The 52,269-nt window shown below is 55.2% G+C and carries 43 protein-coding genes and 1 pseudogene (1 of these 44 cut by a window edge); 30 read left to right on the top strand and 14 right to left on the bottom strand.

Annotated elements, in window-relative coordinates; genetic code table 11:
- On the bottom strand, positions 1–79 hold a 79-nt coding region (locus tag MOY_RS17710; RefSeq protein WP_035539617.1), incomplete at its 3' end, for a transposase.
- A 78-nt stretch (positions 80–157) separates the two neighbouring features.
- Between MOY_RS17710 and ftrA the strand changes: the two genes are divergently transcribed.
- The 5 genes from ftrA to MOY_RS04090 all read left to right on the top strand — a co-directional run bounded on the left by ftrA (position 158) and on the right by MOY_RS04090 (position 4,863).
- The gene (ftrA, locus tag MOY_RS04110; protein ID WP_009096804.1) at positions 158–1,180 is read left to right on the top strand and encodes a transcriptional regulator FtrA; all 1,023 of its coding nucleotides are present in this window, start codon (positions 158–160) and stop codon (positions 1,178–1,180) included.
- A gap of 80 nt (positions 1,181–1,260) precedes the next feature.
- Entirely contained in the window at positions 1,261–2,223 is a 963-nt protein-coding gene (locus MOY_RS04105) for a ribonuclease Z (RefSeq protein ID WP_035539981.1), read from the top strand.
- A gap of 269 nt (positions 2,224–2,492) precedes the next feature.
- Positions 2,493–3,146, top strand: coding sequence for a DsbA family oxidoreductase (locus MOY_RS04100; RefSeq protein ID WP_009096801.1), 654 nt, complete (start codon positions 2,493–2,495; stop codon positions 3,144–3,146).
- Positions 3,147–3,388: 242 nt separating this feature from the next.
- Positions 3,389–4,339 (top strand): cation diffusion facilitator family transporter, encoded by a 951-nt coding sequence (locus MOY_RS04095; RefSeq protein WP_009096798.1) that lies wholly within the window; start codon positions 3,389–3,391, stop codon positions 4,337–4,339.
- 38 nt (positions 4,340–4,377) lie between these two features.
- Positions 4,378–4,863, top strand: a complete 486-nt coding sequence (locus MOY_RS04090) for a hypothetical protein (RefSeq protein ID WP_105208807.1) — start codon at positions 4,378–4,380, stop codon at positions 4,861–4,863.
- A 143-nt stretch (positions 4,864–5,006) separates the two neighbouring features.
- Here the strand turns inward: MOY_RS04090 and MOY_RS04085 are convergent.
- The 3 genes and pseudogenes from MOY_RS04085 to MOY_RS04080 form a co-directional block, all read right to left on the bottom strand.
- Positions 5,007–5,912, bottom strand: a pseudogene (locus tag MOY_RS04085) (E22 family MetX-like putative esterase); the annotation flags it as partial.
- Complete coding sequence (locus tag MOY_RS17500) at positions 5,837–6,202, bottom strand: hypothetical protein (protein WP_235803669.1); 366 nt, start codon at positions 6,200–6,202, stop codon at positions 5,837–5,839. The gene MOY_RS17500 and the pseudogene MOY_RS04085, both read right to left, overlap by 76 nt.
- 78 nt (positions 6,203–6,280) lie before the next feature.
- Positions 6,281–7,453 (bottom strand): UbiH/UbiF/VisC/COQ6 family ubiquinone biosynthesis hydroxylase, encoded by a 1,173-nt coding sequence (locus tag MOY_RS04080; protein ID WP_009096795.1) that lies wholly within the window; start codon positions 7,451–7,453, stop codon positions 6,281–6,283.
- A gap of 114 nt (positions 7,454–7,567) precedes the next feature.
- Here MOY_RS04080 and MOY_RS04075 point away from each other — a divergent pair, with 114 nt between their 5' ends.
- On the top strand, positions 7,568–8,407 hold the full coding sequence (locus tag MOY_RS04075; protein ID WP_009096792.1) for an NAD-dependent protein deacetylase: 840 nt from the start codon (positions 7,568–7,570) through the stop codon (positions 8,405–8,407).
- Here the strand turns inward: MOY_RS04075 and MOY_RS04070 are convergent.
- The gene (locus MOY_RS04070; RefSeq protein ID WP_009096790.1) at positions 8,404–9,045 is read right to left on the bottom strand and encodes a DNA-3-methyladenine glycosylase; all 642 of its coding nucleotides are present in this window, start codon (positions 9,043–9,045) and stop codon (positions 8,404–8,406) included. The genes MOY_RS04075 and MOY_RS04070 overlap by 4 nt on opposite strands.
- A 70-nt stretch (positions 9,046–9,115) precedes the next feature.
- Here MOY_RS04070 and MOY_RS04065 point away from each other — a divergent pair, with 70 nt between their 5' ends.
- The 4 genes from MOY_RS04065 (at position 9,116) to MOY_RS04050 (ending at position 12,941) form a co-directional block, all read left to right on the top strand.
- Positions 9,116–10,579, top strand: a complete 1,464-nt coding sequence (locus tag MOY_RS04065; RefSeq protein ID WP_009096788.1) for a protein adenylyltransferase SelO — start codon at positions 9,116–9,118, stop codon at positions 10,577–10,579.
- A gap of 89 nt (positions 10,580–10,668) precedes the next feature.
- Positions 10,669–11,715: a DNA polymerase IV gene (dinB, locus tag MOY_RS04060; RefSeq protein WP_009096786.1), complete on the top strand. Its 1,047-nt coding sequence runs from the start codon at positions 10,669–10,671 to the stop codon at positions 11,713–11,715.
- 145 nt (positions 11,716–11,860) lie between these two features.
- Complete coding sequence (locus MOY_RS04055; protein ID WP_035539994.1) at positions 11,861–12,673, top strand: alpha/beta fold hydrolase; 813 nt, start codon at positions 11,861–11,863, stop codon at positions 12,671–12,673.
- A 19-nt stretch (positions 12,674–12,692) separates the two neighbouring features.
- Entirely contained in the window at positions 12,693–12,941 is a 249-nt protein-coding gene (locus tag MOY_RS04050; protein WP_009096781.1) for a YkoF family thiamine/hydroxymethylpyrimidine-binding protein, read from the top strand.
- Positions 12,942–13,019: 78 nt separating this feature from the next.
- Here MOY_RS04050 and gabT read toward each other — a convergent pair whose 3' ends face one another.
- The 6 genes from gabT to csiR all read right to left on the bottom strand — a co-directional run bounded on the left by gabT (position 13,020) and on the right by csiR (position 19,578).
- Positions 13,020–14,294 carry a 4-aminobutyrate--2-oxoglutarate transaminase gene (gabT, locus tag MOY_RS04045; RefSeq protein WP_009096779.1) on the bottom strand — a complete coding sequence of 425 codons (1,275 nt, stop codon included), beginning with the start codon at positions 14,292–14,294 and terminating at the stop codon, positions 13,020–13,022.
- 68 nt (positions 14,295–14,362) lie between these two features.
- Entirely contained in the window at positions 14,363–15,301 is a 939-nt protein-coding gene (locus tag MOY_RS04040) for a sensor domain-containing diguanylate cyclase (RefSeq protein WP_009096777.1), read from the bottom strand.
- A 12-nt stretch (positions 15,302–15,313) separates the two neighbouring features.
- Positions 15,314–16,096 (bottom strand): EAL domain-containing protein, encoded by a 783-nt coding sequence (locus MOY_RS04035; protein ID WP_009096774.1) that lies wholly within the window; start codon positions 16,094–16,096, stop codon positions 15,314–15,316.
- Between the two features lie 218 nt (positions 16,097–16,314).
- Positions 16,315–17,529, bottom strand: coding sequence for a CaiB/BaiF CoA transferase family protein (locus MOY_RS04030; RefSeq protein WP_009096772.1), 1,215 nt, complete (start codon positions 17,527–17,529; stop codon positions 16,315–16,317).
- A gap of 52 nt (positions 17,530–17,581) precedes the next feature.
- Positions 17,582–18,760, bottom strand: a complete 1,179-nt coding sequence (locus tag MOY_RS04025; RefSeq protein WP_009096769.1) for an acyl-CoA dehydrogenase — start codon at positions 18,758–18,760, stop codon at positions 17,582–17,584.
- 128 nt (positions 18,761–18,888) lie between these two features.
- A complete protein-coding gene (gene csiR, locus MOY_RS04020) occupies positions 18,889–19,578 on the bottom strand; it encodes a DNA-binding transcriptional regulator CsiR (RefSeq protein WP_009096767.1) in 690 nt (229 codons plus the stop codon).
- A gap of 96 nt (positions 19,579–19,674) precedes the next feature.
- Between csiR and lhgO the strand changes: the two genes are divergently transcribed.
- From lhgO to MOY_RS04000, 4 genes are all read left to right on the top strand, one after another.
- Complete coding sequence (gene lhgO / locus MOY_RS04015) at positions 19,675–20,871, top strand: L-2-hydroxyglutarate oxidase (protein WP_009096764.1); 1,197 nt, start codon at positions 19,675–19,677, stop codon at positions 20,869–20,871.
- Positions 20,872–21,019: 148 nt separating this feature from the next.
- Entirely contained in the window at positions 21,020–21,979 is a 960-nt protein-coding gene (locus MOY_RS04010) for a TAXI family TRAP transporter solute-binding subunit (protein WP_009096762.1), read from the top strand.
- A gap of 34 nt (positions 21,980–22,013) precedes the next feature.
- Positions 22,014–22,529 carry a DUF1850 domain-containing protein gene (locus MOY_RS04005; protein WP_009096760.1) on the top strand — a complete coding sequence of 172 codons (516 nt, stop codon included), beginning with the start codon at positions 22,014–22,016 and terminating at the stop codon, positions 22,527–22,529.
- Between the two features lie 32 nt (positions 22,530–22,561).
- On the top strand, positions 22,562–24,580 hold the full coding sequence (locus tag MOY_RS04000; protein WP_009096758.1) for a TRAP transporter permease: 2,019 nt from the start codon (positions 22,562–22,564) through the stop codon (positions 24,578–24,580).
- Positions 24,581–24,709: 129 nt separating this feature from the next.
- Here MOY_RS04000 and MOY_RS03995 read toward each other — a convergent pair whose 3' ends face one another.
- Positions 24,710–27,238, bottom strand: a complete 2,529-nt coding sequence (locus MOY_RS03995; RefSeq protein WP_009096756.1) for a penicillin-binding protein 1A — start codon at positions 27,236–27,238, stop codon at positions 24,710–24,712.
- Between the two features lie 194 nt (positions 27,239–27,432).
- Here MOY_RS03995 and pilM point away from each other — a divergent pair, with 194 nt between their 5' ends.
- From pilM to eno, 12 genes are all read left to right on the top strand, one after another.
- Positions 27,433–28,494 carry a type IV pilus assembly protein PilM gene (gene pilM, locus MOY_RS03990; protein WP_009096754.1) on the top strand — a complete coding sequence of 354 codons (1,062 nt, stop codon included), beginning with the start codon at positions 27,433–27,435 and terminating at the stop codon, positions 28,492–28,494.
- Positions 28,491–29,057 carry a PilN domain-containing protein gene (locus MOY_RS03985; RefSeq protein ID WP_009096752.1) on the top strand — a complete coding sequence of 189 codons (567 nt, stop codon included), beginning with the start codon at positions 28,491–28,493 and terminating at the stop codon, positions 29,055–29,057. Before pilM ends, MOY_RS03985 begins: the two co-directional genes overlap by 4 nt.
- Positions 29,054–29,698 carry a type 4a pilus biogenesis protein PilO gene (locus tag MOY_RS03980; protein WP_009096750.1) on the top strand — a complete coding sequence of 215 codons (645 nt, stop codon included), beginning with the start codon at positions 29,054–29,056 and terminating at the stop codon, positions 29,696–29,698. The genes MOY_RS03985 and MOY_RS03980 overlap by 4 nt, the downstream gene beginning before the upstream one ends.
- A complete protein-coding gene (locus tag MOY_RS03975; protein WP_009096748.1) occupies positions 29,695–30,219 on the top strand; it encodes a pilus assembly protein PilP in 525 nt (174 codons plus the stop codon). Before MOY_RS03980 ends, MOY_RS03975 begins: the two co-directional genes overlap by 4 nt.
- 29 nt (positions 30,220–30,248) lie before the next feature.
- Positions 30,249–32,270, top strand: a complete 2,022-nt coding sequence (pilQ, locus tag MOY_RS03970; RefSeq protein WP_009096746.1) for a type IV pilus secretin family protein — start codon at positions 30,249–30,251, stop codon at positions 32,268–32,270.
- The gene (gene aroK, locus MOY_RS03965; protein WP_009096744.1) at positions 32,270–32,848 is read left to right on the top strand and encodes a shikimate kinase AroK; all 579 of its coding nucleotides are present in this window, start codon (positions 32,270–32,272) and stop codon (positions 32,846–32,848) included. Before pilQ ends, aroK begins: the two co-directional genes overlap by 1 nt.
- Positions 32,845–33,951 (top strand): 3-dehydroquinate synthase, encoded by a 1,107-nt coding sequence (aroB, locus tag MOY_RS03960; protein ID WP_009096742.1) that lies wholly within the window; start codon positions 32,845–32,847, stop codon positions 33,949–33,951. Before aroK ends, aroB begins: the two co-directional genes overlap by 4 nt.
- Before the next feature lie 496 nt (positions 33,952–34,447).
- A complete protein-coding gene (gltB, locus tag MOY_RS03955) occupies positions 34,448–38,890 on the top strand; it encodes a glutamate synthase large subunit (RefSeq protein WP_009096740.1) in 4,443 nt (1,480 codons plus the stop codon).
- Positions 38,891–38,923: 33 nt separating this feature from the next.
- A complete protein-coding gene (locus MOY_RS03950) occupies positions 38,924–40,342 on the top strand; it encodes an FAD-dependent oxidoreductase (protein ID WP_009096738.1) in 1,419 nt (472 codons plus the stop codon).
- A 138-nt stretch (positions 40,343–40,480) separates the two neighbouring features.
- Positions 40,481–42,136 carry a CTP synthase gene (locus tag MOY_RS03945; protein WP_009096736.1) on the top strand — a complete coding sequence of 552 codons (1,656 nt, stop codon included), beginning with the start codon at positions 40,481–40,483 and terminating at the stop codon, positions 42,134–42,136.
- Positions 42,137–42,146: 10 nt separating this feature from the next.
- Positions 42,147–43,010, top strand: coding sequence for a 3-deoxy-8-phosphooctulonate synthase (gene kdsA, locus MOY_RS03940; RefSeq protein WP_009096735.1), 864 nt, complete (start codon positions 42,147–42,149; stop codon positions 43,008–43,010).
- A 70-nt stretch (positions 43,011–43,080) separates the two neighbouring features.
- Entirely contained in the window at positions 43,081–44,370 is a 1,290-nt protein-coding gene (eno, locus tag MOY_RS03935; RefSeq protein WP_009096732.1) for a phosphopyruvate hydratase, read from the top strand.
- A gap of 486 nt (positions 44,371–44,856) precedes the next feature.
- Here the strand turns inward: eno and fdxA are convergent, their stop codons facing one another.
- A complete protein-coding gene (fdxA, locus tag MOY_RS03930) occupies positions 44,857–45,180 on the bottom strand; it encodes a ferredoxin FdxA (protein WP_009096730.1) in 324 nt (107 codons plus the stop codon).
- 156 nt (positions 45,181–45,336) lie between these two features.
- Positions 45,337–47,916: a DNA mismatch repair protein MutS gene (mutS, locus tag MOY_RS03925; RefSeq protein ID WP_009096728.1), complete on the bottom strand. Its 2,580-nt coding sequence runs from the start codon at positions 47,914–47,916 to the stop codon at positions 45,337–45,339.
- 214 nt (positions 47,917–48,130) lie between these two features.
- Between mutS and MOY_RS03920 the strand changes: the two genes are divergently transcribed.
- From MOY_RS03920 to alaS, 4 genes are all read left to right on the top strand, one after another.
- On the top strand, positions 48,131–48,664 hold the full coding sequence (locus MOY_RS03920) for a CinA family protein (protein WP_009096726.1): 534 nt from the start codon (positions 48,131–48,133) through the stop codon (positions 48,662–48,664).
- Positions 48,665–48,753: 89 nt separating this feature from the next.
- Complete coding sequence (gene recA, locus MOY_RS03915) at positions 48,754–49,818, top strand: recombinase RecA (protein ID WP_009096724.1); 1,065 nt, start codon at positions 48,754–48,756, stop codon at positions 49,816–49,818.
- Positions 49,819–49,859: 41 nt separating this feature from the next.
- The gene (locus MOY_RS03910) at positions 49,860–50,339 is read left to right on the top strand and encodes a regulatory protein RecX (protein WP_009096722.1); all 480 of its coding nucleotides are present in this window, start codon (positions 49,860–49,862) and stop codon (positions 50,337–50,339) included.
- A 139-nt stretch (positions 50,340–50,478) separates the two neighbouring features.
- Positions 50,479–52,269, top strand: partial view of an alanine--tRNA ligase gene (gene alaS / locus MOY_RS03905; RefSeq protein ID WP_009096720.1) — the 5' portion only. It continues 819 nt past the right edge of the window; only the first 1,791 of its 2,610 coding nucleotides appear in the window; the start codon lies at positions 50,479–50,481; its stop codon lies beyond the right edge, outside the window.

Here is a 52,269-nt window from a genome sequence, read left to right as displayed (position 1 = left end):
CGGCCACGCGATGGCCGCGCTCTACCACCTGCTTGACGGCTTCGATTTTGAATTCTTCAGTGTAGCGGGGATAGCTCATGGTTCCTCCTAGATACCTTTAGTATAAGGCCTGGAGGTGTCTACGAAACCTGGGGCGATTCAGTTTTGAGCCTGGTAGATGGCAGTTTTGCCATGTATGCTCAAAATCATGCCAAAATCAGATCATGCACGAAAGCTTGCCAACCCTCTTGTCGTCGCCATCGCCTACGACGGTCTATGTACGTTTGAGCTTGGTGTGGCAGTAGAAGTATTCGGCTTGCCACGGCCTGAGATGGGGGAAAACTGGTACCAATTTAAAATAGCTGGTATTGACCCAGGCGAGATGCGAGCAATAGGTGGAATGCGTGTTGTCGTCGATGCTGGAATAGAAATCATCGATCAGGCTGGCACTATTATTATACCCGGCTGGCGTGGTGCTACGGAGCCTGTTCCAGCGACTCTAATCAAGACGATATGCAAGGCACATGCTAATGGTGCTCGTGTGCTATCGATATGCTCGGGAGTCTTTGTCCTGGCCGAAGCGGGATTGCTCAAAGGTCGGCGAGGCACGACGCACTGGCGCTACACAGATACTTTAAGTCAGCGTTACCCTGAGATTGCGGTCGAGCCTGATGTTCTTTATATCGATGAAGGCGATGTAATGACGTCGGCTGGTAGTGCCGCTGGTATTGATCTCTGCCTACATTTAGTGCGTCGTGATCATGGTATGCAGGCAGCCAATATGGTCGCTAGGCGTTTGGTCGTCCCTCCGCACAGAGATGGCGGACAGGCTCAGTTCATTGAGCGCGCAGTACCTTCTTTATATGAAAGTTCTCGGATTGGGCCACTCCTTGACCATATACGAGAGGAGATTGATGGCAATTACACTGTAGCAAGTATGGCTAGCATTGTCGGAATGAGTTCTCGAACCTTTCTACGGCGCTTCGAGGCTGCGACAGGCACGACTCCAGCGAAATGGCTTCTTATAGAGCGCCTGGAAAAGGCTCGATGTTTTCTTGAAAGTTCCACGATGACTATCGAGCAGATAGCCACAGCTTCTGGGTTTGGGTCGACTGCGAATTTGCGGCATCACTTTCGTCAGCAACTATTAACGACCCCGACAGCCTATAGAGAAATGTTTCAGAGGGCGTTAGATCAGTGATTTCAAAGCTAAGGTGGCCTTTAAATTTAGCTGACTGGCAATTTGCCGCCTTGGTCTTAAAGTGAGAGCAAGTAAAAGATATGAATCTACTCTTCCTAGGCACCTCCGCCGGTGTCCCGACTAAAACAAGAAGCGTCTCCGGCGTCGCTCTGCGAGAGAGCAAGGGGAAGGGCTGGTACCTGATCGATTGTGGTGAGGGCACCCAGCATCAGGTTTTGCATACGAAGCTGTCTTTCCATTCCTTGAAAGCCATCTTGATTACTCACGTACACGGCGACCACTGCTATGGGCTGCCGGGCATTCTGGCCAGTGCGACCATGGGTGGGCGCACAGCACCGCTGACTATTGTGGCCCCGGCGGGTATCCAAACTTGGCTGGAAGCGACATGTGCGGTCACCCAGCTCAGCTTGCCCTTTGCTCTGGAATTTATCTGCTCCGATGAACTGCCCTGCGTTGAGTTTGAGAGCATGGCGGTAACGACGTTTGTGCTTTCCCACCGCGTGCCGTGCTATGCCTATGCGTTCACCGAGCGCAATGTGGATGCTGCCCTGGACGTAGATAAATTAGATCAGCAAGGGATTCCCAGAGGGCCTTTGTGGGGGCAGTTGAAGCAAGGAATGGATGTAGCGTTTGAAGGCAAGCAACTGCGCAGCCAGGATTATTTGCTGTTCAAACACGCCCCTAGAAAAGTGGTGATTGCCGGAGACAACGACCAGCCCGAGCTGTTGGCGCAAGCGTGTGCTGGAGCGCAGGTGTTGGTTCACGAGGCCACCTACACCGAAGAAATGGCCCAGAAGGCCGGTGAGGTAGGGCATAGCTACGGCAAGCAGGTGGCGGCATTTGCCGAGCGGGTCACGCTGCCCAACTTGGTGCTCACCCACTTTAGCCCCCGTTATCCGCTTATCTCTCATGCCTCTCCCTCCATTGAGGATATCCGTAAAGAGGCGCACAGCGCTTATTCAGGCACGCTCTACATGGCGCAGGATTTTGGCGAATACAGCTTGGATAAGGCGGGCCGCTTTTCTGAACTCGTGGGCGAGTAGCGTTCTCGCATATGTCCTATCTATCGACGTAGCACTGCTGCTCGAAAGCAGTGACTTCAGTATCAAAACGCCTCGCGTTCACTCATAAAGTCTGGAGTAGCACTTTGGCCATCAAACCAGCGGTCCCACGCTTCACTTTGTTGGCTTTTAAACACCGCGGCTTTTCCATGGTGGCCTCCTTAATCAGCACTGCCGTTACTCACTATATCCACGTACCATGTTTTCTTTCGTCTGATTGAATGTTGGGATATGCCGTAGGGGTTAACAAAATGCAAAAGGTAAGAATCGACCTAGTATCCGATGTGGCCTGCCCGTGGTGCGCCATTGGCTACCGGCGCTTGGAGCAAGCGTTAGAGACACTGGGTGGCGAGATCGATATTGAGCTGGTCTGGCAGCCTTTTGAGCTGAATCGCGATATGCCGCCTGAGGGCGAGCCGATTTTGGAGCACTTGTGCCGCAAGTACGGCAAAGACGCGGCCAACATGGAGCAGTCCCAACGCGAGATTATGGCCGCTGCCGAAGAGCTTGGGCTGAATTTCCGTGGTGCCCTGGAGCGCCGGGCGAACAATACCTTCGCCGCCCACCGCGTGCTGGCATGGGCCGGAACGCAACACCAAGAGACGGCGCTTCAGCTGGCCCTATTTGAGGCCTACTTCGGTGAAGCGAAAAACCCCGCCGACCCAGCGGTGCTGCGCGAAAAGGCTATTGAGGTTGGGCTAGACGGCGACACCGCCGAAGCCATTGCCCGCTCTGATCAGTACACGGATGAAGTGCGTGAAGCCGAGCAGCGTTTTATGGACGCGGGAGTAAATGCCGTGCCCGCATTTATTCTCGATGGCCGCTACCTAATCTCCGGAGCCCAGCCCGCCGACGTGCTGGTGGATGCGCTGCGCCAAGTGGCCGAAGAAAACGCCAGCCGCTAACGCCCTGTAGGCTTCGATCTAAAAGGGGGGCTAGTGGCTCATCCTCCAGCAATGGGTGCAAAATCTCCGTTTATCTGCAGCCACAGATGAGGGCGGGCACTCGACTATCAGTTATTCTTATTTCATAAAATAACCGCAATGCTTAAACACTCTAACGCAAGAACTCCTGCAATGTAGTGCTAGCCTGGTCGTTTAGGTTATGGGGTGGAGTCAAAGAACCAAGCAAAGGAATGAAAATAGTTATGGGCAGTAAACGTCTCTTTGATTTAAGCGACGAGAGTGGCGTTCTTAGAACCTCTATCGCGGTGACACTGGTGATTGCTGGCCTGGGAATTGGCTTTGGCCTGATATCGGGGTCGTTTTCGATTATGTTCGATGGCATCTATGCGATGGTGGATGCCAGCATGAGCCTGCTTTCGTTACTGGTAGTGAACCTTATTACCTCCTTCGCAGCCTCGAAAGGGCTTTCCCGCAAGCTTAGAGAGCGATTTTCAGTGGGCTTTTGGCATCTTGAGCCCATGGTGTTGGGGGTGAACGGTACGCTGCTGATTGGCGTTGCGATTTATGCATTGTTTAACGCTATCAGCAGCTTGCTGGAGGGCGGGCGCGAGCTTGAGTTTGGGTGGGCGATTGTCTACGCAGTGATTACGCTCATTGCATGTGTAGTGATCGCCACCGTTGAAGCCCGAGCCAACCGCCGGATAGGCTCAGATTTTGTGCGCCTTGATGTAAGAGGGTGGGTGATGTCCGCGGGCATTACTGCTGCGCTGCTGGTGGCGTTCTCCCTTGGCTATATCGTGCAGGGAACCCCATGGGAGTGGATATCACCCTATATCGACCCGGCGGTGCTTGCGGTTGTGTGCCTCATTATTATTCCGCTACCTGTCTCAACTGTCAGGCGAGCCTTGGCAGATATCTTCCTTGTCACTCCGTCAGCACTTAAGCAGCATGTCGACCAAGTGGCGCAAGCATTTGTCCAAAAACATGGCTTCACTACCTATCGTGCTTACATTGCGCGTGTGGGCCGATCCAGGGAGATTGAACTTTATTTTATTGTTCCCAGCGATGCACCGGCGCGGACCATTGGCGAGTGGGATGCTCTGCGTAACGAAGTGAGCGACTTGGTGGGCGATGAAGGGCCGCACCGCTGGCTAACGGTCGTGTTTACCGGGGACCTGGAATGGGCCGATTGAGGTGTACGCCGTGTAACAGACATGACTAAGGAGCCCGTATGGCAAGGATGCAAGCAACCCCGCTGGTGACCAGTATCATTGCACTGCTGGGGCTATGGATGGTTTTACGGCATTTACCGGACTTTGCGGTATCGCTGACAATGGTGTTGTTTGGCCAGGAGGATATACCCGCTAGTGTGTTAACGGTTCATGCTGTGCACTTTTTCAGTAATACGCTGATAGGTCTCTGCCTTATTTTATTGCGCGAGAAGCTGGGCAGGAGGTTGGTACCGCAAACTGTAGGCGTGTTAGTGAGTACACCTGCATGGCTGGCAGTAGGTGCAGCACTAATGGGTATTTATTTTGTGGCGATGGGCGCGGTGTCTATTGGCGAGAGTTTTGCACAATCGCGACCAAGCGCTACTCCCTATTTACGATGGCGGGGTGGTGCCTCTGTCTTAATAGGCGTCCTTCTATTTGTTGGCTCGGCGGGAATTGGCCGACTGTGGGCGTTGTTGTTGGGCTTGCGACGTGCTGGATGGTGATTAGAGAAAGACTAGGCTATACCGAGATTGGTCTACTAAATCAGTCAGCGGTTGTCGGGGCGTGAGGTTGGTTTATAGAGCCTGAGCCTGGTTTACAGAGCCACGATGTAAGCGCTGGCCCCAAAGAGCCAGCGCTCACGCCTTTACCTCAAAAACTCTCGCAGTGTTTCGCTAGCCTGGTCGATGGATAGAACACCATCCAAGTGGCCTCTGTTGCCTTCCAGGGTTTCAAGCGCCACCTCGTTGCCGCCTGCCTCAATTAACTCTGCGGTATGGCGCACGCCTTCGGGGGCGAATACAAGGTCGTTTTCACTGTAGAGCATTAGCGTGGGGGCGTTGATGGCGGCAAGCCCTTCCTCTAACGAGTCACCGTAGCCCGCCACAAAGGTTTGGTTGGCGCGCACCAGATACAGCAGGTGATTGGCATCGGAAAGCTCTGCGCGGGCGGCAGCAACGTCATCCAGGGTTTTCTCAATCGCGTAGCGGGCGTTGATATCCTGGGCGGGGTCGCGCTCTTCGTCGGCCCAGTCGCGGTTGAAGGTTTCATTGGCCCACTGCCAGTGGTTGGCGTTGAGCGTGACGAGCTTAAGCGCTTCTTTCAGCCCATCGGTGGGTGGTTCACCGTCGTAGTAGTTACCCTCGTTCCAGTTGGCATCCAGTCGAATCGGCGCGGCCCAAGCGCTAAGCGTTGCCAGTAGCCATGGGTCGGCAACGCCGCCACCGATAACAGGTATTAGCCTATCGACCTTGTCAGGGTAAGCACTGGCCCACTCTATTGCTTGAAGAGCGCCCATGGAAGCGCCCATCACGGCATGCAGCGATTCAATGCCTTGGCTTTCTAAGAGCTCGCGCTGCACTTCTACAAAGTCGCGAATCGTCACCACGGGAAAGTCCATTCCCCAGGGCTCGTCGGTGTCTGGGTTAATTGAAGCGGGGCCTGTGGTGGTGACATTGGGGTCATTGGTATTCAGGTTTACCAGCGTATCCGAGGAGATAATGTAGTACTCATCGGTATCCAAAGGTTTGCCGGGGCCAATGATCGCATCCCAGTAGCCGGTCGGCTCGCCATCGGCGTCATAGCGGCCTGCAGCATGGCTGGTGCCGGAAAAAAGTGGGTAATCAGAATAGCGTTATCGCGCGCCTCATTAAGCTCGCCATAAGCTTCCCAGCCTATCGTCACGTTGGGGATTGTCTCGCCGCCTTGCGTGGTGAAGCTCTCCATCTCGAAGGTTTGCTTTTCGACGACGCCATCCCAAGCCCATAAGGACGTGGCTAGCAGCAGGCCAAGACCGGTTAACGAGGCAAATGTGACCAGTGCATAGGGTTGCTTGCGTTGCATGCGCTTTCCTTTTTTGAGGGGTTGTTGTGATTGTTTTGGGGCTACTGATGGCAGCCTCCCCCCTCAGCATAGTCAGCGTTAGATGTTTTTGAACGGATTTAGCCCATTGGCCTGCTGCATCATCATGCGTTTGGCGAGCGGTACGCGTTCGGCAAGGTGAAGGCTAAGGTCGCCCAGCTGGCGTAGTGGTCTGGAACCCGTAAATAAATGGTGGAAGCTGTCGGTGGCGGCGATCATCGCTTGGTTAGCCGCTCGGCGCTGACATTCAAAGCGGAGTAGGTTGAGGTAGTCGCCGGGGTCGCGGCCTTGCATGATAATTTCGGCCAGTGTGTCGGCGTCGTGCAGGCCAATATTTAACCCTTGGCCAGCCAGCGGGTGCACAACATGGGCCGCGTCGCCAATCAGTGCTAAGCGCTTGCCGATATAGCGCTTGGCGTGTTGGCGTTTAATCGGAAAGCTGGCATGTGCAACGATACGGGTGAGCTTACCGAGACGTTTGGGGAAGGTGGTTTCAATGGCGTGCTGAAGCGCCTCATCAGATAGCTGCTCGCGGGCTTTGGTGGCTTCATCGCTGTCGTACCAAACGAGCGATGCGCGCTGGCCGGGTAAGGGTAGCATCGCGATGGGGCCAGTGGGGGTGAACACCTGCCAGCTGATATCCTGCTGGGGCAGCTCAGTCTCAACGTTAATAATCATCGCCCGCTGATGGTAGTCGTAGCTACTGATGCTAATGCCCGAAAGCTCTCTAAGCGTTGAGCGGGCGCCATCTGCACCCACAATCAAGCGGGCGCTTAGGGTTTTACCGTTATCCAGCTCCAGCATGCGGCCAGTAGTGGCTGCCATGGTGCTTAGCGGTGCGCATTCGGTGTAACAGGTAACGCTGGGAAGGTTCGCCAGGCGTTGCCACAGCGCGTACTGCAGCGTGCGGTTTTCGATAAAGAGGCCGAAGTCGTCCATGCCGCTCTCTTCGGCGGAAAATAGCGAGTGGCCGGTGCCGTCCTGGTTGGACACATCAATATGGCGAAACGGGCAGCAGCGCTCCTCAGGAAGTTCGGTACCGCTCGCTTTCACAAACGCCAGTGAGCGGGCATTAAGCGAAGAGATACGCAGGTCATAGTCGCCACTGAGCGGAGCTGGGGCGCTGCCACGTTCTACTAAGCCAACCGACATACCCGCATGGCCAAGCCGAGCCGCCAAGGCGGCGCCCACCATACCGCCGCCAACAATAATAATCTCGTGATCCCACTGCATGAGACACTCCTTACGTTGAAAACGAGGGCACATTGCATGTGCTTTGATTGTCATACAGTATCGTTTACTTGTAGCAATATTGCCTAGGGTGATCCATTGACGCAGGCCGTGGAAATGACAACTAGCACCGCGAAAGCGGGGGAAGCGTTGGCGGATTTTATCAAACGCTATTCTAAATTGTGGGTGATTACCGGGGCAGGGGTAAGTACTGACAGCGGCATTCCTGATTATCGGGATGCTGATGGGCAGTGGAAGCGGCCGCCGCCGGTGCAGCACGGCGATTTTATGGCATCACTCGCCGTGCGCCAGCGCTACTGGGCGCGCGCGCTGGTGGGCTTTAAAGCCATGCGCGAAGCCCAAGTGAGCGGGGCGCATCGTGCGTTGGCAGCGCTTGAGGCGATGGGACATGTGGAGCTACTGGTAACGCAAAATGTGGATCGTCTACACCAGCGAGCGGGCTCTAAAAAGGTAATCGACCTGCACGGTAGGGCAGACGTAGTGGCGTGTATGGCGTGTGAGTATCAAATGATGCGCCACGCCATGCACAGTGAAATGGCTAGGATGAATCCCTATTTTGCGGCGCTGGACGCCCGCCATGCCCCCGATGGCGATGCGGACTTAGAGACTGATTTCTCTAGCTTTAAGGTACTTAACTGCCCGCGCTGCCAGGGGATATTAAAGCCCCAGGTGGTCTATTATGGCGATGTGGTGCCCCCTGCTCGGCGGCTAGCTGCTCAGGCGGGGCTTGAAAATGCGAACGCGGTGCTCGCAGTGGGTACCTCGTTGATGGTTTATTCCGGCTACCGTTTCTGCCGCGAAGCCCACGCCAGGGGCATGCCGGTGGCCTCGCTCTCATTGGGCGTCACCCGGGCGGATGCACTGTTAACCCATCAGTGGCGGGCGCCGTTAACGCCTGTTTTAGAACATGCGGTGGCCTGCCTGACGCGAGGTTAACGTGCTTTTGATACCCAAGGATTGTTGTCTATCCATAGCCGCCAAGGGGCATCGCGGTCGGCGGGCTGGGCATAGTCGATACCCACGCGGGGGCCAGAGGCAACGGCGTGGGGCGGCTCGCCTGCCGTTATCCATAGCGCGTTAGGTTGAGTCATATCATGGCCATACAGCGCTTTATCAATACGTAGCGCTCGGGAGAGCTTGCCGGGGCCATTGCTCAGGTTATGCCCCCGCACATCACGCAGCGCACGCATAGCGGCTTCACCGGTAACCGGCTCTACCGCGCGGATAAGCACTGCGCAGGGGTTGCCTTCTGGCTGGGTGACCACGTTCAGCAGCCAGTGCATGCCATACACCAGATATACATAGGCGTGCCCCGGTGGCCCGAACATGGCCTCGGTTCTTGGTGTTTTCCGCCGGTGTGCGTGGCAGGCGGAATCTTCAGACCCACGGTACGCTTCAGTTTCCACAATCTTCGCTACCATGAGTTCGCCTTCATATTGGCGTACTAAATGGCAGCCCAGTAAGTCGTGGGCAACCTTAAGCGTATCCCTGCAATAAAAATCCCGTATAAGCGGTGTTAAATCGTCGCCCTCAACCGGGGCCATACCATTGGTTAGTGATTTCGTCTGCGGCATGTTATCGCCAATTACTTGAGTAAGCTGCTAGGGTATTCTCTAGGCGACTATTTTAAAAGCGGAGGCCCCTGTGCTGCCATTTGAACACCAGTTTGCAACGCTTCCCGAGCCACTGTGGTCTGCTTGTCAGCCTATGCCAGTGAGCCACCCCACGTTGATTGCGTTTAATGAGCCCTTGGCGGAAACGCTAGGTATGAAGGACAAACCTGATGATGCCACCCTTACCCAATGGTTTAGCGGTAATCAGCTACCGCCAGGCGCTGAGCCTCGGGCGCTGGGCTACGCAGGACACCAGTTTGGCAACTTTGTACCGCAGTTGGGCGATGGCCGCGCCCTGCTGTTGGGGGAAGTGGTCGACCAGAAGGGGGGACGTCGTGATGTGCAGCTAAAAGGCAGCGGCCGCACGCCGTTTTCCCGTGGCGGTGATGGCCGTTCGCCGCTGGGCCCGGTGCTGCGGGAGTATCTCGTCAGTGAGTTTATGGCCGCGGTCGGTGTACCAACCACCCGCGCCTTGGCGGCAGTGGCGACCGGTGAGCGAGTGGTTCGCCAATTACCCGAACCCGGCGCAGTATTTACCCGTGTGGCCAGCAGTCATATTCGCGTAGGCACCTTCCAGTTTGCCGCCGTGCGACGGGACGAACAGGCACTTAAAGCGCTGGCAGATCACGTTATTGCGCGCCACTATCCCGAAGCAGCCAGTGCCGAAGACCCCTACCTCGCCCTATTAGAAGCGGTTGTCGCTCGGCAAGCCACACTGGTGGCACGATGGATGAGCTTTGGCTTTATTCATGGCGTGATGAACACCGACAACTGCAGCATTGCCGGGGAAACAATTGATTATGGCCCCTGCGCGTTTATGGAGCAGTTTGACCCGCAAAAGGTGTTTAGCTCGATTGATCAGGGGCGCCGTTATGCGTTTGACAACCAGCCCGCTATCGCCCAGTGGAATCTTGCCCGCTTTGCCGAAACCCTGCTGCCGCTGATGCGTGAAGAGGGCGATGCGGTGGTGGCGCAGGCCACCGATATTATACGTCGCTTTGAGCCGCTATTTGATGCCGAACAGCGCCGCCTGCATGCGGATAAGCTCGGCCTTACGGCGGACAGTGACCAAGCCGAGCCGCTAATGAAAGGGCTGGAAAGCCGCATGCATCAAGGGCGTATGGATATGACCGCCACGTTTGACGCACTTACGCATTACGCAGAAACCTCAAGTGAGCAGCACAAAGAGGCGCTGCTGGCGCTAACCACCCAGCCCAGTGAGCTAGCAGTATGGTTAGCTACCTGGCAAGCAGAGCAGGCGGCCAGCCAAAACAGCGAGCGCTTAGCCATTATGCGGGGCGCCAATCCGGTGATCATTCCCCGCAACCACTGTATCCAGGAAGTTATTGATGCGGCGTATGAGGGCGATTTTGCGCCGTTTCACACCCTACTGGCGGTGGTCACCCACCCTTATGATGAATCCGAAGACGCGCGCCGCTTAGCCGCGCCGGCAACAGAAAACGAGCAGGTACTGCGCACGTTCTGCGGCACGTGATTTAAATCAGCGGGGTTTGCCGCTCATCATCGCTATAGCATGCCTTGTGATAAACTGTGATTTTTTACAGGCGGAGGCAAGGCTAGCCTGTGCGCAAAATTATCCATTGCGACTGTGACTGCTTCTACGCAGCGGTAGAAATGCGCGATAACCCGGCGCTTAGCGATGTGCCTATTGCGATAGGCGGCAGCGTTGAGCAGCGCGGGGTGGTCGCCACCTGCAATTATCCTGCCCGTAAGTTTGGCATCCACTCCGCCATGCCCATGGCTCAGGCGCTTAAGCGCTGCCCGCATCTAACGGTCATTCGTGGCGATATGGCCAAATACAAAGCGGTGGCGCGCCAAGTATTTGCGATCTATCGCGATGTAACCGAACTGATTGAGCCGCTTTCACTAGATGAAGCCTTTTTAGACGTTTCCGACGTTACACTGCACCACGGCAGCGCCACGCTAATGGCCGAAGCGATTCGCCAGCGGGTGAGCCGCGACGTGGGTATTACCGTTTCAGCGGGTGTAGCGCCGAATAAGTTTCTGGCCAAGATCGCCAGCGACTGGCGCAAACCCGATGGCCTGTTTGTCATCACTCCAGACCAGATTGATAGCTTTGTGCAGCAGCTGCCGGTAAAAAAGATTCACGGGGTTGGGCCACGCACCGCTGAAAAACTGGCAGGGCTGGGTATTCATACCGGCGGAGATTTGCGTGCTCGCCCGCTGACCGAGCTGGTCGAACAGTTTGGCCGCTTCGGGCATCGGCTGTTCGAACTTAGCTATGGGCGCGACGAACGGCCAGTAAAAACCCACCGAGAACGCAAATCGATAAGCACCGAGCAAACCTACTCTAAAGACCTGCCGACCCTGGAAGCCTGCCGCCAAGCGCTTCCCGAGCTGCTTAGCGACTTAGAGCGTCGCTATGCCAGGCTAGAGCCCGCGCCCGCCGTGCGTGGGCTAATGGTAAAAGTGAAGTTTAACGACTTTACCCAAACCACCGTGGAGCACGCCGACCCAGCACCTAACCTGGAGCAATTTGAAACGCTGTTAAAGGTGGGGTGGTCGCGGGGTGAAAGGCCGGTTCGGCTATTGGGCGTGGGGTACCGCTTGGCAGAAGAAACCACCGTTCAGCAACTGTCGCTGTTTTAATTAGCGGGTTAATACGTATGTCGATTGACGCTCTTCTTGGTAAGCGTTAAAACAGACGTATGATAGTTTGTCTGAACAATAGATATCGTGAGCAGGCGTAATGCTCACTTACCGCTTCCCGGCCTTATTACCCTGCGAGCCCCCCATGTCTGCCCAACGCCCCCGTTTAGTGTTTGCCCATGCGAATGGCTTTCCTGGCTTAAGTTATCGCACGCTGCTAGAACCATTGGCAGAGTCGTTTGATCTCCATCCGCTGGATCGGCTGGGCCATCATCCTGATTACCCGGTGAACCATAACTGGAGCAATTTGGTTGATGAGCTGATCAGCTACCTGCCTAAAAGTGACGCGCCGTTGCTGGGCGTTGGCCACTCGTTAGGTGGCACATTGATGGCCATGGCGGCCGATAAACAGCCCGAGCGTTTTTGCGGGGTGATTATGCTCGACCCGCCCTTGATGCTGGGGCCGGATGCCTGGGCGATGAAGGCGGCAAAACGGTTTGGTTTTATTGATCGCATCACGCCTGCCGGTAAAACCCAGGGGCGGCGCAGCGTGTGGCCGAGCCGCGAAGCCATGGCGAACTCGCTGCGCCGCCGTGGGCTGTTTTGTCGCTTTACCCCAGAGGCGCTAAACGACTACATTGAGGCAGGCACGCGCCTGTTAGACGATGGCAGCGCTGAGTTAACCTTCGACCCGCGTGTTGAGGTGGAAATTTTCCGCCATTTGCCGGATCACCTCTCCGGGCTGCCGCGCCGAGTGGGTGTGCCTATTCAACTGGTGGCCGGGCAGGAGTCACATCTGCTGACACCTTCGCGGGTTAAACGGCTTAAGCGTCATGGGCTAGCCATTAGCGAAGTGCCTGGTACCCACATGTTCCCTATGGAACACCCAGATGAAACGCGGGCAGCCATTGTGGCGGCTTGGCAGCGGTTTGAGCATGGGGCCAGCAAGCGCGCATAAATAAATATAAGGAGGCAGGATGTATCTTTCTGTACAGCTAAGCTATTACCCGTTGACTGATGATTTTAAGCCGGTGGTTAAAGACGTGGTAAAGCGTTTGGAAGCAACCGGGCTTGAAGTGCACCCTAACCGGATGAGTACCCAGGTGTTTGGAGAGTTCGACGAGGTGATGGCAGCTTTAAGCGATGTGATGAAATGGTCGTTTGAGACTCACGGAAAAGCCGTCTTTACAGTTAATTTCCTCGAAGGCGACCGGCGGCCGCGGTAAGAGATTGCCCTGGTCTGCTGCTTAGTAACTAAAACGCCGCCTAACTTTGGGCGGCGTTTGCTTTGGTACTCCTAATGCTTAAATCAGCGATTCCAGGCAGGATTCGATAATATTGAGGCCCTCGTTCAGCACGTCATCTTCAATCGTGACCGGCATCAGGAAACGAATCGTGTTGCCGTACATGCCGCAGGAGAGCAGGATCAGACCCTCTTCACGGGCTTTCTTACACAGCGCAGCTGCCAGCTCAGCGTTGGGCGTACGGTCGGTTTTATTTGAGACCAGCTCAAATGCTGCCATGGCGCCCATGTTGCGCACGTGATCGATGCAGTCAAACTTGCTCTGCCACTGGTTGAAGCGTTTGGCTAGCTTGTCACCCAGGGCCTGACTTTTCTCAAGAATGTTCTCTTCTTCGAACACTTCCATCACGGCCAGGGCTGCGGCACAGGCGGTGGGGCTGCCGGTATAGGTGCCGCCCAGGGAGTTGGGGCCAGAGGCATCCATCACCTTGTCGGTACCCACAATCGCTGAGATGGGCATACCGTCTGCCATACTCTTCGCCATGGTCATCATGTCGGGCTCAACGCCGCTGTGCTCAATGGCGAACATTTTGCCGGTGCGGCCAAAGCCAGACTGCACTTCGTCGATGATCATCAGCATGCCGTGCTCATCGCAAATTTCGCGGATCTTCTTCAGGAAGCTGGTGGGGGCCGGGTAGAAACCGCCTTCACCCAGTACCGGCTCAAGGATGATTGCTGCGGTGTCTTTCGGGTTGGCGTCGGTTTTCAGCGTCATTTTCAGGCCGCGAATGGCTTCGTCTTCGCTAACGCCGTGGTAGGGCACCGGGTAAGGGGCGCGGAATACCGTGCCTGGCATCGGGCCGAAATCGCTTTGATACGGGGCCACTTTGCCGTTCATGGCCATGGTGTAAAAAGTACGGCCGTGGTAGCCGCCGTCAAAACAAATCACGTTAGAACGGCCTGTCGCAGCGCGGGCGATCTTCACTGCGTTTTCCAGCGCTTCTGCGCCTGAGTTAGCCAGCATCACTTTGGCATGACCACGCACCGGGACGATGTGGCTCAGCTTCTCAGCGACTTTTACGTAGCCTTCATAGGGCATCACTGTTTGGCAGGTGTGCATCAGCTTATCGAGCTGGGCTTTGACTGCTGCGACTACCTTAGGGTGTCGATGGCCAACGTTTAGTACACCGATACCGCCTGCGAAGTCGATGAAGCGGTTACCGTCGGCGTCCCAGATCTCAGCGTTTTCGGCGCGATCCGCAAAGGCGGTGGCGGGGCTTGCAGCGCCCGCTGCGACGTATTTCTGCTTTAGTTCGTTTAGCTCGGCATTGCTCATGGCTCGCTCCTATTGGTATAGGGAGTGTGGACAGGTTGTCGTTTTAGCATAGTGTGCAATAAGCGTTGTTACATGGCTGACGGTGCGATAACGACGCAGTTGCGCCCGTTTTGCTTCGCCTGGTACATCGCTTTGTCAGCACGATCAAGCATTCGAGTGCTGGAGGCTTCAACATAACATGCAATGCCCGCTGAGAGCGTGACCGATAGCCTATGTTCAGTACACGGTGATTCAGCGACACATTGGCGAATACGCTCCATTGCCGTATGTGCGGCTTGGGCATTGATTTCAGGCATGATAATTAGGAATTCTTCGCCCCCCAACCGCACTTGCACGTCAGTCGAGCGAAGCTCGCCATTCACTTTGGCGGTCACTTCTTGAAGTACGTTGTCACCGGTAGCGTGGCCGTAGGTATCGTTGACGGCTTTAAAATCATCTAGATCAAACATGGCAATGCTAAGCTCACCGCCGTAACGTTCGCAGCGCTCAAGCTCTTCATCTAGGCGTTTAAGCCCTTGCCGACGGTTAACAAGCCCAGTAAGTTCATCGTGACTGGCCATATATTCTAAGCGCTCATTGGCCTGTGTTAAACGCTCTTCGAGCCGTTTGCGCTGGGTAATATCAACAACAAAAGTGACTTTTCTTGGTTTGCCATCATCGCCAATAGTGCGGGCGGCCTCGGCAATAATGGTGCGTGTTTCGCCGTTTTTACAGCGTACTTCCCACTCCTGGCGAAGCTCATGGGTTTCATTGCCTTGAATAAATACATCGTGAAGTTCTGCCATCTGCTGGCGGTAGGCGGCGGGCACCACCAGCGTAAAGTGCTGACCAATAAGCTCCTCTTCACGATAGCCATAAAACTGGCAGTAGGCAGGATTGACCATTTCAAAATGCCCGTTTGGGTCGGTAATGCAAATACCCAGGGGAGCCGTTTTAATAACGTTTTCAGTATTTTGCTTAGAGCGATTAAAAAGCTCATAGAGGTGGTCAGCGCTAATGGCAGTCATCCATTGCTCCCTTCAGGCCTGTACTTCTGCTCTTAACGCCAGCAGTAGCGGGGTAAGGTGGTGTCCCAAGGAATTTATAGCCGGTTTGGCAAAAAAGAAGCCTTGCTGACGCGTAATTCCTGCTTTTGCTAACCATAGCGCCTCTGCGCGGGTTTCTACACCTTCTGCAATCAAGGTGGTATCTAGCTCTTTGGCGAGCAAAATAATCGCATTGAGCAGTGCTTGGCGCCGCGGGTCTTGATCGCAGTTCATCACTAACTCACGGTCGATTTTCAGTTTGTCGGGGGTGAGGTCGGTGAGAAGATCCAGGTTGGCATAGCCGTTGCCAAAGTCGTCTAGCGCGGTTTTAAACCCCATTGAGCGATACGCATCAATGATGTTGCGTAAGTGTTGGCGGTCGCGCACTTTCTCGGTTTCAGTAATTTCAAAAATGAGCCGATGTGTGGGCCAACCAACGCGCTCTGAAACTTCCAGCGTTGCCTGGATACAGGCTTCTGGCTCATAAACAGCATTAGGCAGAAAATTGATCGATAGATCCGTCTGCATATTTAACGCACTCGCCATTTCAATCGCTTTGACACGGCAGGCTTGATCAAAACGGTAGAGCATTTCGTCGGTTACTTGGGAGATAACGCTCCAGGCGGATTCTCCGTTGATACCGCGCACGAGGGCTTCGTAGGTGACTACTTTCGCAAGCGAGACGTCCACAATGGGCTGAAACGCCATAGTGAACTCAAAAGGCAGCTCGCCTTCGCAGCGCTTACACGTTCCGTTGACCCGTGCGCAGTTAGCCATGGTGTCTCCTTTTTGATGACGACTATTAATCTAGGGGTGCAGGCTCTTACTACTGACACTGGTCAATTAGCGTGAGTTTAGAAAATACCTTAATACCTTTATTTTAGCCGTTTGTTAACTTTTTGTACATTTGTTGTATAAATTTCGAATGAGTTGATATTGCAACCAAAAAAAGCGCCGAAAGGGCGCTTATAAAGGAGATTACCAGGACGGGGATGTTAAATAACACCTGCCGTTCGCAGTGCTTGGCGCTGCTCGACGGTAATGCCGATCTCTTCCAGCACGCGTTCCGTATGCTCGCCCAAGGAGGGCGGGGCAGTGGTAGCGCTCATCGACTGGCCGTTGATACGGATCGGGTTAGCCACCAGGTCTACCTGGCCCGCTTGGCTGTGCGGCAGGGTCTGTTTAAGGCCGCGTGCTTGCACATGGGGGTCATCAAATACCCGGTCAAGGGTGTTAATAGGGCCGCTGGGAACGCCGACGGCTTCAAACGCTGCCAGCCACTCATCGGTGCTGCGCTGGGCAAGCGCAGCTTCAAGCAGCGGTACGAGCTGTTCGCGATGAGCGACCCGCTCGCCGTTGCTCGCAAAGCGTTTGTCTTGAGCTAGCTCAGGCAGGGAAAGCACTTGGCAGAAGCGTTTGAACTGCTCATCGTTGCCGACCGCCACAATCATGTGGCCATCCGCCGTGGCAAACGCTTGGTAAGGCACAATATTAGGGTGCGAGTTGCCTAACCGTTGGGGCACCTGGCCTGAGGTGAGGTAGTTAAGCGCTTGGTTGGCCAGCACGCCCACTTGCACATCCATCAGGGCCATATCGATATGGCAACCAACGCCGGTATCACGACGCTGATAAAGCGCTGCCAGTACCGCATTGGCAGCATACAGCCCGGTGAAAATATCGGTGAAGGCGACGCCGCTTTTCACCGGGCCACCCCCCGGCTCCCCATCCGGCCTGCCTGTTAGACTCATAATCCCGCCCATGGCCTGAATCATAAAGTCGTAGCCCGCCCGATGGGCGTAGGGGCTTTCCTGGCCAAAACCGGTAATTGAGCAGTAGATCAGCTCTGGGTTAATCGCCTTGAGGCTGGTGTAATCCAGGCCATACTTTTTTAGCCCGCCCACTTTGAAGTTCTCAAGCAGTACGTCCGACTGGGCGGCAAGCTGCTTAATAAGCGCTTGGCCTTCGGGCTTAGCCATGTCTACCGTAACCGAGCGCTTGCCGCGATTAGCGCATAGGTAATAGGCGGACTCAGCGCTGCCAGAAAGCCACGGAGGCCCCCAGTGGCGGGTATCGTCGCCACTGACCGGGCGCTCAACTTTAATTACCTCGGCCCCCATGTCCGCGAGCATTTGCCCGCACCACGGGCCAGCCAGTACACGGGAAATATCGAGTACTTTAATGCCTGCCAGTGGTTTGGTTGCTGTGCTCATCAACGGCCTCGCTTGGTATGTTCATCGCATGGGCTGGGTGTCGGCTGGCCGTTTAAAAGAACGACTGGATGCCGGTTTGGGCGCGGCCAAGAATCAGCGCATGCACGTCGTGGGTGCCTTCGTAGGTATTTACCGACTCTAGGTTCACCATATGGCGAATCACACCGTACTCATCAGAAACGCCGTTGCCGCCGTGCATGTCCCGGGCAACGCGAGCGATATCCAGCGCTTTGCCACAGTTATTGCGTTTGATCAGCGAGATCATTTCCGGTGCCCAGTTGCCACTATCCATCAAACGACCCACTTGCAGGGCGGCTTGTAGGCCCAGAGTGATCTCGGTCTGCATATCGGCGAGCTTTTTCTGGATCAGCTGGTTAGCGGCCAAGGGGCGGCCAAACTGCTTGCGATCCAGAGTGTACTGGCGGGCGGCATGCCAGCAGAATTCGGCGGTGCCCATCACGCCCCAAGCGATGCCGTAGCGTGCTTTGTTCAAGCAGCCGAAGGGGCCTTTCAAACCGCTCACGTTGGGTAGCAGGTTCTCTTCGGGTACAAAAGCGTTATCCAGCACGATTTCACCGGTAATGGAGGCGCGTAGCGAAACTTTGCCCTCAATTTTCGGCGTGGTGAAGCCTTCGGTGCCGCGCTCAACAATAAAGCCTTTAATTTGGTTATCGTGGGCGGCCGACTTGGCCCATACCACGGCGATATCGGCAATGGGGCTGTTGGTGATCCACATTTTAGCGCCGGTTAAGCGGTAGCCGCCGTCGACTTTTTCAGCGCGGGTAATCATCGAGCCGGGGTCGGAGCCGTGATCAGGTTCGGTAAGGCCAAAGCAGCCAACCATTTCGCCACTGGCAAGCTTGGGCAGGTACTTATGCTTTTGCTCTTCAGAGCCGAAGGCTTCGATGGGGTACATCACCAGCGATGACTGCACGCTCATGGCCGAGCGGTAGCCGGAATCTACGCGCTCTACTTCACGGGCAATCAAACCGTAGGCCACGTGGTTAACACCCGCGCCGCCATACTCGGGGGAAACGGTGGCGCCAAGCAGGCCTAGCTCACCCATCTCACTCATGATCTCGCGATCAAAGCGCTCTTCACGAAAAGCCGTCAGCACTCGCGGCTGTAAGTTTTCCTGACAGTAGTCGTGGGCGGCATCGCGGATTTGGCGCTCTTCATCAGTAAGCTGATTTTCCAGTAGCAGCGGGTCGTCCCAGTTAAAGCGTGTCATGGCGTGCACTCCTTGATTCGCGTTTAAAGACGCCCACAGCGCCCATAGCGAAATTGAACAATAAAATGGCTTGGCTCCAAGGTATCGCCGTTTTGATAAAATATCTACATTTTTTTAAAACGCAGAATTTAGTTAATTCCTCGCGCGGTTAAAACCCGGGTAATAATCGGCACAGGCGTTATTAGATGATCGCGCATCATATTAGCCGCCTGATCGGTGTCTCTTGCCAAAATAACGTCCACCAGCGCGGCATGTTCTTGGCGTTTAATGTCTAGCGCTTGGGGAGACATGACTGTTTCTTGCAACCACAGATGGCGGTAGCGCTCAACCTGATCGAACAACGTATTGCGCGTTTGCAGTAAGTGCGGCGAATTGCAGCCGCTGGCAATGGCGGTATGAAACGCCTTATGACGCAGGTCCCAGCCATCCAGCAGTTCATCGGGGGAGCTAATGTCGGTCACTTTGGCAAGGCGATGAGCGGTGGCCAGTACGTTGGCTTCCCAATCGTCGTCGCCTCGCTCGATAGCCAGGCGTAGAATCAGCCCTTCCAGCTGGGCGCGGGCATCGTAAATATCGTTGAGCTCAGCCAGCGACATCGGCGCTACGCGGTAGCCGCGCTGGCTAATGGCGACCACTAGCCGGTCAGCGACTAACTGAGAAAGTGCTTCTCGCAGCGGGCCGGTACTAACGCCGTAGCGCTCCTTGAGGCGGCTCATTAATAACTTCTCTTCAGGCGCATAGCGGCCGCGAATAATGTCGTGCTTTAACTCGCGATAGGCGCTGATAGCGAGATTTTGGCGCGGCGCATCGTGCTCCATGGTGTCTCCTTAGACCAACGTCGGAACGTGGCGATCAACGTTAATTAACGGCTATTATCAATAAATTTTGAAAATTTGGCACAGGAAACGACATTTATGTGGGATTTCATCATTATCGGTGGCGGTATTTTGGGTATGTCCACCGCTATGCAGCTGAAACAGACTTACCCCGATAAACGCATGCTGGTGATTGAAAAAGAGACCGGCCCGGCTCAGCACCAAACCGGCCATAACAGTGGGGTTATTCATGCCGGGGTGTACTACACGCCGGGGAGCCTAAAAGCGAAGTTTTGCCTTGAAGGCAACCGCGCTACCCGCAAATTTTGCGATCAGCATGGCGTGAGCTACAACATCTGCGGCAAGCTGCTGGTGGCAACGAACGCCCTTGAAAAGCAGCGCATGGAGGCGCTTTGGGAACGAACGGCAGCCAATGGCTTGGAGCGAGAGTGGCTGGAGGCCGACGCGCTTAAAGAGCGCGAGCCAAATATTACTGGGGTGGCGGGTATTTTTGTGCCTTCCAGCGGCATCGTTAATTATGCTGAAGTGACCCGCGCGATGGCCGCTGAGTTTGAGCGTTTAGGCGGCGAGATCCGCTATGGTTGCTGTGTCACCGGGCTTGAAGAGCGCGCCGAAGAGGTAGTGGTAACGACCCATAATGAGTCTTTTGCCAGCCGCTACTTAGTGTCGTGCTCTGGCCTGATGGCGGATAGGGTGATCCGCATGCTGGGCCAAGACCCAGGCTTTACGATCTGCCCCTTTCGCGGTGAATACTATCTGTTGCCTGAGCGCCACAACCATATCGTCAACCATCTGATATACCCGATTCCCGATCCCGATATGCCTTTTTTGGGGGTGCATCTGACCCGGATGATTGATGGTACGGTGACCGTTGGACCCAACGCAGTGCTGGCGCTTAAGCGCGAAGGTTACCGCAAGCAGGATATGTCGCTGCGGGATATGGGGCAGATGTTTACCCATCCCGGTATTTTAAAAGTGCTCGGTAAGCATTTGAAGCCAGGCCTGTTGGAGATGAAAAACTCGCTCTACAAGCGCGGCTATTTGGAACTGGTGCGCAAGTATTGCCCTAGCTTAACGGCAGAAGATTTGACCCCGTACCCTGCGGGAGTGCGCGCCCAAGCGGTATCCAACGACGGCAAGTTGGTGGATGATTTTCTGTTTGTAAATACTAAGCGCACGGTGAATGTGGGCAACGCGCCTTCGCCTGCGGCGACCTCGGCACTGCCCATTGGTGCTCATATCGTGGAGCAAGTGAAGGCTCAGCTTGGCGAGTAATGTTGCCATTGGCATCAAACGCGCAAGCCGTGCTAACTTCTCCCCACCGCTTCTGCTTGCCGTTTACGGCAGCGAGAAGCTGGGGCTTCACACCTCCCTAATTTTTCTACCATACCTATAAGTCCAAGTAAGGACGGAGGAAACGCTCATGAAAACGCTAAAATACGCAGCGGCAGCATCCATGTTGGCCGTAGCACTGCCTGCCAGCGCGCAACAGCTTTCCATTGCCACCGGTGGCACCGGTGGCGTTTATTATCCGATCGGCGGTGGTTTTGCCGAGATGATCAACAATCATATTGAAGGTGCCCAGGCGACAGCAGAGGTCACCGGGGCCTCGGTTGAAAACATGGGGCTGATTATGCGCGGCGACGCGGATCTTGCCCTGGTGCTGGCGGATACCGCCTACCAAGCCTATACCGGCACCGGTGACTTTGAGAGCCGCCAGATTGAAAACACCCGTGCGCTGGCCTCCGTTTATCCCAATGCGGTGCAGTTAGTTACTCTAGCCGATTCGGACATCCATAGTATTGCTGACCTTGCCGGGAAGCGCGTTTCTGTAGGTGCGCCAGGCAGTGGCACCGAGCTAAATGCCCGTGCTGTGTTGGAAGCTAACGGCGTCAGCTACAGTGACTTTACCCCTCAGCGTCTTAACTTTAACGAAACCGCCGATGCCATCCGAGATGGTGATATTGACGCCGGTTTCTGGAGTGTTGGGCCGCCCACGAGCTCTATTCTCAACCTAGCCGCTACGCGAGATATTCGTTTAATTGGTTTATCGGATGAAGAAATTGCTAACGCCCAGGAAGCTGAAGCAGTATTCGCCCCATACGAGCTAGCCGCGGACATGTACGACGGTATGGACGAAGCAGTGCAAACCATCGGGATTCCCAACGTGCTGGTCGTTAATGCGGATATGGATGAAGAACTCGCCTACCAGCTAACCCAGCTGCTGTTTGAAAACACCGATGAGCTGATTGCCGTTCATCCGGCCGCTAACGACACCACCGTAGAGTTCACTATGAACTCTACGCCGGTGCCGCTGCACCCGGGCGCGATTCGTTACTTTGAAGAAGTGGGTGCCGACATTCCGGACCGCCTTCGTCAGTAATCGCTAGTAGACAGCGCGTGAAGGGCTTTTTGCTATGCACCGCCAGGCACTCCGGCTTGTAGCGCTCTTCTTAATATGTTTGCCGTTCGCCGAAGCGGGGGAATTCCCCGCTTCGGCGCCTGCGTCTGCGCGGTTAATGGTGATCTTGGAGCAAGGTGAAACGCTAGTAGCCTTCACTGCGCCCGTGGGTACGCGATGGTGTATCCAATGGAATCACTCAGTAGCCAAGTTTACGGTGCTGGACTGCTACCGCAACGTAGCAGGCGTGATGCAGTTAGAGCGTAGCCACCAACCTGACTTTGCCGCAGGCCTTGGGCATGTAGAAGGCCGGGGTGAGCAAGTCTCCGATGGTCACGGGGGATACTGGATCAATGCAATTCATGAGCCCGTACCCAACAATCGCTATGTATTAAGAGTCGGTTCGCCTGCGGTTAATCATCAAGTGGTGTGGCCGGATGGCGAGCATCCCGCAATCAGTTTAAGTGACAGCGCGGCAGGACAGCGCGTGACTATACTACTGGCAGAGCCTCACGCGATTCCGCGCGAATAAAAAATAAGCAATACAACGCTTCCGAGGACTTCATGAGCGAATCCACTCCACCGCCGGTTGTCATGCCTGGCGGTAATGCGATTCAACCCCGCATGGTGCTGTGGTGTATCACCATTGTGGCGGTGGGTCTTTCCCTGTTCCAACTTTACTCCGCTGGCATTCAGCCACTGGGGCTATTTTACCAGCGTAGCATCCACTTAGCGCTGATCATGCTGCTGGCGTTTCTTATGTTTCCCGCCTTCGGCCCCAAGCGCAAACGCGGCGTGCTTGGCTGGGGGATCGACTGCCTGTTTTTAGCAGGCGCGCTGCTTACCGGCGGCTATTTAGTACTTAATCTGGATGCTATCTTCAGTCGCGCAGGGTTTTGGAGCGAAACCGATATCCTAGTGGCCTGCATTGCCACCGTGACCGTGTTGGAAGCCAGCCGCCGCGCAGTGGGCTTTGGCATGACGCTGATTGGTCTGCTGGCCATTATTTATGCGTTTGCGGGGCCACGGGGCGAATTGCCTTGGCTCGGTGAGTGGATGCCCGGCATTCTCTCGCATCGTGGTTACTCCCTTGACCGCGTAGCGGGGCAGCTCTATCTCGGTCAGGAGGGTATCTTTGGCCTGCCCTTGGGGGTGGCGGCGACCTATATCTTTATCTTTGTACTGTTTGGCGCTTTTTTGGAAAGCACCGGTGCAGGTAAATTCTTTATTGATATGGCTTATGCCGCCACGGGTCGCCAGCGCGGCGGGCCTGCCAAAGCAGCGGTGCTTGCCTCGGCGGGGATGGGGTCTATTTCTGGCAGTGCCATAGCCAACGTAGTGACCACCGGCGCGTTTACTATTCCGCTAATGAAAAAGCTCGGTTATAAGCCGAAGCAGGCGGGTGGCATCGAAGCGGCCGCGTCTACCGGGGGGCAAATCATGCCACCTTTGATGGGCGCTGGGGCGTTTTTGATTGCCGAGTACACTAATACGCCTTACTTAGAGATCGTCAAAATCAGTATCCTGCCGGCGATTATGTACTTTGCGACGGTGTACCTTTTTGTTCATATCATCGCTTTAAAGCAGGGTATGCAAGGCTTGCCTAAAAGCGAGCTGCCGCAAATGCGCCAGGTAATGAAAGATGGCTGGCACTTTTTACTGCCACTCGCGGTGCTTGTTTGGCTGTTGGTCATGAACATGTCGCCGATGCGGGTGGGCTATTATGCGGTCGTGACGATGATCACCGTTGCCGTGCTGCGCTACGCCTTATGGTACTTCTTTGTGGCTCCTTCTCAAGGACAGCCAGTAACGCTTGCGCGCACTCAAGGGGTGCTATGGAAAGGTCTTGTTAAACTGGTACAGGGGTTAGAGCTGGGGGCGCGCAATGCGGTGGCGGTTTCTATGGCCTGTGCAGTGGCGGGTATTATCGTTGGGGTAGTTGGCCTTACGGGGTTGGGTCTTAAATTCTCCTCCATGATGCTGGCTTTCTCGGGCGGTAATTTGGTGCTGGCGCTAGTAATGGTGCTGCTGGCAAGCTTAATCCTTGGCATGGGCCTGCCGGTCACCGCGAGCTATATCGTGTTGATCGTACTGGTGGGGCCTGCGCTGACCGCTGAGTTTGGCGTGCCGCTATTAATTGCCCACTTGGTGGTGTTCTGGTACTCCCAGGACTCCAACGTGACGCCGCCCATTGCCTTGGCAGGCTTTGCTGGGGCGGCGATTGCGGGCAGCAAGCCAATGGAAACCGGCTTTCAAGCGTGGAAGTTTGCCAAAGGTCTCTATTTGATTCCGCTGTTTATGGTGTTTAACCCGGAAATCATTGTCGGTGGCCCGGTGCCTATCGTGATCTGGAATGCGGTCATCGCGATTCTTGCCCTTGGTGCCTTTGCGGCTGCGCTGGAAGGCTATCTCTTCACCAAAATGTCGCTGTTACCACGCTTAGCGATTGCTGCTGCTATCGTCGGTGTGTTCTACCCAAGCTTAATCACCGAAGTAGCGGGCGTCGTTGTTATGAGCTTGGCGATAGGTGCCAATTGGCTGGCCAGTAAGCGTGAACCTCAGGCAACGCCAATGGCGGGTTAAAGCCTTAAACTGCTGCGAGGCCAGTGAAGACAGCCAGTAATGTTGATGTACAAAATTGGCTGACCTAAAAAAGCCCGGGAACCATTAGGTTTCCGGGCTTTTGCTTGGGGTTAGTTTTAACGATGCTATTTAGAAGATCGATTCTGCAGTGCCAGAGCCTTGCGAACCGCCTACCTCTTCTAGTTCACGACTAATGCGGCCAGTCTGATACTCCGGCAGGTGATCGCGATGGAACAGTTCGGAGATGCCGCCTGACTGGTTATCTTGCAAGCGACGACCTGTGTCTGCGTCTACCCGGGCAGAAACAACATTGTCTGGACGATTGGGGATCGCAGAAGGAGAACCTGCTAAAGCGCCGCCCATAAACTCGATCCAAATAGGTAGGGCAGCGTTAGCGCCATACTCAGCAAGGGTTTCGTTGCTGTCTTTACCTACCCACACAGTGGTCACTAAATCGCTGTTGAAACCGGCGAACCAAGCATCACGCTGATTGTTGGTGGTGCCGGTTTTACCCACGATGTCATCACGGTTCAGACTTAGTGCCGCGCGGCCTGTTCCTGAGGTAATAACGTCGCGTAGCATGTCGCGCAAAATATACACCGCTGCGGCGTCAGCCACGCGGGGCGCAACGGGATACTCTTTACCGTCGATCTCAACGGTTTCTTGTCCTTCTGCACAGCTTGGGCAGGCGACCTGGGGCGTTGCTTCGTCAATCAGTTCGTTGTCATCGTTGCGGGTAACGCGCTGGATAAACCACGGTGTCACCTGGAATCCACCGTTAGCGATCACAGCGTACGCATTGGTCATCTCCATCGGCGTTAAGTCGGCGCTCCCCAGCGCTAACGATAAACCACGGGGTAGGCGGCTGGAGGCAAACCCAAAGCCCTCCAGATAGTTGATCGTATGATCCAACCCCATGGTTTGCAGGACGCGAATGGTCACAAGGTTACGTGAGCGGGCCAGAGCAGGTCGAAGGCGCGTGGGGCCCTCGAAATCGCGGCTGGCGTTCACTGGGCGCCATAAAGAGTTACTGCCGTCATCTAGCACTACGGGCGCATCATTCACGACGCTGGCGGCATTCATCTCACCATCCTCCAGCGCTGCTAGGTAAATGAACGGCTTGAAAATAGAGCCCGACTGGCGCTGCGCTTGAACAGCACGGTTGAACTTGCTGGCGTTAAAATCAAAGCCGCCTTGCAAGGCTAAAATCGCGCCGGTGCGCGGATCTTGAGCAACCAGCGAGCCTTCTGCATCAGGCCGTTGAGACAAGCGTAAAGTGCCGTCTTCATTTTCAAACACGCGCACCAAGTCACCACGAACGGCAATTTGGTCGGCTGAGCTAGGCTCGGCCCCCCGGCTGCGCGGGCTTAGGTATTGGCGCGCCCAGCTTAGGCCGCTCCACGGGATGGTGTGCAGTTCGCCACCACGTACAAGCACCTGCATCTCGCGGCCACTGCTTTCTACTACAATGGCGGGGCGCAGTAGGCCAAAGTTGGGCGTTCGGTCTAATACTTGTAACCAGTTACTGACATCGCCATCAATGCCTTCGACCTCCGTTTGGCTGCGCTGGGCTGCCTGGCGCGCCGTTTGACGAATTTCGGGAGACTCCGCAAGCTCTTCTTCCAGCCCTTGGGTAGCGGTCTGTTCTTGGGCTTCTACCAGGCTTGATGCGATATCACGCTGTTCCGGCCCGCGCCAGCCATGGCGAAGATCGTAAGCCACTAGGCCATTGGCCAGTGCTTGGCGTGCATAGGGCTGCATTTCGCTGTCGATGGTGGTGTAGATGCGATAGCCACCGGTGTACGCGGTATCGCCAAAGCGTTCAACTGCGTACTGGCGCGCCATTTCAGACACATAAGCGGCATCAACTTCTGTTTGAGTAAAGTAGCGGCGGGCAGTTACCGGCGACTGAACCGCTTCCTGATACGCTTCGTCATCGATGTAGCCCAGCCCGCGCATACGGAACAGAATCCAGTTACGGCGGATCAACGAGCGCTCAGAGTTAGCCAGTGGGTTAAAGGCAGAAGGGGCCTTGGGCAGCCCGGCAATCATGGCGGTTTCTGCTAGGGTAAGTTCAGCCAGGGGCTTGTCGTAATAGGTTTCTGAGGCCGCCGCAATGCCATAGGCGCGATTACCTAAGAAAATTTTGTTAACGTAAAGCTCAAATATCTCTTCTTTGCTGAGTAGCTGCTCCATTTGCAGGGCAAGCAGAATTTCACGGATCTTCCGAGTGAAGGTTTGATCCAGCGTCAGCATGTAGTTACGTGCCACCTGCATGGTGATGGTGGAGCCACCGGATTGAATCGTGCCGCCGCTCTGGACCAGTTCCACGGAGGCCCTTGCTAAGCCCCGAGGGTCAACGCCTGAGTGGTCGAAATAGTTGGCATCCTCGGCTGCAACCAGGGCATTAATCATATCCTGAGGAATCTCGTCAAAGTCAATCGCCATACGGCGCTCTTCACCAAACTCACCGATCAGCTTGCCGTCGTTGGTGAAGATACGCAGCGGTGTATGTAGCTCGAAGTTCTGCAGCTGACGCACATCGGGCAGCCCCGGCGAAAAATAAATAGCCGCGCCTACTACTGCCAGCGCAGTGGCTCCAAACAACGCCACAATTAGCGAAAACAGCGACAGGATGAGGGTTCGAAAAAACGTCATGAACAGAAGGCACCCGTGGAAAGAAGTAATAGGTACGGCGCTAAAAGGGCCGTAACACGTAATTGGCTGCCATTATAGGAAGGTGAAGCAGCGGCCACCAGTGTTGATGTGCCGTAAGGCCATCTGCGTGTGACTTAACTAAAAATCATGTAACCTCAGAACTCGTAAGATTGGCAGGCGGAGCCGAACCCCACATGCGTTTACTTAAACCCACTAAAGGGTTGATTGGTGTCGATATTACATCGGCAACTGTCAAGCTGTTAGAGCTCAAGCAGTGCAACGATAATTACCAAGTAGAAAGCTACGCTGTGCGGCCGCTGCGCGAAGGTGCCGTGGTAGAACGTCGCATACGCGATATTAACGATGTAGCCAACGTGCTAAGCCGTGCGGTGGAACACGCAAAACCCTCTACGCGTAAGGCGGCGGTGGCCGTGCCGGCAAGTGCTGCTATTACTAAAACGCTCACGTTTCCAGCAGCGCTTAGCGAAGATGAAATCGAAGAGCGAATTACCGCCGAATCTGACCGTCATATACCGTTTCCGTTCAGTGAAGTGGCATTCGATTTTCAGTGTTTGGGGCCTGCTCCGTTTGATGAAGACCAGCAGCAGGTTGTATTAGTTGCGTGTCGTCAGCAGGATGTTAGTCAGCTAACAGAAACCTTGGAGCGCGCTGGACTTGAACCGGCAGCTGTCGATGTTGAAACCTTTGCTATGGAGCGCTCGCTGGCCGAGCTGCGCCGTCAGTTAAATGTTGAAAACGACCCAACGGCGTGTGTTGGGCTGGTAGATATTGGCGCTAATATGAACGCGTTTCACGTGGTGCGCGGAGGGCAAATCGTATACAGCCGAGACACGGTGTATGGCGGGCGCCAGCTTACCGATGCTATCCGCGACCGCTATTCGATGAGCAATGAAGAGGCTGGGTTTGCCAAAAAACGCGGCGGATTACCCGACGATTACCAGGATATGGTGCTTAATCCGTTTTTAGAAACCGTGGTACAGCAAGTGGGGCGCTCGCTGCAGCTGTATTATACGGCGGCTCGCCAGCATGAGGTGCAGCACATTGTGCTGGCGGGAGGCTCAAGCGTTATTCCTGGCCTTGCCGAACGTATCGCAGAAGATAGCGGAATGTCGGTGACCATTGCTAACCCGTTCCAACGCATGCGGGTGAATAAACGCTTAAATATTGAAGCACTCACCAACGATGCCCCCGCCATGTTAACGGCCGGTGGCTTGGCAATGAGGGTCGGCCAGTGAGTATTAACATCAACTTGCTGCCCTGGCGTGAAGCGCGCCGGGAGAAGCAGACCCGCGCCTTTTATGGTGTGGTGTTACTGATGCTGTTAACGGGCGGTGCGCTGGCCTATGCGGTCTCGTATGTGTATCAGCAACAGCTTGTTGCCCAGCAGCAGCGCAATGCTTATATCACTACCTATATAGAGCGGCTGAATAGAGAAATTGCCGACGTAAAACGCTACCAGTCCGATGCTGAACAGCTTGGCGAACAGCTGCGGCTGTTCCAAACGCTACATGGTGAGCGCATCCATACGGTTCAGCTATTTAATGATTTGGCGGCCAGCGTGGCCCAGGGCGTGGTTTATCAGCGACTTAGCCGAAGCGGTGAGCGCATTAGCCTTTCAGCCGTAGCCGGTAACGAGCGCCAAGTGTCCGAGCAGCTGCGCCAAATAGCCAGCATGCCTGGGCTTGGGGTGCCGGTGCTTTCGGAAGTGGCTAGCGGGCAGAATGGAAGCGAGCGTGCTTTTCAATTTGAGGTTATCCAATCTGCTGACACAGCGGCTGCCGAGGAGGCTGGGCCATGAGTTGGAATCGAGAACGCTGGCGCTCAGAGTGGCAACGCTTTCAAACTCTTGATTGGCAAGCGCTGGACATCAAAGAGGCGGGTGAGTGGCCCTCGCTGCTTAAAGGGCTATGTGGTGTGCTCGCTTTCTTGATGATGTTTGGTGGCATCAGCTGGTGGTTAGTGGGCGAAAAACGTGCGCAGCTAGCGATTGAGCAGCGTCAAGAAGTGCGCTTGCTGAGTGAGTATCGCAGTAAAGCATCGGAAGTGGCTTATTTGCCCGAAATACAAAGCCAGCTTGCCACATTGGAAGAGCAGATGGTGCAAATGCGAGCAATGTTGCCTACCAGTGCCGAAATACCGTCACTACTGGACAGTATTAGTGACGCCGCCGTGGATAATCGGCTGACGATCGAGACAATTCGCTTAAGGCCTACGGTAAGTAAGACACACTATATTGAGCATCCGCTGGACATTCAGGTGCGTGGTGGCTACCACCAACTGGCGCAATTTGCTGCGGATATAAGCCAAATGGCACGTATCGTTACCCAGCATGACCTCACCTTGGTGCCTGTAGACCAGCAGGGCGATGTTCTACGGCTCTCACTGCTTGCCCGTACCTACAGCTATATAGAAGCAGCAGATGAAGGGAGCACACCATGAAGCGCTTGATGTGGGTGTGCTGTAGCATTGTGGTAGCGGGATGCAGTGATGCAAATCTTGACCAGCTAGATACAACGCTAGCTGAGATACGCCGCGCCCCCGGTGGGCAGGCTCCCGACATTATCTCGCCACTGCCTGAGCCACGACCGCTTGATTACCGATATGCTGAGGTGCGCAGCCCTTTTCTTGCCCCGGAAAGCGTGCACAGCCAAGACGCCGCATTATTACTGCCGGAAGCGAGCGAGTTTGCCCCCGACCAACAGCGCGCCACTGAACCGTTGGAGCAGTTTCAGCTTCAGTCGTTACGGTTGGTAGGCACGCTGGGTATGGGAGGGCAGCGGGTCGCGCTGATTGCCTCACCGGATGGTAAGGTAACCAGCGTTCGGGTGGGAAATTATTTAGGTAGTAACCACGGGCGAATTACTCTTATTAGCTCCCAAGAAATCACACTTGTAGAGCGAGTGTTTAGCCAACAGCAGGGATGGCAAGAGCGCCAAGCAGCGCTAGCCATTGATGAATAGCCTTTTTACTTGTTACTGGATGTCACGCCATGGTCGCCGCGCTTCGTCGAATTACGTTGTTATTGCTAGCCTTTACCCCTACGTTAAGCTTGGCTTCAGTGCTTACCCAGATGGATGTACGCCCAGCCGACAGCGGGGAGATGGAGTTGGTGCTGCGATTTAGCGGCGGTGTAGCCGAGTTAACTGGCTACCGGCTAGATGCGCCGCCGCGCCTAGCGCTAGATTTAGCTGATACCCAAAGCGGCCTGGCTCAGCGTCGGTTGAATGTGGGCAGTGGCGGTGTCGAGCGTGTCACCGCCATTGAAGGTAACGGCCGAACCCGGCTGGTGGTCGACTTATCAGAGCCTCTTGATTATCGCCCCAAGGTGGAGGGTGATCAGTTGAAAATCACCCTAGGGACGCCCAGCAGCAATGCAGCAGCGCCTGCGCTCGAAACCTTTGAAGGCCCCAGCGTTGAAGATATTGACTTTCGCCGCGGCCCCGATGGTGCAGGGCGGCTGCTAATCACCTTTGATCGAGAAGGTGTGGTGAGCCAAGTACGTGAAGGTAGCGAAGGCCGAGTGATTGCCGAGCTGCGCGATGTTGACCTTCCCGATGCGCTTAATCAGATATACGACGTGACTGATTTTGCCACGCCCATTACCCGTATCACGCCGCGCCCTGGTCAGCGCGATACATTGCTGGAGCTGCAAACTAACGGCCCCTACGCGATGATTTCCTCCCAAAGCGGGCGAACACTCACTATCGAAGTGCAGCCCGTTAGCCAAGAGACCCAGCCCGTTCGTGAGCGGCAAGGCGATAGCTTCACCGGCGATAGGTTAAGTCTCAACTTTCAGGACATCGAAGTTCGCGCGGTGCTGGCAACGCTTGCCGAGTTTACCGGGCTTAACCTGGTGGCAAGCGACAGCGTCACGGGGCGCGTGACACTCAACTTAAACGATGTACCTTGGGACCAGGCGCTAGCGCTGATTCTGCAGAGCCAGGGGTTATCCAGCCGGGAGCAGGGCAATGTGATTGTCGTTGCCCCCGCCAGCGAGCTGGCGGCCATTGAGCGCCAAGAAATTGAAGCGCGCAATCAGCGTGAAACGCTCGCCCCGCTGGTTACCGAGTTCATTGAAGTAAAGTATGCCCGGGCAGAAGACCTCGCCCAGTTGCTGCGCGGCGGTGATGGGTTTGGCTTATTGACCGAGCGCGGCCGCGTCAGTGTTGATCAGCGCACCAATACACTATTGATTCAGGATACCGCCGAGCAGGTGCGCGATATTATCCGCACCCTAGACCGCCTTGACGTAGCCGTGCGCCAAGTGCAAATAGAGGCGCGCATTGTTATCGCCCGAGATACAGCCTCACGGGAGCTAGGGATTAATTGGGGGCTCGACAGCACCCGAGGCTTTTTAGATCGAGGGGATGGCGTTTTTGAAAGACGAAATATTAACCCTAACAGTATTAACCGCGCCCAAGGTGGGCTAGCGGTAGATCTAGGCTCCACAGGGGCGGCTGGGACTGGCTTTAGCTTTGGCTACTTATCCGGCGATATATTGCTGGATCTTGAACTGCGGGCACTAGAGAGCGAAGGTAAAAGCCAGACGATTTCCCAGCCTCGGGTTATTACTGCCAATCAGCGCACGGCCATTATTCGCCAGGGTGAAGAGCGCGCCTTCCAAAGCGTGGATGCCCAGGGCAATCCAGATACCGAATTCAAAGAGGCTGAGCTCTCCCTAGAGGTAACGCCGCAAATCACGCCAGATAATCGCATCATTATGGATTTGGTGATTAAAAACGACAGCTTCCGTGAGAGCGAGTTTGGCGGCGAGCCACCTATTGATACCAACCAGATTGAGACCCAAGTGCTGGTGGACAATGGCCAAACAGTGGTGCTAGGCGGTATTTTAACCACAGAGCAGTTGAGCCAAATTGCTAAAACGCCTCTGCTGGGTGACCTGCCACTGATTGGTCGGCTGTTTCGCTATACCCAAGAGAGTAATGAAAAGGTAGAGTTATTGGTCTTTATTACTCCACGACTCCTTGATGATGGTTTGATGACTCGCTGATGCAGGATTTACCCAATCTTTTTTTAATTGGCCCTATGGGGGCTGGTAAAAGCACGATAGGCCGTCTATTGGCGGGAGAACTGTCGCGCCCGTTTTACGACAGCGATCATGCCATACAGGACCGCTGTGGAGCCGATATACCCTGGATATTTGATGTCGAGGGTGAGCCAGGCTTCCGCCAGCGTGAAATTCAAATGATTGATGAGCTTACCCGGCTATCAGACGTGGTGGTGGCTACGGGTGGCGGCGCGGTTCTGCGCGAAGAGAACCGTCGGGCCCTGCGCGAGCGCGGTACCGTAGTGTATCTAATGACCACCGTTGACCAGCAGCTGAAGCGCACCGCCAAAGACCGTAACCGCCCTCTGCTGCAGTGTGCCAATCGTGAGCAGGTGCTGAACGACATGTTTGCCACCCGAGACCCGCTTTATCGCGCCACGTCGGATATTACCGTGCGCACTGATCGGCGCAGCCCGCGAGCCGTGGTCAATGAAATACTGCGTCGTGTGTATCGCTTGGTAGACCCGTTGGAAACCGCTGGAGTACCAAATAAAGTGCAGAATAAAAAGGTATCGCAATGACAGAAACGCTCAATGCTCCGCGTACGTTAACGGTGTCACTCGGTGACCGTAGCTACCCTATTCACATTGGTGCAGGGCTACTGCAGCATGCCAATGTGCTGACGCCCTACTTAGCGGGTCAGCAGGTGATGGTGGTGACCAATGACACTATTGCGCCACTTTATTTAGAGGCGCTTTGTGCCACGCTTCCTGGCCACCTCGACGTGCGAAGCGTTGTGCTCCCTGACGGCGAACAGCATAAGACCATTGAGCAGGTGGGGCGCATTTGGGATGCCCTGCTGGAGGCAGGATTTAACCGCCGCTGTACGTTGATCGCACTTGGCGGCGGCGTGATTGGCGACATGGTGGGTTATGCCGCGGCGTCTTATCAGCGCGGTGTGGCTTTTGTTCAGGTGCCGACGACGCTGCTTTCCCAGGTGGACTCGTCTGTCGGAGGGAAAACCGGCGTTAACCACCCGCTAGGCAAAAACATGATTGGCGCTTTTTGGCAGCCTAAAGCGGTGTTGGTGGATACCGATACGTTAACCACGCTGCCTAGTCGCGAGCTTTCCGCCGGACTTGCCGAGGTGATTAAGTACGGACTTATCCGTGATGAGGCGTTTTTAAGTTGGTTAGAAGAGAACATGCAGGCGTTGCGCAGCGTTGAGCCTGATGTGATTGCGGAAGCCATCGCCAAAAGCTGCCAGATCAAGGCGGATATCGTCGCTGAAGATGAGACCGAGCAGGGGGTTCGCGCGCTGCTGAACCTTGGTCACACCTTTGGGCACGCCATTGAAGCGCATCAAGGTTACGGTCATTGGCTGCATGGTGAAGCCGTGGGGGCGGGGATGGCGATGGCAGCAACGCTGTCACATCAATTAGGCTGGATTGAGGAGGCGGCACTGACAAGAGCGCAGGCGGTTATTCAAAGCGCTGGGTTGCCGTTGGCTGCCCCGGCAAATATGTCAGCAGATGACTTCTTGGTGCGTATGCGGTTGGATAAGAAAAATATCGACGAGAAGCTACGCTTAGTGCTGCTCAAGGCCTTAGGTGATGCCTGTGTTAGCGATGCAGCGCCCGTTGATACCCTTTCGAGCCTGCTTCAGCGCTATCCTCGACTCTAGCTCTTCATTACCAACGCTTCATTAATAGCTCTTAGCCGCTAACGCTGAAAACACACTATTTGCCTGTATGGATGAACCCGCCTTTGTGCGGGTTTTTTATTATCTGAGCGTTAGGCTAAATAATCACTCTGCGTGTAATCCGCATGCCTTATGCGCTATCGGCATGGGTTCTTAGGCTAAATCTAGACTAAAGTATACAAAGTATTTTTTACCGTTTAAAAATCGTTTTATTGGTTTGCAAGTGGTTGAAGTGTATGTGTTTTTTATAATTAAGTTAGTGTAACTACAGGATTTGGCGAGGGTTTTAGAGAATCTGGTGGGCGCGAGAGATTGCGCGCTCTAGGGGCAAATAGCTATGCTGAGCGACCATTTCTTGCAGCAGCGGTTAGGGGAACCCCCCTGTCTGGGCGGGTGATAAAGCATCATAAAAAAATAAAAACCCGAAAATATACCATGAAAACGCTGCTAATAAAATACGCTTAATAGAGGCACGCCCATGAATAGAGGTCTCCACCAGCCCGGCGAGTTTCGCGACAACTGTGGCTTTGGCTTAATTGCCCACATGGAAGGGCAGGCCAGCCACGACTTGCTGAAGACGGCTATTGAATCACTTACCTGCATGACCCACCGTGGGGGTATTGCGGCCGACGGCAAAACCGGCGACGGCTGTGGGCTGCTGCTTAAAATGCCTGTTCAGTTCATGCGCGAAGCGGCAAAAGAGGCGCTGGACGCAGAGCTAGGCGAGCAGTTCGCTGTAGGCGTGGTTTTCCTGCCCAATGACGACGCCCGGGCAAATGCCGCCAAAGAGACCTTGACCCAAAAGCTAAGTGCCCGTGGTTTAGAGGTGTTGGGCTGGCGTGAGGTGCCTACGGACTCCAGCGTCTGCGGCCCCATGGCGCTTGAGTGCCTGCCACGTATTGAACAGCTCTTTGTGCAGCCCGGTAGTGGCAACAGTTTTGCTGTCGATCTGTTTATGGCCCGCCGTCTCGCAGAACAGGCGCTGCGCAAAGAAGAAGAATTTTATGTCGCGTCGCTCTCTTCAGAAGTGGTGTCGTACAAAGGCTTAGTCATGCCGGAAGATTTGCCGGCGTTCTATAAAGACCTTAACGACCCGCGCCTGGAAACCGCGATCTGCGTTTTCCACCAGCGCTTCTCGACCAATACCGCACCCCGCTGGCCCTTGGCGCAGCCATTCCGCTTACTTGCCCACAACGGCGAAATTAATACCATCGAAGCTAACCGTGGCTGGGCAAACTCCCGTAAAGCGAACTTTGTTAACGAGCGCCTGCCGGATATCGCCGAACTGGATGAAATCGTCAACACCACAGGCTCTGACTCCTCCAGTATGGATAACATGCTGGAAGTGCTGCTCACCGGCGGCATGGAACTGCACCGCGCGGTGCGCATGATGGTGCCACCTGCCTGGCAAAACGTGGAGACCATGGGCGCTGAACTGCGTGCGTTCTATGAGTACAACTCCATGCACATGGAGCCCTGGGATGGCCCAGCGGGTGTGGTAATGACCGACGGCCGCCAAGCGGTGTGTATGTTGGACCGTAACGGCCTGCGCCCAGCGCGTTGGGTGATTACTAAAAACGGCTATATCACGCTGGCGTCTGAAATTGGCACCTACGGTTACAAGCCAGAAGATGTCGTCGCCAAAGGCCGCGTTGGCCCGGGTCAAATACTGGCCGTGGACACCCAAACCGGTGAAGTGCTGCATACCCATGATATCGATGACCGCTTAAAGTCTGCGTACCCCTATAAGCGTTGGCTAAAGCAGGAAGCCAGCTATTTAGAGTCTGCGCTGGCCGAGCTTGCGCGTTTCCAGTCGATGGATACCGACGCGCTTAACGTTCAGCAGAAGATGTTCCAGGTAACGTTCGAAGAGCGCGACCAGGTACTGCGCCCGCTGGCAGAAAGCGGCCAGGAAGCGGTGGGCTCCATGGGTGATGATACCCCCATGGCGGTACTGTCTAGCCGTCCGCGCCTGCTGACCGATTTCTTCCGCCAGAAATTTGCTCAGGTGACTAACCCGCCGATCGATCCGCTTCGCGAGGCGATCGTGATGTCACTGGAAACCTGCTGTGGCGCTGAGCTAAACGTCTTTAAGGCAACGCCTGAGCATGCTCACCGCTTAATTTTGACCACGCCTGTTCTGTCACCGCGCAAGTTTACTGCGCTAGTGAGCCAAGACGACCCTGCGTTTGCTAGCCACACGCTGACGCTGGGCTACGACCCAGAGCAGACGAGTTTGCATCAGGCTATTACTGCGCTGTGCAAAGAAGCCGAAGCACAGGTCAAGGCGGGTAAGGTCATTCTTGTACTGACCGATGCTGAACTGCCCAAGGGGCAGTTGCCGATTCAAGCCGCGTTGGCGGTAGGTGCGGTTCACTCACACCTTGGCCGTTTAACGTTACGTCCTAATGCCAACATTGTGGTGGAAACAGGCTACGCCCGTGATGCTCACCAAATGGCTGTGCTGTTTGGCGTAGGCGCCACGGCGGTTTATCCGTGGCTGGCGTATCAGGTCATGGCGGATATGCACCGCACCGGCGAGCTAAATGGCAACCCTGCCGATGCGCGGGAGAATTACCGCAAAGGCATGCAGAAAGGGTTGTTTAAGATTCTCTCGAAAATGGGCATCTCGACGCTGGCGTCCTACCGCGGTTCGATGCTGTTTGAAGCCGTGGGCTTGTCTGATGAGATTATGGACACCTGCTTTGTGGGCATGGCGTCGCGTATTCAAGGCACCGGTTTTGCCGAGCTGCAGCTGCAGCAGGAGCTGTTGGCGAAAGATGCCTGGATTGCGCGCAAAGGCATTTCTCAGGGCGGTATGCTGAAATACGTCCACGGCCACGAGTACCACGCTTACAACCCGGATGTCGTGACATCGCTGCAGGCGGCGGTACAAGAGGGTAGCTACACCAAGTGGAAAAAGTTTGCCCAGTTGGTGAATGAGCGCCCGGTAGCGACCATTCGTGACCTGCTGGTTCTTAAGCCCGCAGAAACTCCCATCGCGCTAGATGAAGTAGAACCCGTTGAGGCGCTGCTACCGCGTTTTGATAGCGCCGGTATGTCGCTGGGTGCGCTCTCCCCTGAGGCACACGAAGCGCTGGCCCAGGCCATGAACGAGGCGGGGGGGCGCTCCAACTCTGGCGAAGGCGGCGAAGATCCTGCTCGCTATGGCACTATCCGCAGTTCGAAAATCAAACAGATCGCCTCCGGCCGCTTTGGCGTGACCCCGGCATATCTGGTTAATGCCGAAGTGCTGCAGATCAAGGTAGCCCAGGGCGCCAAGCCAGGCGAGGGCGGCCAGCTGCCCGGCGGTAAGGTCAACCAGCTCATTGCTCGCCTGCGCTACTCGGTGCCCGGCGTGACGCTGATTTCACCGCCGCCACACCACGATATTTACTCCATTGAAGACTTGTCCCAGCTGATTTTTGACCTTAAGCAGGTCAACCCTGAGGCACAGGTTTCAGTGAAGCTTGTGTCCGAGCCGGGTATCGGCACTATCGCCACTGGCGTAGCGAAGGCCTATGCAGACCTGATCACGGTTTCTGGCTACGACGGCGGCACGGCGGCTAGCCCGTTAACCTCTATTAAACATGCGGGTTCCCCTTGGGAGCTTGGCCTTCCTGAGGTGCATCAGGCGCTGCGCATTAACGGCCTGCGCGACAAAATTCGCCTGCAAACGGATGGCGGCTTAAAAACTGGCCTCGACGTTGTTAAGGCAGCGATTCTCGGCGCTGAGAGCTTTGGCTTTGGTACGGCGCCGATGGTCGCGCTGGGCTGTAAATACTTGCGTATTTGCCACCTGAATAACTGTGCCACGGGCGTGGCGACGCAAGATGACTTCCTGCGTGGCGAACACTTCCGCGGCACCGTGGACATGGTCAAAAACTACTTCCGCTTTATTGCTGAAGAAGTGCGCGAACTGATGGCGATGCTGGGCGTTCGCAAGTTGACCGATCTGATCGGCCGTACTGATCTGCTTGAAGTGTTGGAAGGCAACACGGCGTCTCAGCGCAAGCTCGACTTAACGCCGCTGCTGGCCAACGACTTTGTCCCCAAAGATGCGCCGCAGTTTTGCGAGGTGAGCCGCAATGTGCCCCACGACCCAGGTGCCAAAAACCAGGAAGTACTGGCCGCGCTAAAAGAGGCGATTGAAAACCAGTCGGGCGGTACCTTTGATTTTACCATTACCAACTGCGACCGCAGCGTAGGGGCGTTGACCTCCGGGGCGATTGCCAAACGTTACGGTGAAGATGGCCTTGAAGCGGCGCCAATGACCGCACGTTTTACCGGGGTGGCTGGGCAGAGTTTTGGGGTGTGGAACGCCCGTGGTTTAAACCTTTACCTCGAAGGTGACGCCAACGACTACGTGGGCAAGGGCATGAATGGCGGCAGTATTGTGATTGTGCCGCCTAAGGATAGCCAGTTCGAAAGTCACAAAACCGCCATTATCGGTAACACCTGCCTGTATGGCGCGACAGGCGGCACGCTGTTCGCTGCAGGTACCGCCGGTGAGCGTTTTGCGGTGCGTAACTCCGGTGCTACCGCCGTGGTTGAAGGCGCAGGTGATCACTGCTGTGAATACATGACCGGCGGTTTGGTCTGCGTATTGGGAGAAACTGGCGTTAACTTCGGTGCGGGTATGACCGGTGGTTTTGCCTATGTGTTAGATGAAGACCGCAGCTTCGTGGACAAGTACAACCATGAGCTGGTTGAGATCCACCGGGTCAACACAGAAGCAATGGAAGCGTATCGCCGCCACTTGCGTGAAATGATTGAAGCCTATGTTGCGGCAACAGGCTCTGATCGTGGCGCGGCGATTCTGGAAGACTTCGGCGACTACGCGCGCCACTTCTGGCTGGTGAAGCCAAAAGCGGCAAGCCTGGGTAGTTTGCTGAATCAATCTCGGCGTCAGCCGGAATAACCCGCCAGAGCCTACGCTTCGAGGAGAGAGATCATGGCTAGCCGTTTAAATAACGATTTCCAGTTTGTTGATGTGGGTCGTAAGGACCCACAGAAAAAAGCCGCACACACTCGCGCAAAAGAGTTTGCGGAAATTTATGAGCCGTTTAAACCCACCGATGCAGCCAGCCAGGCACACCGCTGCCTGCATTGCGGTAACCCATACTGCGAGTGGAAGTGCCCGGTACACAACTACATTCCTAACTGGCTGCAGTTGGTGGTGGAAGGCAATATTATCGAAGCCGCCGAGCTTTCCCACAAAACCAACTCGCTGCCGGAAGTGTGTGGTCGGGTGTGCCCGCAAGACCGTCTGTGCGAAGGCGACTGCACGCTGAATGATGGTTTTGGTGCGGTGACCATTGGCTCGATTGAGAAATACATCACTGACACTGCCTTTGCCATGGGCTGGCGCCCGGATATGTCAAAAGTGGTGTGGACGGACAAGAAAGTCGCCATTGTGGGCGCAGGGCCTGCGGGTCTTGGCTGCGCCGATATTCTGGCGCGCAACGGCGTTAAGCCCGTCGTATTTGATAAGTACCCGGAAATTGGCGGACTGCTGACCTTTGGTATTCCAGAGTTCAAGCTTGAAAAAAATGTGATGGAGCGTCGCCGTGCCGTCTTTGAAGAGATGGGCGTCGAGTTCCGTTTGAATACCGAGATCGGTACTGATGTCGAGTTCGAAACGCTGCTTCAGGAGTACGACGCCGTATTCCTGGGCATGGGTACTTATAAATATATGGCGGGTGGCTTCCCTGGCGAAGACCTGCCTGGGGTCTACAAGGCGCTGGATTTCTTGATTGCCAACGTCAACCGCCGATTAGGGTTCGAAAAAGACCCTAACGATTTCATCTCCATGGAAGGCAAGCGCGTGGTGGTGCTTGGCGGTGGTGATACGGCGATGGACTGTAACCGCACATCGATTCGCCAGCGGGCCGCGAGCGTCAGCTGCGCCTACCGCCGCGATGAAGAGAACATGCCCGGCTCCCGCCGTGAAGTGGCTAATGCACGTGAAGAGGGCGTCGAATTCCTGTTTAACCGCCAGCCAGTGGCGGTTGTGGGAGAAGAAAAAGTCGAAGGCGTTAAAGTAGTGCGGACTCGCCTGGGTGAGCCGGACGAGAATGGCCGTCGTCGTCCAGAAGTCGTGCCAGGGTCTGAAGAGATCATCGCCGCCGACGCGGTCGTGGTGGCGTTTGGTTTTCAGGCAAGCCCGGCACCGTGGTTCGATAGCGCCAAGATCGACGTTAACGAGAGAGATCTGGTTAAAGCCCCTGAACATGGCCAATACGCTTTCCAAACCAGCAATGAGAAAATCTTTGCCGGTGGCGATATGGTGCGCGGCTCTGACTTAGTGGTCACCGCGATTTATGAGGGGCGCCAAGCAGCAGAAGGGATTTTGGACTACCTGGGCGTGTGATATTGGATAGTGAGGGGCGATGTCGCCCCTCAACTAGAGCAGTTCAAATTGAGCCTTAAGGCTTACTCTGCTATTCTGTCGTCCCATCCTGGTGTGGCTTTCTGTTACGCCTTTTGATCACGTTTCGACAGGTTTTCCATGACACGATATATCTTCGTGACCGGCGGCGTTGTGTCCTCTCTTGGCAAGGGCATCGCGTCTGCCTCGCTGGCGGCGATTCTCGAGGCCCGCGGCCTTAAGGTCACCATGCTCAAGCTCGACCCCTACATCAATGTGGACCCGGGCACCATGAGTCCTTTCCAGCACGGCGAGGTGTTCGTCACCGAGGATGGCGCCGAGACGGATCTGGACCTTGGTCACTACGAGCGCTTTATTCGTACCAAAATGACCCAAGGCAACAACTTCACCACGGGCCGCGTGTACGAGAACGTGCTACGCAAAGAGCGCCGTGGCGACTACCTGGGTGGCACCGTTCAGGTTATTCCCCACATTACCGATGAAATCAAGCAGCGCGTTTACGCGGGTGGCGAGGGTTTTGACGTAGCGCTGGTGGAAATCGGCGGTACGGTTGGCGATATCGAGTCGCTGCCGTTCCTTGAGTCGATTCGTCAGATTCGCAGCGAGCTGGGTGCAAGCCGAGCGATTTACATGCACCTGACCCTGGTGCCGTACATTAAGACCGCAGGCGAAACTAAAACTAAGCCGACCCAGCACAGCGTTAAAGAGCTGCGCTCTATCGGTATCCAGCCGGATATTTTGATTTGCCGCAGTGAAGTAGAGCTTGAAGAGAGCGAACGTCGTAAAATCGCCCTGTTCACCAACGTGGAAGAGCGTGCGGTGGTGCCGCTGCAGGATGCCGACACTATTTATCGTATTCCGCTGATGCTCCATGAGCACGGCCTGGACGACATTGTTTGTGACAAGCTGCGTTTAGAAGCCCCCGAAGCTGACCTGTCCGAATGGGTGAAGGTGTTGGATTCTAAGCTGAACCCGCTGAAGTCGGTAAGCATTGCCATGGTCGGTAAGTACATGGAGTTACTGGATGCCTACAAATCGCTCAATGAAGCGCTGATCCATGCGGGCATTCAGGGACGTATTAAGGTCAATGTCGACTATATTGATTCGGAAGATATTGAGCGCCACGGTACCGAGCGCTTAGCGGGTAAAGATGCCATTCTGGTGCCGGGTGGTTTTGGCGAGCGCGGCGTGGAAGGCAAGATTCTTGCTGCCCAGTTTGCCCGTGAAAACAAGATCCCCTACCTGGGTATCTGTCTAGGCATGCAGGTGGCCGTTATTGAGTTTGCTCGCAACGTGGCCGGCTGGGAAGACGCCAACTCCACCGAGTTTACTCACGACACCAAGCACCCGGTGGTGGGGCTGATTACTGAGTGGATTAACGCCGAAGGCAAAATTGAGCTACGCGATGCGGCCTCTGACCTTGGCGGCACCATGCGTTTAGGCGGGCAGGTTTGTCATCTGGCCTCAGGCAGTAAAGCTCGCGCGGCCTATGGTTCTGATGAGATTGTTGAGCGCCACCGCCACCGTTTTGAAGTCAACAACCAGTTTATTGATGAGCTGGAGAAGGCTGGCTTGGTGATTTCAGGGAAGAGCGTCGACCAATCGCTGGTCGAGGTAGTGGAGCTTGCCGACCACCCCTGGTACGTGGCGTGTCAGTTCCACCCAGAGTTCACATCGACACCGCGCGATGGGCACCCGCTGTTCTCAGGCTTTGTTAACGCCGCCGTTGAGCACAAAGCAGCACGTACCCGTGCCCACGCGGCGCCTCAAGAGTAAAGGGGGAAACATGGCTTCTCACGCACTAACCCCAGAGCGTCATATCAACGTTGCCGGCCTAACCGCCGGCAATTCTTTGCCGCTCATGTTATTAGGCGGCATGAATGTGCTGGAGTCGGCAGAGTTGGCCGATGAGATCGCCCAAGCCTATGTTGAAGCGACGCAAACACTGGGTATGCCTTATGTCTTTAAGGCGAGTTTTGATAAAGCCAACCGCAGCTCGATCCACTCCTACCGTGGGCCTGGGCTGGATAAAGGGTTACAAATCTTAGCTGACATCAAAGCCCGCTATGGCGTGCCGATTATCACCGACGTACACGAGCCATGGCAGGCGGCGCCCGCCGCTGAGGTCGCTGATATCATCCAGCTACCGGCGTTTTTAGCGCGCCAAACCGATCTAGTGGTGGCAATGGCAAAAACGGGGGCGGTTATTAACATTAAAAAACCGCAGTTTTTAGCTCCCCACGAAATGCGCCATATTCTCACCAAGTTTCAGGAAGCGGGCAATGACCGCCTGATGCTGTGCGAGCGGGGCACAAGCTTTGGTTATAACAATCTGATCGTCGATATGCTGGGCTTTGGCGATTTGAAACAAACGGGTTACCCGGTGTTTTTTGATGTTACCCACGCACTACAGCGTCCTGGTGGCCGTGCTGACAGCGCTGACGGGCGCCGTGCCCAAGTGGCGGAGCTGGCTCGCGCGGGCGTCGCTGTTGGTTTGGCGGGGCTGTTTTTAGAAGCGCACCCAGACCCTGACAACGCCAAGTGTGATGGCCCCTGTGCGTTGCCGCTGGATCAGCTGGCGCCGTTTTTGTCGCAGCTTGCCCAGCTAGACACGCTGGTCAAAGGCTTCGATCCGCTAGCCATTCGCTGATCGTGATAATAAACGTGGTATATATTTGACCCACCACTCTCTATCAGACTGACAACCTAAGGATACTGTCATGACCAAAATTGTTGAAATCAGTGCGCTGGAAGTGCTCGATTCTCGTGGCAACCCAACTGTTCAAGCTACTGTTCGCCTTGAAAGCGGTGCGATAGGTGAAGCCTGTGCGCCAAGTGGTGCGTCCACAGGCTCCCGCGAGGCGCTTGAGCTGCGCGATGGCGACAAGACACGCTACCTCGGTAAAGGCGTTTTAAAAGCCGTTGAAGCCGTGAATGGCAGTATTCGTAATGCATTGTTAGGTATGGATGCGCGCGATCAGCGCGGCCTGGACGATGCCATGCTGGCGCTCGATGGCACCGAAAATAAGGCTACGCTAGGTGCCAATGCGATTTTGGCCGTATCGCTGGCCGCCGCTAAAGCCGCCGCTAATGCCAAGGGTGTACCGCTGTATGCTCACATCGCTGAGCTATACGGTCAGCCGGGCCAGTACAGCATGCCGGTGCCGATGATGAATATTCTCAACGGTGGTGAACACGCGGATAACAACGTTGATATCCAAGAGTTCATGGTGCAGCCGGTGGGTGCAGCCAACTTCCGTGAAGGCCTTCGTATGGGCGCAGAGATTTTTCACGCGCTGAAAAAAGTACTGTCGGCGAAAGGTCTGTCTACCTCGGTGGGTGATGAGGGCGGCTTTGCCCCTAACTTGGCATCTAACGCTGATGCGCTGGCCGTAATTAAGCAGGCTGTTGCCGACGCCGGTTACTCCCTTGGTAAAGATGTAACACTGGCACTCGACTGCGCCTCCTCTGAGTTCTACAGAGATGGCCAGTACAACCTCTCCGGCGAAGGCAAAATCTATGACGCTGAAGGCTTTGCTGACTACCTAGCTGGGCTATGCGCCGATTATCCGATTGTGTCTATCGAAGACGGTATGGATGAATCTGACTGGGCGGGCTGGAAAGCGCTGACCGATAAGCTGGGTGATAAAGTGCAGCTGGTGGGTGACGATTTGTTCGTTACCAATACCAAAATTCTCAAGCGCGGTATCGATGAGCAGATTGGTAACTCCATTCTGATTAAGTTCAACCAGATTGGCTCGCTGTCTGAAACCCTAGATGCCATCAAGATGGCCCAGGACGCTGGATTTACTGCGGTTATCTCCCATCGCAGCGGTGAAACGGAAGATACTACCATTGCTGATTTGGCCGTGGGCACCTGTGCAGGGCAGATTAAAACTGGCTCGCTGTGCCGCTCTGACCGAGTAGCCAAGTACAACCGTTTGCTGGTGATTGAAGCTGAACTGGGCGAGGTGACTTACCCGGGGTTGAAGGCTATTAAAAGCCAGTAAAGGCGAAACGTTGCGCGGGCTTGTAAGAGATGTCTCAAGATTTTGTAAGAGATCTCTTACAAATGCCGACGACATTCGCTTGGTATGGGTAGGTTAAAATGAAATTTTCCACTAATCTTAATTTAACTGATTGATTTAAAAGTTTTTTAAAAAATAAGGCGAGCCGGCTAGGCTCGCCTTTTGCGATTTTGGCCTGCTTGTGATGCCCAAATTATCTGCCACAATATGTTCAGGACTAGGGGAGGCAAGGATGCTTCAGGCAGGATGCAACGGGATGCAGGTAGGTGCGCCGGGTGACATAGTGACATGAGCCCCGGCAAGGACGTCACCTAAGGAAGTTGACACAGGGAGTGGTCAGAGGAAGTGCTTGGAGCGGGCGGCCTACGGGCCGCCTTTTTTTGCGCGTGTGCTACCGAAGTACAAAAAGGTGCATAAAAAAACCAGCGCGAACGCTGGTTTTTATAGAGCGTTAAGCGATGTTGCAGTTTAGCGCTCCAGTTTCTCAAGCTTACCTGTTTTACCATCCCACTCTTCTGCGTCGGGTAGTGGGTCTTTCTTCTCGGCAATGTTTGGCCACACCTCGGCCAGTTCTGCATTGATTTCGATGAACTGCGTTTGGTTATCGGGCAGCTCATCCTCGGAGAAGATCGCTTCAGCGGGGCACTCCGGCTCACACAGGGCGCAATCGATACACTCATCTGGGTGAATAACCAAGAAGTTAGGGCCTTCGTAGAAGCAATCGACCGGGCAGACTTCCACGCAGTCAGTGTACTTGCACTGGATGCAGTTCTCGGTAACGACAAACGTCATCTTGCTATCCCTCTTGCAGGACCAGAAACGCTTCCGGTCATGGTCAATCGTGAATGGTTATAAATCAGCTGTTTTTTATAAGCTAAAAAGTATGGGCGACATTCTAGAGGTGCCCTTACCCGTGGGCAAGCGCCACATGACCTTCTATTAAGACGATCACAGGAGTTCGCGCCATTGATACAGCAGTGCCAACGCCTCCCTAGGCGATAAATCATCTACGTCCGCTTTTTTAAGCGCCTCTACAACGGGGTGAGGGGCGCTGGCAAACAGGTCGTTCTGCAGTGGCACGCCTTGTTCTGAACCTGCCGAGACAGCACGGCGCTGCTGTTGGTCAACGTCACGTTGCTCCAAGGCAATCAGTTTTTCCCGTGCGCGGGAGATCACAGGGGTGGGCACGCCAGCGAGCTGCGCGACCTGTAAGCCGTAGCTTTGGCTTGCAGGGCCAGCCTCAATACGGTGCATAAACACGATGCTATCGCCGTGCTCGGTGGCGGTTAAATGAATGTTGGCCACGCCGTTTGCCTGTTCAGGCAGGGAGGTCATTTCAAAATAGTGGGTGGCAAACAGTGTTAATGCACGGGCAGTCGCTAAGTGCTCGGCGCTTGCCCACGCAAGAGAGAGGCCGTCAAACGTACTGGTCCCGCGGCCAATCTCGTCCATAAGCACTAAGCTGTGTTCCGTTGCGTTATGCAGAATGTTGGCGGTTTCGGTCATCTCGACCATAAAGGTGGAGCGCCCCCCCGCTAAGTCGTCCGATGAGCCAATGCGGGTAAAGATACGGTCGATAGGGCCAATTTCAGCGGCGTCAGCGGGCACGAAGCTGCCGCTGTGAGCTAGCAGGGCAATTAGCGCGGTTTGGCGCATATAGGTCGATTTACCGCCCATGTTGGGGCCGGTGATGATCAGCATGTGCTGGTCGGGCGATAGCGTGACATCGTTGGGCACAAACGGCTTATCGCTCACCTGCTCAACGACCGGGTGGCGGCCTGCGCTAATGCTTATGCCAGTGGCTTCGACTAATTGCGGGCGCACCCAGTTGAGCGCTTCGGCGCGCTCGGCAAAGGCGCACAATACATCCAGCTCCGCCAGTGCCCGAGAGGTGCTTTGTAGCGCGTGGAGTAGCGCATTAAGCTCGCCCATTAGCCGCTCGTAGAGCCATTTTTCCCGGGTCAGCGCCCGCGATTTAGCCGAAAGCGCTTTATCTTCAAACTCTTTAAGTTCTGGAATAATAAAGCGCTCGGCGTTTTTTAGCGTTTGGCGACGAATATAGTCGGCGGGTGCCTGCTGTGCCTGGGAGCGGGGCAGTTCAATAAAATAGCCGTGCACGCGGTTATAGCCCACCTTTAAGTTGGCAAGGCCCGTACGCTCGCGTTCGCGTAGCTCTAATTGAACTAGGTATTCGCCGGCATTTTCGGCCATGCCGCGATGTTCATCCAACTCAGCGTCAAAGCCATTGGCAATCACGCCCCCGTCGCGGATCACCACGGGCGGGTTTTCGACCAGCGCGCGCGTAAGTGTGTCGGCCATTTCTGGGTAGGGGCGAATATGCGGTTTAAGGCTATCTAAGGCGCTGCCGGTATCCACTTCGGCCAGCAACTGCTCAAGCTCAGGCAGCGTAACAAGTGCATCACGCAGGCGCGCTAAGTCACGTGGGCGGGCGCTATACAGAGCAACACGGCCAAGAATACGCTCTACATCACCCACGTCGCTTAGGGTGTCCCGCAGTGCCATGTAGGCAGCGTCAATGGACAGCAATGCCACGCCTGCTTGGCGACCCTCAACAATATCCCGCTGGCGTAGCGGGCGATTCAGCCAGCGCTTTAGTAGCCGAGAGCCCATCGCGGTGGCACAGGTGTCTAAAACACTGGCTAGGGTGTTGTCGCTGTTACCGCCAAGATTAATGTCGATTTCTAAATTGCGCCGGCTGGCGGCGTCAATGACCACCGCATCGTCGCGGTTTTCCACGCTAATCGCCGTGACGTGGGGCAGGCGTGAGCGCTGAGTGTCTCGAGCGTAATCGACTAGCACCCCGGCGGCAATGAGTGCAGTTGTTAAGTGCGCGCAGCCAAAGCCGCGTAAATCCTGTACTTCAAACTGGTCGCATAGGCTGCGGGTGGCGCTATCCAGGTCAAACAGCCACTCGCCTTGGCGGCGCAGGCTACGTTTTTGTGACCAGGCATCAGGCAGCGTCAGGCTTTCTGGTACTAGCAGTTCAGCGGGGGAGAGGCGAGTAAGCTCGGCGAGCATCTCAGCTTCACTCTCTACTTCCAGTACGTTGAAGCGTCCGCTGGAGAGCTCAAGCCAAGCAAGGCCAAAGCCCTCTTTTCCAGGGGCAACAGATACCAGTACGTTATCGCGACGTGCGTCCAGCAGCGCTTCATCGTGGAGCGTGCCGGGGGTCACAATACGCACGACCTGGCGATCAACGGGCCCTTTGCTGGTGGCGGGATCGCCAATCTGTTCACAAATCGCCACTGATTCGCCGCCGGCGACCAGGCGTGCCAAATAGCCTTCCGCGCTGTGGTAAGGCACCCCCGCCATTGGGATCGGTTTGCCACCTGATTGGCCGCGTTGTGTAAGGGTAATATCCAGTAGCGCGGCGGCCCGCTTGGCGTCGTCGAAAAAGAGTTCGTAAAAATCCCCCATGCGGTAAAACAGCAGTACCTCGGGGTGTTCGCGTTTAATCTTAAGGTATTGCGCCATCATGGGCGTATGAGAGGGGCTGGCCTGTGACATGGGTGTCCTGGTTGAGCGTGGCGTAAGTCATCACGGCTTACGGCATGTTCGTTGGGCAAGTTCTGCGAGTAAATTATATAAGCAACTGCTTAAAGTCAGCGCTATGAGTAAGTTCTTAGAGCTAGCTCTTAGCGTGAGTTCTTAGAGTGAGTTCTTTGGGCAAGATAAACGCTGTATTCTACGCTGAACTGAGGTCTTACATGAAGGAGTCACTATGGCACCCAGCGTTTCTAGCCTGAAAAATCTTGATTTATCGCTGCTTGCTCAGCGCATGGGGCGGTTGTGCCAGCAGCTTGGTGTGGAAGTGACCACCGCGGAGTCGTGTACTGGTGGTGGAATCGCTAGCGCCATCACGTCGGTAGCGGGCAGCTCGGCTTACTTTACCGCCGGCTATGTGACGTATTCGAACGCTGCGAAGAGCCGCCTATTGAAGGTGCCAGCAGCTACCCTGGAAAGCGTTGGGGCAGTAAGTGAGCAGGTAGTAAAAGCAATGGCAGCAGGCGCTTGCCGGGAAAGTGGCGCAGGTTTAGCCGTGGCGGTGAGCGGTGTGGCAGGCCCTGACGGCGGCAGCGAAGAAAAGCCTGTGGGTACTGTATGGCTGGCGTGGGGTGATGCTGAGCATCAGCAAGCCGAGTGTTTTCACTTTCCTGGTGACCGTCAGGCGGTGAGAGAGCAGGCGGTTCGCGAAGCGCTGGCGGGTTTGGTGGCGCGTCTCACCGAGCAGGCAAAAGGCAGCAAAAAGAAATAATCGTTAAATATAGCGGTGAGGATTTGTTTAGCCGCTAATCTTTGGCATACTACTGGCTAATTATACAGCTTGTTATGAGGAATCTCTGAATGGCTCAGGACGACAACCGCACAAAAGCACTCAATGCAGCGCTTAGCCAAATCGACCGTCAGTTTGGCAAAGGAACCGTCATGCGCTTAGGCGATGCGCCTCGCGTCGTGATGCCGTCGGTTTCAACCGGTTCGCTGGGGCTGGATATCGCACTCGGTATTGGCGGGCTGCCGTTCGGCCGGGTGTGTGAAATCTTTGGCCCAGAGTCATCAGGTAAAACCACACTGACGCTTTCAGTGATTGCCCAAGCGCAGAAGCAGGGCAAGGTTTGTGCCTTTGTGGATGCCGAGCACGCCCTTGACCCAAGCTACGCTGAAAAGCTGGGTGTAAATTTAGATGACCTGCTGGTTTCCCAGCCGGATACCGGCGAGCAGGCGTTAGAAATTACCGACATGCTGGTGCGCTCAGGCGGTGTAGACGTCATTGTCATCGACTCTGTTGCCGCCTTAACGCCGCGTGCTGAAATCGAAGGTGAAATGGGCGACTCCCACGTTGGCCTGCAGGCGCGCTTGATGTCCCAGGCACTGCGTAAAATCACCGGTAACATCAAAAACGCTAACTGCTTAGTCATCTTTATTAACCAGATCCGCATGAAAATTGGCGTGATGTTTGGTAGCCCCGAAACCACCACCGGTGGCAACGCACTGAAGTTCTACGCTAGCGTGCGTTTGGATATCCGCCGCACCGGCTCGGTGAAGGTTGGCGATGAAGTTACTGGTAATGAAACCCGCGTAAAAGTGGTTAAAAACAAAGTGGCACCGCCGTTCCGCCAAGCTGAGTTCCAGATTCTTTATGGCAAAGGTATCTACCACGCCGGTGAAGTGATTGATCTGGGTGTGCAGTGCAGCCTAGTGGATAAAGCGGGTGCTTGGTACAGCTATAAAGGTAAGAAAATCGGCCAAGGTAAAGCGAACTCAGCCCTGTATCTGGAAGAGCATCCGGAAATTATGCTGGAGATCGAAACGCAGATTCGTGAGCAGCTGTTAGCCAAGCCTGACCCTAAAAATGAAGAAACGGCGCCTGTGGCAGACGTTGCCGCTGACAGCGACGACGACTTGCTATAAGTCCTTTGTGATGCGCGTCTTTAAAAGGGTGGGGGAGCGCTATGTTTGCTTCTGGCGGTGATGCCTCTCCACGCGACGTTGCCATTCAACTGCTAGCTCGGCGGGAGTACTCGCGCGCCGAGCTAGCGCGTAAGTTGCGCCAAAAAGCCTTTGAGCCAGAGGCTATACAGAGCTGTCTGGATGCCTTGGTCGAGCAATCGCTGCAGTCAGATGCGCGGTTTGCGGAAAGCTTTATTCGCTCGCGCATTGCACGCGGGCAGGGCGTTATCCGCATCAAAGGTGAGTTGCGGCAGCGGGGTGTTGATCAAGAAACGTTAGCCGCTGCACTGGCGACGGTAGAAGAGCGTGAAGCGGTAGATTGGTTTGAGTTAGCCCGAGAAACCTTAGCAAGGCGATACACATCTCCCGGTGAGACGCCTAAAGAGCGCGCCAAGCGCGAACGTTTTTTGGCTTCCCGTGGGTTCGATTTTGAGCAAATTCGCTATGCCCTCAGCTGTTTATCTGAGTCTTTTTCCCTCTAAATACCCCCTCAGTTTGGAACTTTGCCACTAACTGCGGCTTTAGTCGTTTGACAACTGCGTTATAATGCTCCTTTTGCGACCCCAGTGGGTAGCGGCGACAGCGCCCTGGGGCATCACGCTTTCTTGTCACGGATACCCTATGAAAAGCGCAGAAATCAGGCAGGCTTTTTTATCGTTCTTTGAAGAGCAGGGGCATACGATTGTTCCTACCAGCTCTCTAGTGCCGGGCAACGACCCAACGCTGCTATTCACCAATGCAGGCATGGTGCCGTTTAAAGATGTGTTCCTGGGTCGTGACCCGCGCCCTTATGTGCGGGCCACGTCTTCCCAGCGTTGTGTTCGCGCAGGTGGTAAGCATAACGATTTAGATAACGTCGGCTACACCGCACGCCACCATACCTTCTTTGAAATGCTGGGTAACTTTAGCTTTGGCGATTACTTTAAGCGCGACGCCATTCGTTTTGCTTGGGTTTTTCTAACGGAAACTCTGGGGCTGCCGAAAGAGAAACTTTGGGTAACCGTTCACATTAGTGACGATGAAGCTGAGCGTATCTGGAAAGATGAAATCGGCATTGACCCAGAGCGCTTCTCTAAGCTGGATGAAGATAACTTCTGGCAGATGGGCGATACCGGCCCCTGTGGCCCAAGTTCGGAAATTTTCTTTGATCACGGCCCTGACGTGTGGGGCGGCCCGCCGGGAAGTCCAGAAGAAGACGGCGACCGCTATATCGAGATATGGAACTTGGTGTTCATGCAGTTCGACCGCGATGCCTCAGGCACACTAAATCCGCTGCCCAAGCCGTCTATTGATACCGGTATGGGCTTGGAGCGTGTTGCCGCGGTGATGCAGGGTGTGCACTCCAACTATGAAATCGACCTGTTCCAGAATCTGTTAAAAGCAGCGGCTGATGCCACCGGCCACCTTGACACTGCGACGCCTTCGCTGCGGGTTATTGCCGACCATATTCGCTCCTGTGCCTTTTTGATTGCCGATGGCGTGTTGCCGTCCAATGAAGGGCGCGGCTATGTGCTGCGGCGTATTATTCGTCGGGCGATTCGTCATGGGCACAAGTTAGGCGCCTCTGAACCGTTCTTCCACAAGCTCGTGAGCGCGCTAGATGCTGAAATGGGCGAGGCGTACCCTGAGCTACATGAAGCCAGTGGGCAGATAGCCCGTGTCCTGCTCAAAGAAGAGGAGCAGTTTGCCCGTACGCTGGATCACGGTATGGGGCTGCTGAACGCGGCGCTTGAGGAGCTTCAAGGCGATGTGCTGCCCGGTGAAACCGTGTTCAAACTCTACGACACCTACGGCTTCCCCTTTGATTTAACTGCCGATGTTTGCCGGGAGCGGGAAGTATCGCTGGATGAAGCCGGTTTCCAGCGTGAGCTTGAGGCTCAGCGTGAGCGCGCCCGTGCTGCCAGCCAGTTTGGCGCAGACTATAGCGCCTCTATTGAGCTTGAAGGTGAAACTCGCTTTACCGGTTATGAACAGCTAGAAGACCAGGCAACGGTCACCGCTATCGTTGATACGGAAGGCGGCGCGCTTGCTGCCTTGGAAGCGGGCCAAAAAGGCACTGTCGTACTTGATCGCACGCCATTTTATGGCGAGTCAGGTGGTCAGGTAGGCGACACCGGCTACCTGTATGTAGACGGTGGGCGTTTCCAGGTAACGGATACCCAGAAGCAGAGCGGTCACCATCTGCACCAAGGGATCATGGTGGAGGGCGCGCTTAACGTAGGTGCCCACGTGCGTGGTGAAGTGGATGCCAGCCTGCGCAGCGCCACTATTCGTAACCACTCGGCAACCCACCTGCTGCATAAAGCGCTACGGTTGGTGCTGGGCGATCACGTTCAGCAGAAAGGCTCGCTGGTCAATGCCGAACGGTTACGCTTTGACTTTAGCCATTTTGAGCCAATGACGGCGGATCAA

The sequence above is a fragment of the Halomonas sp. GFAJ-1 genome, assembly GCF_000236625.2.
GTDB lineage: Bacteria > Pseudomonadota > Gammaproteobacteria > Pseudomonadales > Halomonadaceae > Vreelandella.
Note: the sequence above shows the minus strand (reverse complement) of the source record. Positions and strands in the feature narration are given on the sequence as shown.

Coding starts and splice junctions, on each gene's coding strand:
- MOY_RS04090 (WP_105208807.1), top strand. CDS start 4,378: ATGGCAAGGATGCAAGCAACCCCGCTGGTGACCAGTATCATTGCACTG.
- MOY_RS04105 (WP_035539981.1), top strand. CDS start 1,261: ATGAATCTACTCTTCCTAGGCACCTCCGCCGGTGTCCCGACTAAAACA.
- MOY_RS04040 (WP_009096777.1), bottom strand. CDS start 15,301: ATGACTGCCATTAGCGCTGACCACCTCTATGAGCTTTTTAATCGCTCT.
- MOY_RS03950 (WP_009096738.1), top strand. CDS start 38,924: ATGGCTAGCCGTTTAAATAACGATTTCCAGTTTGTTGATGTGGGTCGT.
- MOY_RS04100 (WP_009096801.1), top strand. CDS start 2,493: ATGCAAAAGGTAAGAATCGACCTAGTATCCGATGTGGCCTGCCCGTGG.
- MOY_RS03945 (WP_009096736.1), top strand. CDS start 40,481: ATGACACGATATATCTTCGTGACCGGCGGCGTTGTGTCCTCTCTTGGC.
- aroB (WP_009096742.1), top strand. CDS start 32,845: ATGACAGAAACGCTCAATGCTCCGCGTACGTTAACGGTGTCACTCGGT.
- MOY_RS03920 (WP_009096726.1), top strand. CDS start 48,131: ATGGCACCCAGCGTTTCTAGCCTGAAAAATCTTGATTTATCGCTGCTT.
- fdxA (WP_009096730.1), bottom strand. CDS start 45,180: ATGACGTTTGTCGTTACCGAGAACTGCATCCAGTGCAAGTACACTGAC.
- MOY_RS03910 (WP_009096722.1), top strand. CDS start 49,860: ATGTTTGCTTCTGGCGGTGATGCCTCTCCACGCGACGTTGCCATTCAA.
- pilQ (WP_009096746.1), top strand. CDS start 30,249: ATGGTCGCCGCGCTTCGTCGAATTACGTTGTTATTGCTAGCCTTTACC.
- mutS (WP_009096728.1), bottom strand. CDS start 47,916: ATGTCACAGGCCAGCCCCTCTCATACGCCCATGATGGCGCAATACCTT.
- MOY_RS04055 (WP_035539994.1), top strand. CDS start 11,861: ATGTCTGCCCAACGCCCCCGTTTAGTGTTTGCCCATGCGAATGGCTTT.
- MOY_RS04030 (WP_009096772.1), bottom strand. CDS start 17,529: ATGAGCACAGCAACCAAACCACTGGCAGGCATTAAAGTACTCGATATT.
- eno (WP_009096732.1), top strand. CDS start 43,081: ATGACCAAAATTGTTGAAATCAGTGCGCTGGAAGTGCTCGATTCTCGT.
- MOY_RS04005 (WP_009096760.1), top strand. CDS start 22,014: ATGCACCGCCAGGCACTCCGGCTTGTAGCGCTCTTCTTAATATGTTTG.
- MOY_RS03995 (WP_009096756.1), bottom strand. CDS start 27,238: ATGACGTTTTTTCGAACCCTCATCCTGTCGCTGTTTTCGCTAATTGTG.
- MOY_RS04080 (WP_009096795.1), bottom strand. CDS start 7,453: ATGCAGTGGGATCACGAGATTATTATTGTTGGCGGCGGTATGGTGGGC.
- gabT (WP_009096779.1), bottom strand. CDS start 14,294: ATGAGCAATGCCGAGCTAAACGAACTAAAGCAGAAATACGTCGCAGCG.
- recA (WP_009096724.1), top strand. CDS start 48,754: ATGGCTCAGGACGACAACCGCACAAAAGCACTCAATGCAGCGCTTAGC.
- MOY_RS04025 (WP_009096769.1), bottom strand. CDS start 18,760: ATGACACGCTTTAACTGGGACGACCCGCTGCTACTGGAAAATCAGCTT.
- MOY_RS04035 (WP_009096774.1), bottom strand. CDS start 16,096: ATGGCTAACTGCGCACGGGTCAACGGAACGTGTAAGCGCTGCGAAGGC.
- gltB (WP_009096740.1), top strand. CDS start 34,448: ATGAATAGAGGTCTCCACCAGCCCGGCGAGTTTCGCGACAACTGTGGC.
- MOY_RS04095 (WP_009096798.1), top strand. CDS start 3,389: ATGGGCAGTAAACGTCTCTTTGATTTAAGCGACGAGAGTGGCGTTCTT.
- csiR (WP_009096767.1), bottom strand. CDS start 19,578: ATGGAGCACGATGCGCCGCGCCAAAATCTCGCTATCAGCGCCTATCGC.
- lhgO (WP_009096764.1), top strand. CDS start 19,675: ATGTGGGATTTCATCATTATCGGTGGCGGTATTTTGGGTATGTCCACC.
- MOY_RS04000 (WP_009096758.1), top strand. CDS start 22,562: ATGAGCGAATCCACTCCACCGCCGGTTGTCATGCCTGGCGGTAATGCG.
- MOY_RS04075 (WP_009096792.1), top strand. CDS start 7,568: ATGACAACTAGCACCGCGAAAGCGGGGGAAGCGTTGGCGGATTTTATC.
- aroK (WP_009096744.1), top strand. CDS start 32,270: ATGCAGGATTTACCCAATCTTTTTTTAATTGGCCCTATGGGGGCTGGT.
- kdsA (WP_009096735.1), top strand. CDS start 42,147: ATGGCTTCTCACGCACTAACCCCAGAGCGTCATATCAACGTTGCCGGC.
- ftrA (WP_009096804.1), top strand. CDS start 158: ATGGCAGTTTTGCCATGTATGCTCAAAATCATGCCAAAATCAGATCAT.
- MOY_RS03980 (WP_009096750.1), top strand. CDS start 29,054: ATGAGTTGGAATCGAGAACGCTGGCGCTCAGAGTGGCAACGCTTTCAA.
- pilM (WP_009096754.1), top strand. CDS start 27,433: ATGCGTTTACTTAAACCCACTAAAGGGTTGATTGGTGTCGATATTACA.
- MOY_RS17500 (WP_235803669.1), bottom strand. CDS start 6,202: ATGCAACGCAAGCAACCCTATGCACTGGTCACATTTGCCTCGTTAACC.
- MOY_RS04010 (WP_009096762.1), top strand. CDS start 21,020: ATGAAAACGCTAAAATACGCAGCGGCAGCATCCATGTTGGCCGTAGCA.
- MOY_RS03975 (WP_009096748.1), top strand. CDS start 29,695: ATGAAGCGCTTGATGTGGGTGTGCTGTAGCATTGTGGTAGCGGGATGC.
- MOY_RS04050 (WP_009096781.1), top strand. CDS start 12,693: ATGTATCTTTCTGTACAGCTAAGCTATTACCCGTTGACTGATGATTTT.
- MOY_RS04070 (WP_009096790.1), bottom strand. CDS start 9,045: ATGCCGCAGACGAAATCACTAACCAATGGTATGGCCCCGGTTGAGGGC.